Here is a 53,940-nt window from a genome sequence, read left to right as displayed (position 1 = left end):
TGGCCTCGCCGGCACCCTGGGACCCCGGAGAGGCCACCAGTTCCACGATCACTGCGAAGATCGTCGAGGCCACGATTCCGATCAGGATGGCCCCCTTGACGTTGCGGGCCATCAGGCCGATTGTCAGGATCAGGCCGAACACAAAGACCAGGCTGGGCCAGCCCAGCAGCTGGCCGCCGGTGCCCAGTTCCACCGGAACGGTGGTGCCGGCCGCGTCGGGAACCCGGCGCACGAAGCCCGCGTTCACAAATCCCAGGATGGCAATGAACATGCCGATGCCGACCACGATCGCGGTCTTGAGGCTTGCGGGAACGGCTTTGAAGACAGCCGTCCGGAAGCCGGTAAGCACCAGGATGAACATCGTCACACCGGACAGCAGGACCAATCCCATGACATCGGGCCAGGTGAGTCCTTCATTGGTAGCCACTGTCGCTGCGACGAAGGCATTAACGCCCAGGCCGGTGGCGAGGGCGAACGGGTGCTTGCCCCAGGCGCCCATGATGATGGTGAGCACACCGGCCACCAGTGCCGTGGCGGCTGCGACAGCCGGACCGGCCAGAGTATTGCCCGCCCCATCTTCGCCGCCGAGGATCAGCGGATTCAGCACCACGATGTAGCTCATGGCGAAAAACGTGGCCAAACCACCCCGGACTTCGCGGGATACGGACGAACCCCTTTTGGAGATTTCAAAATACCGGTCCAGCTTTGAACCTTGTTTGAGCATGACGCGTCCTCTGAATGGGTGAGCTTGGTGGGGGAGTCTCGCAGGTCGATCTTATCGCGCGCTTTCTGCCGGGGGGCGGCGGGCCCGGCAGCCGTCTTCTACGCGGTGCGGTAGCGAAGCACCGATGCGCCGGCGAGGGTTGCATTGCGGGCAGCAACTTCCTGCCCGGCCCGCTTGGCCTGCCGGACAAGTTCACGGGTGGGAACGGTCAGCGCCTCGCCGGCCCCGACAACGTAGAGCCCCACGCTGCGCAGGGCGTCCCCCAATTCCGCACCCGCAGCAAAGCCGAGGGTGCGGACCAGTTTCACCAGGGCCGGCTGCCCGCAGCCGGCGAGGACCACGGCATCGGCCAGCAGGACTCCGTGGCGGGTTCGGACCGTCCACTTCATGCCGTCAGCCTGTTGGGCGGGGGCTGCGGAACCGCGGAGCAGGCCCACTTCCTCGGCGGAGGTGCCGCGGCGAATGTCCAGGGAATGTCCCGCCGCGTAGCCGCGAAGGAGTCGCAGCAGGTCTGCCCGCTCCGGCAGGCTCCAGGCGTCCGGGACGGGGCAGTGCAGAGATTCGGTGTCCTGCCGGAGACCGTTCAGGACAATCGGACGGATTCCTTGCCGGCTCAGTTCGCTTGCAACCGCCAGTCCCGGCAGGCCGCACCCCACCACGACGGCGGCCGTCGCCTCGGGCCGGCGGCCAGCCGCCGGCGGTCCACCGTTTTTCGCGCTGCTCGGTTCCCTGCCGTCCGGTTTTCTGCCGTTGGCTCCGTTTCCCGTTGACTTACCCACCGAGGCAACCCCCTGACGTAGATTCAGGCTGCGGGAACGGCGCCTCTTCCGGTCCCGCAGGTGCATGTCCCCCGGGGTGCCGGGGACGGTCTTTCGGTCGCAATGCCCCGAAGCTTATCTGCCTTTGCCGCCCCTGCGCAGTGCCGCAGCCGGTGTGTTTCGGCAGAAGGCGCGGCCCGGCGGCGGGCACTGTAGGCTACCGAAACAAGCACTTATCCGGGCGTTCCGAAGGAGCGCAGCAGCCGGGATAAACCGAGAGGGGTGCGGCACTGTGAGCGGTTCAATGTGGAGCGAAGACAGCGGGCTGGAGGGATCGCCCGGCATCGTCGTCGGCGTGGACGGATCCGACCAGAGCATCTGTGCCCTGGTCTGGGCCGCCAAGGAAGCGGAGCGCCGGCGGAGCCCGCTGCACGTGGTCACGGCCTACACCGTCCCCATTTTCGCGGCCTCCTCCATGGACGCCGGATACACCACCATGGACGACGCGATCATCCGCGACGGCGCCCAATCGGTGTTGAACAAGGCCCTGGAACGCATCAGCCGGTACGACATTGAAGTATTTCCGCGGGTTGAGACCGGCGACGCTGCCGCCGTCCTCCTTGAACTCTCCGAGGAAGCGGACCTCATGGTCGTCGGCTCGCGTGGCCGCGGCGGCTTCGTCGGACGCCTGCTGGGATCGGTCTCGAGCGCCCTGCCCGCGCATGCCAAATGCCCCACCGTCGTGGTGCCGCTGCGCACTGCCGGCAGGCTGCCGGAAGCCGGTGTCCGGCCTCCGGCCGGGGCGCCGACGGAACAGACCGTCGAGGATGTGGTGGTGGTGGGCGTCGACGGGTCGGAACAGGGACGTGCCGCGTCCCTCGTCGCCGCGGAGCAGGCGGTGAACCGGGGCCTGCCCCTGCAGATCCTGTGCGCCTTGCCGCCGTTCAGCGGCTCCCTGGCATGGGTTCCGGCTCCGCTGGACCTGGAGGCGCTGCACGAAGAAGTCTCCGAGCAGCTGCAGGCCGGCCGGGCCTGGCTGCAAAGCCACTTCCCGGGCCTGCCCATGTCGGTGCAGCTGATCGATGGTCCGCCGGCTGAAATCCTGATGGACCGCACCGCGTCGGTGGAGCTCCTTGTCTTGGGCACGCGCGGCCGCGGAGGTTTTGCGGGAATGCTCATGGGGTCCACCAGCCAAAGCGTGCTGCACCATGCCAAGGGGCCGGTCATGGTGGTTCCGGACCACGAGGACCCGCGGCTGGCGGATCGCCCGGCCTTCGGGTCCCTGCCCGAGGAGTAGCCTCCGGTCGGCGGCGCCGCCCGCCTGGGGCGTGCCCGGGGATCAGGCGTGCTGGTGTCCCTCATGCACGGCGTGGCTGGCCGGTTCGAGCTGGAACGTGCAGTGCTCGGTGTCAAAATGCCGGCTCAGGCAACCGGTCAGCCGGTCCAGGAGCTGATCCATCCGCTCCGAGGTGAGATGGTCGTCGTCGACCACCACATGCGCCGAAAACACGGGGACGCCGGAGGTGATGGTCCAAATGTGGATGTCATGGGCGTCCGAAATGCCCTCGACCCGCACAATGTGCTCACGGATCATCTCGCTGTCCACACCCTGCGGCGTCGCCTCCAGCAGGACGTCGATGACCTCCTTCAGCAGCGCCCAGGCCCGCGGCAGGATCATGAAGGCAATCAGGATCGATGCCCAGGTGTCGGCCTGCTGATAGCCGGTGAGCATGATGACGACCGCCGAGACGACGACGGCGGCCGAGCCCAGCAGGTCGCCAAGGACCTCCAGATAGGCTCCGCGCACATTCAGGCTCTCCCGCCGGCCGCTGTGCAGCACCAGCAGGGACGCCAGGTTCGCCAGCCCGCCGACCACCGCCGCGCCGAGCATGAGGCCGGTGTGCACCTCCGGTTCTGACCCGAAGCGGCGGACGGCTTCGACAAAGATCACCGCGGCAATGACGATCAGCAGCACGGCGTTGGCCAGAGCCGCCAGGACCTCGGCGCGCTGGTAGCCGTAGGTGCGGCGCTTGGTTGCCGGGCGGGTCGCGATCCAGGCGGCCAGCAGGGCGATGGAAACTCCGGCGGCGTCGGAGAGCATGTGGCCGGCATCGGCCAGCAGCGCCAGTGACCCGGAGAGCAGGGCGCCGGCGACCTGAATGAGAACCACGCTGATGGTGATCAGGAAAACGATCAGCAGCTTGCGCCGGTGCCGTCCCGTTGCGGTGCCTGCCTGCAGTCCGTGACTGTGGCCGTGATGATCTCCCATGCCCTTAAGGCTAACCCCAGCCGAGTTCGTGCAGCCGGGCGTCGTCGATCCCGAAATGATGCGCCACTTCGTGAATGACGGTGATGCGGATTTCGTCGACCAGCTCGTCGCGGGAGGAGCACATCCGCATGAGCGGCCCGCGGAAGATCACAATCCGGTCCGGCAGCGAACCTGCGTCCCACCAGGAGTCACGTTCCGTCAGCGGCGTCCCGTCGTAGAGGCCGAGCAGTTCGGTTCCCGGATCCTCGCCGGGGCCCGGCACATACTCATCCTCGATGAAGATGGCGACATTGTTCATGGCTGCCGCCAGGTCTGCGGGGATGGAGTCGATGGCATCATCAACTGCGGTCTCGAAGTCTTCAGGAAGCATCTCTATGGGCACCTAAGTCACTCTAGTGGCGGGTCCGCCGCCGGGGGCCACCGCGCCCGTTTTGCTGTTTTCCCCAACAGGCCCTATAGTTTTATGAGTCCACCGGGGCGCAAACGAACGGAAACTTCCGCTCAAAGGCGTTCCTGTGTGTTCTGAAGGCCCCCATCGTCTAGCGGCCTAGGACACCGCCCTTTCACGGCGGCGGCACGGGTTCGAATCCCGTTGGGGGTACTCATGAGTGGTAATCGGGCCGGTGAAATGCTGGTAGAGTTTACACTCGTGAAAAGTATGGCCCTGTAGCGCAGTTGGTTAGCGCGCCGCCCTGTCACGGCGGAGGTCGCGGGTTCGAGTCCCGTCAGGGTCGCTCAGATTTTCTGAAGCGATTTGGAAGATCTCGGTGATCATCGGTTGCGATGATGCCCGGCTCTGTAGCTCAGTTGGTAGAGCGTTCGACTGAAAATCGAAAGGTCACCGGATCGACGCCGGTCGGAGCCACCAGCTAAAACCCCGGACTTACGAGTCCGGGGTTTTTCTTTGTCCGGGCACGGTCCGGGGCTGGAGCACCGGAGCGCTTGCACGCCTGGGTGGGAAGCGCGCCTGCCCAAGAAGTGGGACGCAGGATACGCTGGGCAGCATGGATGACGCCGCGAACCAGACCTTTTCTTCAGCCCAGGAACCCCCTGCCGCCAGCGGTTCCTCCGACGCGGCGGCCGCCCCCAGGACGCCGGCCCATGCGCCCGCTCCGGCGCACTCTCCCGCCGCGGCGCCCGCACCCGCACCGGCGGGGCCAGCCGCCGCGGCGCCCGCGGCGCCCGCGGCGCCCGCAACGCCCGTCCGCCCGGAGGATATCGGCGGCAAGACCGCCATCGGCGAGCAGGCCGTGGCGAAGGTTGCCGCCATTGCCGCACGCACGGTTGAGGGCGTGTACTCGCTGGGCACCGGCTCCGGCCGGGCGCTCGGGGCGGTCCGCGATGCAGTCGGGGCCTCCAACGCCACGCAGGGCGTGCACGTGGAAGTGGGGGAGACCGAAGTTGCCGTCGATATCACGCTGGTGGCCGTGTACGGCATGCCGCTCACCCGGATCGCAAACAACGTGCGGGCGGCGGTGTATTCGGCGGTGGAATCCCTGGTCGGCCTGCGCGTGGTCGAAGTGAACGTCGACGTGAACGACGTGCAGATCCCCGGTGCCCCGGAAGGCCGCCCTGACAAAGCCCGGCCCGGGACTGCTCCCGCCTAGCCGGAGCGGGCCAGACGGGAGCAAGCGGTATAGGGTCGAGGGAGCCAGTGAACATGTCACCAGGGAACACCGTCATGAGGCAGGGACAATGAAACCAACCGTTACGGGCATGGCGATCGGAGCCGTTTTGGCCTTCACCGCCCTGATTTTTGATTTTTGGGGCTTCCTGCTGATGGCGCTGTTCATCGCCGTGGGTGCCCTGTGCGGGCGCGCCGCGGAAGGCAAAGTCGATTTCCGCACCGTCCGCGATGCGCTGACCGGACGCCGTTCATCCTCGTGAGCTCCGCAGTTTTGGCCGCTGCCCCCGCGGCTGACCGGAACGCCGGCCTCGCCGGCCACAACCGCATCAGCACCCAGGCGCTGACCTCCACGGCAAAGGCGGCGGCAGCCGAGTTCTTCGGCGTCCCTCCGGCCGCCATCCGCGTCACCTGGTCGGATGACCAGGGAATGCTGGCCCTTTCCCTGTCCCTGCCGGTTTCGCTCCCCGCGTTGAACCGGATTGCCGCGGACCCCGGCCTTGTCGACCGCGCCGGCGGTTCCGTCTGGGACCGCGCGCACGCCGCGAAGCCGCTCTTGAAGGACAAGGTCACCGCACTGACCGGATCGCTGGTGTCCCGGGTGGACATCCGCGTGACCGGCGTTCAGCTTCACGAAGGAAGCAGGGTCCGTTGAACAACGACTCCCTCACCCGGCGGATCGTGCGCCGCGAAACCCACGCCAGCCGGACCTCCGCTTCCATGATTGCCGCGTTTCTGGGTCTCCTCTTCTGCCTCTATGTCCTGCTTGAAGCAACGCTGCAGGCCCTGGGCCAGGACGCCTGGCTGACCGACCCGGCAGCGCTCGGCACCTGGCTGTCCGGCCTGCCCGCGGAAACGGACGCCACTGTCCTGGGGCTCAGCGGCCTGCTGATCCTGCTGGTCGGACTGGGTTTCTTCCTGCAGGCAGTCCTGCCGGGCCGCCGCCCACGCTATGCCCTTCCCAACCCGCGGGCCGCCGTCGTCGTGGATGCCGAGGTGCTGGCCTCCTCGCTCGCCCGCCGCGCCCGCCTGACCGCCGGCATCAGTGCCGAGCAGGTGCTGGTCACCGTCGGCCGAACCCGGGTGGACGTGCGGATCCGCCCGACGTCGGGCATTCCCGTGAACGCGGAGGAGGTTCGCAGCGCCGTGCAGGAGGAACTACAGCTGACCGGACTCGACCCGCAGCCCGACGTCCGTGTGCAGGTTTCCACGCTCGGGGTGATCGGACAGTGAACCGGACTCCGCGGGCGCTGAACCGCATCCTGCTGGGGCTGCTGGGCCTGATCGGCATCGGCGTCGGCGGCGGACTGCTCTGGATCAGCCTCGACGGCGGGGCGGCCCGCCGCTGGCAGTCCTTTGCCCCCGACGCGATGGACCGGCTGCAGGAATTCGGGGCTGAAACAGCCCTTCCCGGCCAATCGCAGAGTTGGATCTGGGTGCTGCTGGCCCTGGTCATGGTGCTTTTGATCGTCCTGCTGATCCTCTGGGCGGCGGCGCAGGGCCGCGGGCGGACCGGCACCCTGGTGTCGAAATACGACGACGACGGCGCGCCCGGCCGGGTGGCGATCAGCGGAGGCGTGGCGGAGCAGGCGCTCCGGTCGGCGCTGCAGGAAGACCCCGACGTGGCCGCCGCCGCGGTCAGCACCTACGACGTGCGGGGCAGCTCGGCGCTGCGGATCCGCATCACGCCCCGGCTGGGGGCGGCACCGCACCTGGTTGCCGCCGATGCCACCCGCCTGGTGGAGGCCCTCGACGTCGCACTGGGGCGCGAAGCGCCGGTGCTGATCAGCATCGAGGGTGGCCGCAAGCTGCGCTTCAACCGCGAAGACCGGGTCCGCTGACCCTTCCCTCCCCCCGCCCCACCGCGGCGGTGTGGCAGGGGAATGTGCGGGGGAGGGGGTCCGTCAGCTGGCGCGGGCCAGCTGGCGGATCGGAATCCAGCGGTTGGCCAGCCGCCGGTAGGAGGCGGCGGCTCCCGTCATGTCGCCCTCGGCCAGGGACTCGATGCCCAGCCGGACATCCGAGGGCGAGTCATCGGGAAAGACCAGGTCCGCCACCGGGCCGTAATCCAGTTCCAGGACCGCGTCCTCGGAGAAGATCTCCAGCCAGTTGATGAGTTCATCCAGCTCATCCAGCAGGTCAAGCTCGGGGGCGGCCAGGGCCAGCGCCGCCATGGCCCGCCTGGCGCGGTCCAGGCACTGGTCGACGGGCGCGGTCAGGCGCACGGTCTGCACCTTCCCGTCGTCCTCCACGACTTCGGCGTGGTCGTCTTCGTGGAGCAGCACGAACCAGCCGAACGGCACGCCCCAGGTGGCGCTGCGGGTGTGGAGGTGGGCCAGGGAATCCGCGAAGGAGTCGGGATCGATCCGTGCCGCGTGCGCCTCGCGGGCCACCTCGGGGACCAGCACGTCCACCAGCGGCCCGCGGATGCTCTCGCCGAGCGATTCCGCCGCCAGGGAGGTCCGGACGGCCAGCTGGTTGGGACAGTACAGGCGGCGGGTGCTTCCTTCATGGCCCGGGTAGTGCAGCACCCGCACCAGATCCGTGGAGCCGTGCGGAAACGGATCCGAGACAGCGCGGACCAGCCGGCGCATGGCGTCGCTGCGGTCCAGGACCTCGGTTTCATGCCGGCCGCGCGTCCGCTGCTCCAGGATGGCCAGCTGCTGGTTGTCGTCGAACACGTCCAGCGGCTCGTAGACGCGCAGATGCGAGACATAGGGGAACGTGCGGTAAAGGGAGCGCTGGGGCCGCGCGCTCATGGTCAGTCCAGCTCCACCATCACGGGCGCATGGTCGGAGGCACCCTTGCCCTTGCGTTCCTCCCGGTCGATGGAAGCGCCGGTGACGCGGGCGGCAAGAGCCGGGGAGCCGAGGACGAAGTCGATGCGCATGCCTTCCTTCTTCGGGAAACGCAGCTGGGTGTAATCCCAGTAGGTGTACACGCCGGGTCCCGGAGTGTAGGGGCGGGCGACGTCGGTAAAGCCGGCGTCGAGGAACGCCCGGAAGGCCTGGCGTTCAGGCTCGCTGACGTGCGTGTGGTTCTCGCGGCGGAACAGCTCGATGTCCCAGACATCATCATCCTCCGGCGCGATGTTCCAGTCACCCATCAGGGCCAGCGGCAGGTCCGGGTTTTCCTTGATCCAGCCGGCGGCCTGGTCCTTCAGGACATTCAGCCACTCCAGCTTGTAGGGCATGTGCGGATCGTCCAGGGACCGGCCGTTGGGCACGTACAGGCTCCACACCCGCACGCCGTTGCAGGTCGCGCCGATCGCGCGGGCCTCCGAAGCGGTGGTTTCCGCGGTCTTGCCGAACTTCGGCTGGCCCGGGAAGGTGCGCTCGACGTCCTCAAGCCCCACCCGGGAGGCAATCGCCACGCCGTTCCACTGGTTCACGCCGAAGTGCGCCACCTCGTAGCCGTTGTTCTCAAAGACTTCCCACGGGAAATTCTCGTCCTTGGCCTTGGTTTCCTGAATGGCCAGGACATCGACGTCGGAGCGCCGCAGCCACGCTTCAACGCGGTCGGCACGGGCACGGATGGAGTTCACGTTCCAGGTAGCAATCTTCACCCTTGCTACGTTACCGAATCTGCCGCCGGATCAGGGCATGCTCAGGGCTTCCACCACGTGTCCAGGATGCTGACGGGCACGGTCCGCTTGTGCCGGGTGGCCAGGAACCGGCGCTCAATCTTCTCGGCCGCGTCCTCGGAAACGGTCCGGCCTTCGAGATAGTCGTCGATGGTGTCGTAGCTGATGCCCAGTTCCGTCTCATCGGTCTGGCCGGGCACGTCATCGAGCAGATCGGCCGTTGGAGCCTTGCCGATCAGGCCCGCCGGCGCGCCCAGCTCCGCCAGCAGCTTCCGGTTCTGGCGCTTGTTCAGCCCGAAAAGGGGCAGCACGTCGGCGCCGCCGTCGCCGTACTTCGTGAAGAACCCGGTCACCGACTCCGCACCGTGGTCAGTGCCGATGACCAGCAGGTTGTGCTGTCCGGCCACCGCGTACTGGGCGGTCATCCGTGCCCGTGCCTTGATGTTGCCCTTGTTGAAATCGCTGATTTCCTCGCCGCTCATCTTCACATATTCCTCCATGTAGCCGTCCACCGCCGGAGCGAGGTTGTAGACCCAGGAGAGGGCGGGGCGGATGAATTCCAGGGCGGCCTGCGCATCGGCCTCATCGTGCTGGACCTGGTAGGGCAGGCGCAGGGCGATGAACTGCGCGTTGGTGCCCTCGGCCGCGAGCTCGTCCACCGCCAGCTGGGCCAGCCGCCCCGCCAGCGTGGAGTCCACGCCGCCGCTGATGCCCAGCACGAACCCGTTGGTGTGCGACGCGGCGGCGTAGGCCTTCAGGAAGTCCACCCGCCGGCGGATTTCGGCGGCGGCATCGATGTCGGGCTGCACGCCCATTTCCGCAATGATTTCAGCTTGTAGTTGGCGCATGAGCTCCACCCTATATCTCCCGTTCCTTCAGCGGTGGGCATTGGGCTGCTCGGCTAGGATTGAGGCCATGACTGCGCCTGTCCTCCCCGCTGCCCGTGCCCGCCTCCTGGATTTGATCAGCGAACTGGCCGTGGTCCGCGGCAAAGTGACGCTCTCCTCCGGCGCCGAGGCCGACTACTACATTGACCTGCGCCGGGTCACCCTGCATCACGAGGCGTCCCAGCTGGTGGGCGACGTGATGCTGGATTTGATCGACAGCGCAGGTATTTCCTTCCAAAGCGCCGGCGGGCTGACGATGGGCGCAGACCCGGTGGCAACCGCAGTGATGCACGCCGGTGCCCGTGCCGGCCGGCCCATCGACGCGTTCGTGGTGCGCAAGGCTCAGAAGTCCTACGGCATGGGCCGGCAGGTCGAGGGGCCCGAGGTGGCGGGCCGCAACGTTGTGGTCCTGGAAGACACCTCCACGACCGGCGGGTCGGCGCTGACCGCTGTGGAAGGGGTGCGGCGGGCCGGCGGCAACGTGGTTGCCGTCGCGGTGATCGTGGACCGGGACACGGGATCGAAGGAGCGCATTGAGGCCGAGGCGGGCGTGCCGTATCTGTATGCCTATGGCAAGGACGAGCTGGGCCTGGGTTAGGGCCGCGCAGGCGGCAGAGCCCGGAGCGCCGGACCCCAAAGCGCCGGGTTCGGCGAACCGGGCAGGCAGGAGCGCGGACCCGGCAGAGTTCCTGCGGTCCGCGGAGAGCCTCAAACGCTTCTCCCGCCGCCGCTTTCTCGCCGGCAGCGCCCTGGGCCTGACGCTGGCCGCGGATCTCTTCGTCACCCGCCGGATCCAGCGGCACCGGGAAGACCTGGAAATTCTGCGCGTGCGCGACGAGGCCGTGGAACGCCGCTTTCCGACTGCCTCCTGGTTCCTGTTTCCCGGCTATAAAACCAGCTGGGAGGAGACGGTCTGGATCCTCAATTCGCTGCGCCCGGCGCTGTCCTCGCGCGGCCAGCTGGCCGGCGTCGGCTACTCCAACCGGGGACTGGACGTCGATGATATCGTCGCCGCGGTGTACCGCCACATCCGTACCCACCAGCTGCGGCGCATCTATTTTTACGGCCACAGCTTCGGCGGCATGCTTGCCGTGCAGGTGGCTGCCCGGCTGCTCGAGCGCGGCATCGCCGTCGAACTCATCATTCTGGACTCCAGCCCGGCCGGCGCGCAGGACGTGCTGGACCGCGCCATGTTCGAGGGCGTGGCGGCGCTGTACGACGCCGGCTACCGGATTCCCAGCGTGCTGCGCGGCGGCTACGAGCTGGGGGAGCGGGTGCTGCACAAGGACGAGCGGACCTGGAACACAGTGGTGGACCAGACGCTGGAGCAGCTGTCGCCGCTGGCGCCGTCGAGCACCCTGATCCAGTCCGAGGCGTCCTACATCTTCCATTTCGATGCCTGGCGGTTTGCCTCGGCGCTGGGCAGCACGTCACTGGCCTTCATCGGCAACCCGGAGGACCGAACGGTCAACTATTTCGGCGCGAAGGACACCTGGGCCGCGGTGTTTCCGCGCAACCTCGTCTCCGCTTCCCTGGTGACCGAGGGTGCCGGACCGGCCCACGCCAGCCCGCAGTGGAACCCCGGCATCTACCAGAAGGTGGTGCGCGAGGTGCTGCGGCTGCACTCCCCGCCGGAACAGGGCGGCGGGCTGAAGTCCCTGTTCTAGGCCGCTGGCCCTAGACGGTGGCGATCAGATCGGCGACCGAATTGACGACCTGGGTGGGGCGGAACGGATAGAGATTGATGTCCTCGCGCTGCGTTATCCCGCTGAGCACCAGGACCGTATGCAGGCCGGCCTCAATGCCCGCGATGATGTCGGTGTCCATCCGGTCGCCGATCATGGCTGTCGTTTCGGAGTGCGCATCGATCTTGCGCATCGCCGAACGGAACATCATGGGGTTGGGCTTGCCGATGATGTACGGCTTCATGTTCGTGGCCGCGGTGATCAGGGCGGCAATGGCTCCGGTGGCCGGCAGTGGCCCCTCCTGGGACGGGCCCGTGACGTCGGGGTTGGTGGCGATGAAGCGGGCGCCGTCCAGGATCAGGCGGATCGCCTTGGTGATGGTGCCGAAGGAGTAGGTGCGGGTCTCGCCGAGGACCACGTAGTCCGGCGCCGTGTCGGTGAGGATCATGCCGGCCTCGTGCAGCGCCGTCGTCAGTCCCGCTTCGCCGACCACGAAGCAGCGTCCGGGTGCGCCGGTGTTCTTGACCTGTTCCTTGAGGAATTCCGCCGTGGCCAGCGCGGAGGTCCACAGGTTTTCCTCCGGCACTTCGAGCCCGGAGGCGCGCAGCCGGGCGGCGAGGTCCCGCGGGGTGTAAATCGAGTTGTTGGTCAGGACCAGGAACCGCTTGGACGTGGCTACCCAGCGTTCAATGAGCTCGGCGGCTCCCGGAATGGGGTGGTTTTCATGGACCAGAACGCCGTCCATGTCCGTCAGCCAGCATTCAATGTTCTCGTTTTCGCCCACGCTGTTCCGTTCCCTCACACTCAGCCCGGGTTTCCCCGGGGCCGCTGATGCCCCGCGATCCTGCGGCCCAGTCTTTCACCTTACGCTTGAAGGGTGATAGAGAGCGTTGAACAATTGCCGGACCACCCCGAGAAAACAGCCGCACCCGAGACCGGGACCGCGCCGGAAACCGCACCCACGCACCTGGTGGGAGTGGGCCCGTGGGAGGGCCCGTTGCCTGAAGGCGACCATTGGGATCCCGAACTTCTGGCCAACGGGGACACCCGCAATGTCGTCGATGAATACCGGTACTGGAACCACGACGCGATCGTCGCGGACCTGGACACGAAGCGCCATCCGTTCCATGTCGCCATCGAGAACTGGCAGCACGATTTCAACATCGGCACCGTGGTGCGCACCGCCAACGCCTTCATGGCGAAGGAAGTGCACATCATCGGACGACGCCGGTGGAACCGCCGCGGCGCCATGGTCACCGACCGCTACCAGCACGTGCGCCACCACCCCACGGTGGAGGACTTCGTGGAGTGGGCGCGCAGCGAGGGGCTGCACATCATCGGAATCGACAACTTCCCCGACTCGGTGCCGCTGGAAACCTACGAGTTGCCGGAAAACTGCGTGCTGGTCTTCGGGCAGGAGGGCCCCGGCCTGAGCCCGGAGGTCCACGCCGCCGCGGACGCCACCCTGTCCATTGCCCAGTTCGGTTCCACCCGGTCCATCAACGCCGGTTCCGCCGCGGCCATCGCCATGCACGGATGGGTGCGCCGCCACGTCTTTGGCCAGCGGGTGAACTGAGCCGCGGAACCGCGCGGCGGGACGGGTCCGGACACGGACGCAGTTATCCAAGGACATGACCTGATGCCCGATGGCTTCTTGTGGCTAGGATGTAAGGAGCCAATGAGGGCCTGGTGTGACGCGACTGGCCCTGCCGTAGATCGAACTTCCACGAGGAGTCAGCATGCCTATTGCAACCCCTGAGATTTATGCCGAGATGATCGACCGAGCCAAAGCGGGGGGCTTCGCATATCCGGCAGTGAACGTCACGTCGTCCCAGACGCTGAACGCCGCGCTGGCAGGGTTCGCCGAGGCCGGCTCCGACGGCATCGTCCAGGTGTCCACCGGAGGTGCCGCCTACTGGTCCGGCGCCAAGGTCAAGAACATGGTCACCGGGTCCCTCGCCTTTGCCGCGTATGCCCGCGAGGTGGCCAAGAGCTACAACGTGAACATCGCCCTGCACACTGACCACTGCCCCAAGGACAAGCTGGACGACTTCGTGCTGCCCCTGCTGGCCGCCTCCGAAGCAGCGGTCAAGCGCGGCGAGGATCCCATCTTCAACTCCCATATGTGGGACGGTTCGGCGGAAACCCTCGAGGACAACCTGCGCATCGCGCAGGAGCTGCTCGCCCGCACCCACGCCGCCAAGATGATCCTCGAAGTGGAAATCGGCACCGTCGGCGGCGAGGAAGACGGCGTGGAGAACGCCATCAACGACAAGCTGTACACCACGGTGGCCGACGGCACGAAGACCATTGAGGCGCTGGGCGCCGGCGACAAGGGCCGCTACATTACCGCCCTCACCTTCGGCAACGTGCACGGCGTGTACAAGCCCGGCGGCGTGAAGCTGCGCCCGGAAATCCTCAAGGACATCCAGGACGCGGTTGGCGAGTCCATCGGCCGGGAACGCCCGTTTGATCTCGTCTTCCACGGCGGTTCGGGCTCCTCCGCCCAGGAAATCGCCGACGCGGTCTCCTACGGCGTCGTGAAGATGAACATCGACACCGACACGCAGTACGCCTACACCCGCCCGGTTGCGGACCACATGTTCCGCAACTACGACGGCGTCCTGAAGGTCGACGGCGAGGTCGGCAACAAGAAGCAGTACGACCCCCGCGTGTGGGGCGCGTCGGCCGAGGCCGGCATGTCCGCGCGCGTGTTCGAAGCAGCACAAACCCTAGGATCGGCAGGCAAGTCCCTCTAATGTCAGATGAATTCCGCAAGAACCTGCTCGGCCCCGAGCCCACCTACCTGCCGGAGGAGTCCGACGTCGTCGCGCGCCTCGAGGCCGGAGATGAAGCCGTTGACCTGGCAGCAAAACACCCCACCTCCTCGCAGGTGTGGGCCATCCTCGCCGATGAGGCCTTCGAAGAAGGCCGCACCATCGAGTCCTACGCCTACGCGCGGGTTGGTTATCACCGCGGCCTGGATTCCCTGCGCCGCTCCGGCTGGCGCGGCACCGGTCCCATCCCGTGGGAGCACGTGCCGAACCAGGGCTTCCTGCGTGCCCTGTATGCGCTGGGCCGCGCGGCTGCAGCCATCGGCGAGAGCGAGGAAGTGGAGCGCATTACCAAGTTCCTGAACGAGTCGGATCCGCAGGCGAAGGTGGCCATCGAGGGTCGCGAGTCCTAGTTTCTTTTGTTCCGTGAACCGGCAGTCCCCAGCTTTGGGGGCTGCCGGTTTTCGTTGCCTGCTTTTACCAGCCGCCGGTGCCCGGGGCTCCCTTGAACGGTCCGGTGATGCGTCCCGTGATCCACCCGCCGTAAAAGTCCCCCTCCTGCGGCTGGACGTCCTCGCCGTCCACGGTGCAGCGCTCCATTTTTCTGGAATACACCGCCGCGCGGCTGGCGAGCGGTCCGTAGCCCGGCGACGGGTCCGGATAGGTCCAGGCGGCCCGCCGGGCACGAGTGGATCCCGCCGCGACGTCGAAATAGGCGGCCTTCCCCTTGTATTCGCAGAACGTGGCGCCTTCGACCGGAACGAGGGAATCCGGGGCAAAATCCTCCAGCGGAATGTAGTACACCGGCGGATGGCTGGTTTCCAGCACCCGCACGGCGGAGGTGGTGTCGGCGATCAGCCGTCCGCCAAGGAAAACCTGGACGTGTTCAGCGGTGGGTTCCAGCCGCGGCGGGCGCGGATAGTCCCAGACGGACTCCTGCGGGCTCTCCTGAGCGTGGCTCAACGGTTGATGTTCCATGGCCAGCCTTTCGAATGCCGGCCGAAGCCGGACGCCGGGCCCGGATTTTCCGGGTCAAGGGATGCTTCGGAACCGCGGTCCCTCCGGATGGCCCTGCCGGGTGCTCGCTCCGATCAGTGGACGAGGCGGGCGTAGACGACGTAATTGTCGGCGAAGGTTCCGGCTTTCGGGTCGTAGCCGTCGCAGGTGATGAGCCGCAGTTCGGGTCCTTCGGTATTGCCGTAGACCTTCTCGCTGGGAAAGGCGTCCTTGGGATACTGCTCCCCGTGCTGGACGGAAAACACTGCGGTTGAGCCGTCCTCGCGGATTATCTCAACTTCATCGCCGGGCTGCAGCTTGCGCAGGTCCGCGAAGATTCCCGGGCCTCCGCCCTCGGCGTTGACATGGCCCAGGATGACGGCTGGCCCGGGCTCTCCGGGTGTGGGGGAGTGGATGTACCAGCCGGCAGGTGATCCGGGCCTGCCCGAAGGAACCTCCAGGGATCCCTTGCTGTCCACGTCCAGGCGGATCAGGGATGAGCGGGCGCCGACGGACGGAATGTTCAGGGATTCCGGCACTGATTCGGCCATGGCCGGGACCGGGCGTTCCGGGGAGGGCGGACTCGTGACCTGGGGTGTTCCCGGAACTGGGACGGGGGCGTCGGCAGGCGCAGCGGTATCAGGGGTGACGGCAGGCGAGGATGGCGCCGTCACGGGTGCTTCCGCGGAAAGGACCGGACCGGCGGGCGGCGTATTCTCGGTATCCAGATGCCCGGCGCCTGTCTGGGCGGCGCCGCCACAGCCGGTGAGAAGCAGGAGGACGGCCGCCGCGGCTGCCCGGAGGTCCCCGCGGCGGCCGGCTGTCGGATTAGTCATTCCGGTTCATTCGAAACGCCTAATCCTGCTGTGCGCTGCGGCGGCGGACAATGAATGTGCCTCCTGCTGCGGCGGCCAGGACCAGTCCGCCGCCGAGAGCCAAGATGCCGGCATTGGAGCCCTGCGGTTCCTGGGTGATGCCGGTGTTCGCGCCGCCTACGGGCATCCGGCCGACCTGTCCTGGCATTGGAGGTTCGGGTGTGGGATCAACGGGTGGAGCGGTTTCAATCGGAGTCAGGGGTTTGCTGTCATCTTCGCAGCCGATGCCGTCCACCCCGCCCCTGTCCAGATGCTCTCCGTACCTGTAATCACCGCGCTGAATGTTGTAAATGCCGTCCGCAGCGGCGGCATCGCAGTTCTGGTATGGGCCGGTCACGGCGAAAGCCGGAGTCGCCGAAAGAACCGAGAAGCCGGTGACTGCCGCCAGAGCCAAACCTGCAGTGTGCTTTTTCATGGTGCCTCTGCTTTCCCTGAGGAGTATGCATCCGAGTGATGCATGACGGGAAACAGAGTAGTAAGGGGGTACTTTTGTCACCCGAGTAGGCGGGGTTTTTGGCCCGGCGGCCCGCAATTAAAGTCCGGCGAAACAGTAGTCAGGGAAGGATGCTGGTAGTCACGGCAACAATTTGCGGCCTGGGCGGAACCGAGCTGAATCCGAAGCGCACCGGAGGATTAATGGGGGAGAGGCCGCCCAAATCCCGCCCGTTCCACATGGCCGAGGCGCCCGCCGCGGAGCGGATGGAGCGCACCCCGTAATACTCGCGGCGCTCGCCGCCGGCGGAGCCTGCCGTGGAGACGCCCGGCACCAGCAGGCCGGCCACGGGGTTGATCGCTGCCAGCCAGCGCGGATGCACGGCCAGGGCCGGGGGAATCATCTCCAGCAGGCGCCCCAGCAGTGTCCGCGGCCCCAGCACGATGTTCAGCCGCAGCGGCCCCGCACCGACCATGAGCCGATCCGCCGAGAGCCGGGCATCGACGTCGACCACATCCACGGCATCGAAATGATAGGTACGCCCGATGTACTCAGCCACCTCCGGATCCGGCGCCAGCAGAAGCCGTGATCCGGCCGCGTTCTCCGCCATGACATCGGTGAACGCGCCGAAGGGTGACTCGAGCCAATGACCCACCACCAGCCGGGTGCCGGAGGTCGTGCCAATACCGGCGATGTAGCCGCGAAAACGGTCCATCCGGCCACGCTACGCCGGGATCTGTTCAGGGAATACCCGTTTCGGGCGCTGCGGAAAGGGCACCGGAGATACAATCGGCTAAACTTGGTAGGTAAGAGCCCCGCGACTCCGGCTTGACTCCGGCTTTCTGTTATTTCCGGTCTGGCCTGCGAGTTCAGGGGCGTTCTCATGCACGGAAGCGGATCGCGCCGTCGGCGTTCCTCCCCTTTCGTAACTAATGGGGGAGGATCCCATGCCCGCAATTGTCATCGTCGGCGCCCAGTGGGGCGACGAAGGTAAAGGTAAGGCCACTGACCTGCTCGGGGGCCGTGTCGACTATGTCGTCAAGCCCAACGGCGGCAACAACGCCGGCCACACCGTCGTCGTCGGCGGTGAAAAATACGAACTCAAGCTTCTGCCCGCCGGCATCCTGAGCCCCAACGCCATTCCGGTGATCGGCAACGGCTGCGTGGTGAACCTCGAAGCCCTCTTTGAGGAAATCGACGGCCTGGAAGCCCGCGGCGCCGACACGTCCAAGCTGCGGATCTCCGCCAACGCCCACCTGGTGGCCCCGTTCCACCAGGTCATGGACAAGGTCACCGAGCGCTTCCTGGGCAAGCGTGCCATCGGCACCACCGGCCGCGGCATCGGTCCGGCCTACATGGACAAGGTGGCCCGCCTTGGCATCCGCGTCCAGGACATCTTCGACGAGTCGATCCTCCGCCAGAAGGTCGAAGGCTCGCTGCGGCAGAAAAACCAGCTGCTGGTCAAGGTCTACAACCGCCGCGACGTCGACGTCGAAGAGGTCGTCGAGTACTTCCTGTCCTACGCGGACCGGCTGCGGCCAATGATCATCGACTCCACCTATGAGCTGAACCGGGCGCTCGATGAGGGCAAGGTTGTCCTGATGGAGGGCGGCCAGGCCACCTTCCTGGACGTGGACCACGGCACCTACCCGTTTGTGACGTCCTCCAACCCCACCGCCGGCGGCGCATCAGTGGGTTCGGGCATCGGCCCGACCCGCATCACCCGCTCGGTGGGCATCATCAAGGCCTACACCACCCGTGTGGGTGCCGGACCGTTCCCCACCGAACTGTTCGACGACATGGGCCTGTACCTGCAGAAGACCGGCGGCGAGTTCGGTGTGAACACCGGACGTCCGCGCCGCTGCGGCTGGTACGACGCCGTGCTGGCGCGCCACGCCTCGCGCGTGAACGGCTTCACTGACTACTTCGTGACGAAGCTGGACGTGCTCACGGGCATCGAGCAGATTCCGGTGTGCGTGGCGTACGACGTCGACGGCGTCCGGTTCGACGAGATGCCGATGACGCAGACCGACTTCCACCACGCGAAGCCGATCTTCGAGTACTTCGACGGCTGGACCGAGGACATCACCGGAGCCCGGACCCTGGACGACCTGCCCAAGAACGCCCGCGACTACGTGCTGGCGCTGGAGAAAATGTCCGGCACGCGCTTCTCGGCCATCGGCGTCGGTCCGGACCGCGACCAGACGATCGTGGTGCGGGACCTGATCTCCGAATAAGGACCGCCGGTCCCCGTGGCAGGATGTACGTGGCACGCAGTTCGTGCCACGTACATCGGGGAAGGAACCACGGGGGAATGAACGAGGACGTACTGGCCAGCCTGCGGCGGGCCATTGAATCCAGTCCGGAGGACGCTGCACTGCGGCTTCATGTAGCGGAAATGCTGCTGGGAGCGGGCCGTCATTCCGAGGCCATCGGCGAGACCAACGCCGTGCTGCAGCGGGACCCGGCCCATCAGGCCGCACTGGATCTGCTGAACCGCACCGCGGCCGCCATGACGTCCGGTGCCGGCGTTTCCGCGGAGCTTCCCGTTCCTGCGGCAGATCCGGGCGGAGCGGACGCCGGCACGGAGCCGGAGCCGGAGCCGGAACCGGAAGATCAGCCGGCCGCCGCCGTCGACCCCGAGCCGGAAGAACAGCCGGACGCCGCCGTTGAACCCGGCGCCGTCGAACCGGCTGCGGGTTCCGCTGAGCCGGCCGCGGCAGCCTTCGACTGGACCCGCGCTGAAACCGAGGTGGGCTCGGAGGTTCCGCCGCCGTTCGTGAAGGAGCCCCAGTTGGCTTATGGCGGGGACGGCCCCGGCGTGGCCCCCCTCGACCCCGAGGTGCCTCCGATTACCTTCGCCGATGTCGGCGGCCTGGAGGCGGTCAAGAAGCGCCTGGACGAATCCTTCCTGCAGCCGATGAAAAACGCCGAATTGGCCAAGGCCTTCGGCAAGTCGCTCCGCGGCGGACTCCTGCTGTACGGGCCCCCTGGCTGCGGCAAGACCTTCCTGGCCCGCGCGGTGGCCGGAGAACTCGGTGCGGTGTTCATGTCCGCCACCATGACGGACATCATGGCCCCCTATCACGGCGAGACCGAGCGCAACCTCAAGGCAGTGTTCGATTCTGCCCGCGCGAAAACACCCACCGTCCTGTTCCTGGACGAAGTGGACGCCATCGGCATGAGGCGCAGCAGCCTCGGGGGACATCACGTCATGACCCGGCAGATGGTCAACCAGCTGCTGATCGAAATGGACTCGATGGCCGGGGACAATGACGGCCTGTACCTGCTGGCAGCCACCAACCATCCGTGGGACCTGGATGAGGCCCTGCTGCGGCCGGGACGCCTGGACCGAACCCTGCTGGTGATTCCGCCGGACTATGAAGCCCGTCTGCAGATCCTTGAGCATCAGCTGCGGGACCGCCCGCTGGCCGGAATCAACCTGGAGCAGATTGCGGCGCGCACCGACGTGTTTTCGGGCGCAGACCTGCAGCATCTCTGCGTGACGGCGGCCGAGAAGGCGATGACGGAATCCATCCGGGCCAACCGGATCTGTCCCATCACCATGGACCACATCGAGTCGGCCTTCGCAGAAGTGGGCGCCACCACGCTGTCCTGGCTGGAGTCCTCCCGGAACGTGGTGAAATTCAGCAACGCGCATGGCCGCTACAACGATTTGGCGGACTATCTGCGCTCCCGCGGCATGCTGTGAGTGCAGGAAGGCTGGCACCGGACATGGTCCGGGCCCGGTTCAACACGCTCATCGCCGCCCGCCGCCCGGAGGAGGCGCTGCAGCTGGTCCGCGCTCAGCTGCCCCATCACCGGGACAGCGTGTTCATCTGGGCGCTGCTCTGCCACGGATACCTCTCCACCGAGAAGTATCCGGAGGCCGAGGAGGCCGGGCGGCAGGCGCTGGCCCTTGCACCTCAGGATTCCAGCGTCCGGATCAATCTGGGGCTGGCCCTTTTCCACCAGGGCAAGCAGGCGGACGCCGTGGAGTGCGCAGCTCAGGCAGTGGAGTTAAGGCCCGAGGAGGCGGAAGGGCACTTCTGGCTGGGCCACATCCTGCTCAACGGGAACGCTGACGGGAAGAAGGGCCGGGAAGCCGCTCTCAGCTCTGCCCGGACCGCGCTGGAACTGGACCGGGAAACCGGTGATTACTACTGGTTGGCGGCGCGGGCAAGTTCACAACTGGGCAACTACGACGCCGCCCGCACTTACCTTGCAGATGGCCTTGGCGCGGAACCCGGGCATCGGGCCCTGCTGAAGCTGGGCACCCAGCTGTCCGGCGGGCAGGCGGTGGTGGGCGATGAAGTGGGTGTGGTGCGCTCACTGTTGGCCGAGGATCCCATGGACGCTGATGCGCACCGGCTGCTGAGGGGACAGGTATTCGCCGGACTGCGCCTGCCAACCCTGCTTCCCTGGCTGCAGGCCGCCGCCTTCTGCTTCCTGGCGCCGTTTGTTCCGGCAGCGGGCGACGGCGGCGCCACCCCGGTTGCCGTGGCCCTTGCCGTGCTCTTCGGCTGGGTTGGACGGCGGCACTACCGGCGGCTGGACAGCCGCCTGCCGGCGGGATACCTGAAGGAACAGGTGGATGACACACCGCTCGCCAAGGCCGGTCTGATCCTGGGTGCTGCCGCCATGCTCGCCGTGACGGCCGGAACCGTCTGGTCAGGTGCTGCGGGCAGCGGTGACCAGTTGCGCTGGGCCCTGGCCTGCACGGCCGCGGCCGTCCTTCCGGCCATAGTCGGACGCCAGCTCCTGCTGGCCGGTGAGGAACGCGGCGGACAGCGCGCCGGCGGCGGACGCTATCGGCGTCCGGACAGCTCCGACTCCACCGCGCTGCTGTGGATTCTGGGCTGTCTCCTTACCGTTCTGGCACTCCTGCACTGGAACCGGTGGGTCTATGCCGGCGCCGCGCTGCTGGCCTTCGGGCTGCTGCTCCTGGTGGTCCTGCTGGGCGTAACCGTCAGGTTCTTTGCCAACGAGCCGTCGCCGGACGGGATGCGGGCGGGCCTGCGGACCATTCCCGGCTGGGAGCGCGGCCTTCTGGCCGGCTGCGCGGCCGGTTTCCTGATCGTGGGCGGGGCGCTGAGCCTGTCCGGGATGCACCTGCTGCAGCAAGGGCCCACGCCGCAGCCCCTCGATTCCTCACCTGCTGCGCCGGAACCCTCCGGGGAGCCGGTTCCGCAGCCAAGCGACTTCCGCCCGCCGGATTCCAACAGTCTCCCTCCGCTGCCGGTGTTCACGATGCAGCCGCTGCCCACCATCGGCGGCGGCTGACCCGGGAAGTGCCGGACCCACCCGCCGGTTGCCGGCGGTGCCGGGCCGCCGGACTACCAGCGGTGCCGGGCTTCCTCGATCCAGCCGCCCAGGCCGTCCAGCGAATAGCCGGTGCCGTCGGGAGTGCGGGCCGTTCCGGTCCAGGTGCCGAAGGCCTGCCAGATTTCCGACGAAATGACGACGGCTTTGGTGGCGGACTTTCTGCGGTGAAAGGGCGTGAGCACGGCATCGATCCACGGCCCGTGCACCGTCCAGGGCGAATCCGGATCCTCCAGGTCGTAGGTGAACTCCAGTTCCCCGTCGTAATGGTGCAGCCGGCCGTCCACGATCAGGGCATTTTCGGTGGCCGGCGTACCCGCGGTCCACTGCCCGCCCAGCTGCAGGCCAAGCCGGGTGCCGTTCACGGTTCCGGAGCCCGCGCCCCAGGTCCACGTCGTCCGGTAGGGCCAGCGACCCCGGCCGCGGTCCAGGACGGCAAACGCATCCGTCGACACGTCATAAGTCTTGCCGTCCACCGTCACCGTGCCGGCGACGCTGCGGGCCACGTCCTTGAGCGTGTACTGGAACCGGCGGTCCGACCAGGGCACCACCACGCCCAGCACATCGCCGTCGGCGGGTGCATACAGGTCCACGGCCACCCGCGGTGAGCGGGCGCGCAGGTGGGTGCCGCCGTCGTCGTCGTGGAAGCGCAGTGACACGTCGCCCGCCGATCCCAGCGCTGTCAGGGGCGGAAGCGTGTCCGGCAGCTGGATGTCGGCGGCGGAGGGCAGGATCTTCAGCGGCTCGATGCTGATCTCCTCGCCGGTGGACCGGTTCAGGACGTACAGCTGCAGGCTGGCGGCGTAGCCGAGATTCACGATGGTCATGCCCAGCGCCAGCTCCGGAGTCAGCACACCCCAGTATTCCCAGCGTTTGGTCCGCAGCCGGCCCGCGGGACCGTCGGGAAGCGGCGTGCGGTGCAGCGGTGAGCGGGAGTAGCCCACGGCCTGCGGATTTAGGGTGCCGCGGGCAGTGGTCAGGTTGATCGGCAGCGTGAGTTCGTCCATGCGGCCCCAGTCTAGGCGGGGCGAAGCCCCAGGGAGGGCTACGGCTCGGTGGTCGAAATGGACGGCCGGCCCGCTGCCCAGATGCAGTCTAGTTTTTTTGACCCTGTCGGGTGGCGTTGAGAACTGTCTGAAGGGTTTGCATTGCAGCTTCAAAGTTCCGATCGCCGGCATAACCTGCCCATTGCTGCTCGAGCTCCGCGACCTTTGCCGAGGCCTCCTGCAGCAGCTTTAATCCGCGGGCCGTGGGGAGGATCAGTTTTGCTCGGGCATCCACGGGGTCCGGCTTTCGCTCGAGATACCCCAGGGCTTGCAGCTCATTTACCAGCTCTGATGTTGCCGCCAGGCTCAACTGGGCTCTTGCAGCCAGCGCGGTCAGGCGGATGCCCTTTGTCCCCACGTTGCCCGTGATCTGGAGGTGGGCCGGACGAAGATCGCCGTAGCCGTGCCCCTCCGCCTCGGCCAGTAACTCGCGACGAAACTCGGCGAGCAGACGGACCAGCAGCTGGCCGACGGGAAGCCGTGTTGGCTTGGAATTTCCGATAGGGGAATCTCTTGACTGGGGCTGCGGCATGGAGGACAGTCTAGCTCGTAAGCTTCGGAAACCGAAGGAATACGCCCGGCATCCTCCGGGGGCACTTTCTAGGAGACTGGCATGGATACGAGAACATCGGCCATGGTGGACACAGTTTTGGGTCCGCTGATGGTCCGCCGTACGGGGGCCGGTTCTCCGGCGCTTCTATGGCACAGCATGTTTGTTGATTCAGAGACATTCGCAGGGGTGACAGGCGATCTTGGACGCAGTCACGAACTTTTTCTTGTGGACGGTCCAGGCCACGGCGGCAGCCCTGGAGTTCGCCGGCGTTATGCCTTGCAGGACTGCGCAACCGCAGCGGCCCAAATTATGGACGCGGTCGGCATAACTGACCCCGTCGACTGGGTGGGAAACGCCTGGGGAGGACATGTCGGCATTCTTTTCGCCGACGCCTACCCCACCCGCTGCGCATCACTGACTACCATCGGGACGCCTGCGTACGCCTTGCCGAGGGGTCAGCGCCAAAAGACCTCCCTATTGGTTTACCTGTACAGGATCCTCGGCCCGGGACCGTTCACGGGAGCAGTGGTGGAAGCACTCGTGGGTCCGGATGCGGACAAGACCGCACCCGAGGCTGCTTCGCAGGTGGCTGCAGCCTTCCGCAGGGGGAACAGGCAGGGCAAGTACTGGGCCATGCGTTCCTTGATGCTCGGTCGTCCGGATTTACGCCCGGTGCTCCCGCGATTGCGCGTACCGACGCTCATGATGAGCGGACGAGAGGACGCTATGAACGACCTTCAGGAGGCAGAGCGCGCGGGGCGTTCAGTGCCGGATGGAAGTTTTCTCCCGGTTCCCGGCAACGGGCACGTCGCGCCGCTCCTCATTGCCGCGGATCAGGTCACGGCGGCGATACAAGGCTTCTGGTCCCGCGCCGGCAACCCGTAGCTGGCTCTGGGGCAGCCGCGTACTCTGCACTGGCCCTCAACGGGTGGAGGAATCCTGCGGAAGGCCGTCTCCCTGCTCTAGGCTGGGAGAAACTTCGGCTCCATAAGAAGGCGGTTTGGTTATGTTGGTGAGCGTAGGCCAGTTCAGTCCCACGGGCGACGTCGGAGAGAACCTCGAGGTGATGCGCTCGCTGGCGGAGAAAGCGAAGACCGAGGGCGCCGAGCTGATCGTGTTTCCCGAGGAATCCATGTTCAGCGTCGGCAAGGTCGAGGGCCCGCTGGCCGCGGCCGTCGACGCCGGCTGGACCACCTTCGTCCAGCAGCTGTCGATGCTCGCGGCGGAGCTGGGCATCGCCGTCGTCGCCGGCGGTTACGAATCCAGCGGCGAGGACCGCCCGTACAACACCCTCGTGCTGATCGAGGCCACCGGGCGGATCGCTGACACGTACCGCAAACTGCACCTGTATGACGCCTTCAGCTACGCCGAATCCGCCCGGATCAAGCCCGGCAACGGCGGCGTGAAGGTGGTGGATCTCGGCGGCATCAAGGTTGGCCTGATGACCTGCTACGACATCCGGTTCCCCGAGCTGGCGCGGGCACTCACCGACAAGGGGGCGGACCTGCTGGCGGTTCCGGCCGCCTGGTTCAAGGGCGAACACAAGATTGAACACTGGGAAACCCTGCTCAAGGCCCGGGCGATCGAAAACACCGTGTGGGTGGCTGCCGCAGGGACCTCCAGCCGCCACACGGTGGGCCACTCGGCCATCCTGGACCCGATGGGTGTTGCGCAGGCCTTCCTGGACGATGAAGCCGAGGCCGTAGTCACGGCCGACGTGACCCGCAAGCGGATCGACGACGTGCGCGAGTTCCTGCCGGTGCTCAGGAACCGCCGCTTTGCCGCCAATGACCAGATTATTTCCGCCGGCTAAGCCTTCCCCGTCGAGAGCGGGCCCAAGGAAAATAGTTTCGGCGCCCGCGTAACTTTTGGCAGTTCCGGGACGATTACACTTTTGGAACGGTCGCACCGAGGCTTATCCCCCCAACGAGCCCCGGTGCGGCCGTTTCGTCATGTCCGCACCTCAGGTCGTCGCGGTAGTAACATTTGGGACGCCCATCCTTCCGCTAGGGAAAGACCGAACCTTGGCCACAGCCCTGACAGAGGACATCCTCGCTGCCGCCCGTGCCGGGAAACCCAAGGCGCTGCGCGAAATATACCTGGTCCTGGCTCCGTCGATCCTGGGCTATCTCGCCGGCAAGGGATGTGAGGATCCGGAGGGCCTGACCCAGGAAGTCTTTCTGACGGTCTTCGGCAAACTGCACTCGCTCACCGGCGGCCTGTCCGGAATGCGCACCTTCGCTTTCTCGGTGGCGCACGCGCGAATGGTCGACGACGCCCGACGGCGTGAGCGGCAACCGGTGTTTGCGCAGTTCCATCCCGCGGCCGATGTCCGAATCAGCGTTTCGGCCGAGGAAACGGTGCTTGAATCCGGAGCCGGCGTTGCCGCGCTGCTTGACGGGCTCCCGCCCCGGCAACAGGAAGTGCTGCTGTTGCGGGTTGTGGCCGACCTGTCGATCGAGGAAACAGCCAGCATCATGGGCAGCAGCGAGGGAGCCGTCAAACAGCTCCAAAGCAGGGCGCTGAAAATATTGAAGGACCGGTTGGAACGGAAGGAGGAGCCAGCTCATGAACGAATCGCCTGAGACCGGCGGCGACCCGAAAGTTCACCGCCTCCTTGCCGAATCCAACATTGAGGAAAGCCCGGAGCTCCTTAAGGGCCTGCGTCTCCTGCGTTCCTTTCGCGCCTCGCCGGCTCCGGAGCCGACCGGCGAGCTGGCCACACTGCTCAAAACCGCCAACCCGCCGCGTCAGCGGACACAGACGCACCGCGGCCTCATCCTGAGTTTCGCGCTGGCCGGTGCCATGGCGGCCGGGACAACCGGAGTTGCGGCCAGCAATGCCCTGCGGCTCACCTGCGAATCATTCACTGGCGGCGCAACGGAGCCCGCTCAGCCGAAGCAGGAGGACAGCGGGGAGACGGCGCCGCTGCCCGCCGAAAGTGCCGACGCGCAGGCGCCGTCCCCCGAAGCCGCGTTGTCCCCCGAACCCGCGCCGTCTCGGGCCGCCGGCGGGCGGCATCCCTAAGCGGTCAGCTGCCGTTTCGAGGAAATGACGCCGGTATTAAAGCCGGCCAGGTTCAGTCCGCCGTGGAACCGGGCGTGCTCAATCTTGACGCAGCGGTCCATCACCACGTCCAGCCCGGCAGCCTCAGCGGCGTGGGCCACGTCCTCATGCCAGGAACCCAGCTGCAGCCACAGCGTTTTCGCCCCGACGGCGATGGTCTCCTCCAGCACGGACGGCAGGTCGTCGTGGCGGCGGAACACGTCCACAATGTCCGGGACCTCGGGCAGATCCGCCAAGGAGGCGTAGACGGGCCGGCCCAGGATTTCCTTGGCCACCGGGTTCACGAAATAGACCGTGTACGGAGACGACGAGAGCAGGTACGTCGCCACGAAGTAGGACGCCCGGGACGGCTTGTCCGAGGCGCCCACAATGGCAATGGACTTCGCGCTGCGCAGCAGCGCCAGACGCTCCGGAGCGCTCGGGCCGTCCCAGGCGCGCGGTTCGGCAATGGCTTCAGCGGACATGGGCGGACTCCTTCAGCGGGGGCACAACCGGGACATCGGACGGGACAACTGACGGGGCGGAAGCGGCATCAGCCGACGCCGCGGACGAGGCAGCGGCGTCGAGCGCCTGATCCAGGTCCCAGAGGATGTCCGCAAGGTCCTCCAGACCCACGGAAATCCGGACCAGATCCTCGGCCACGCCCGCCGCGGTGAGCTGCTCCGGGGAGAGCTGGCCGTGCGTGGTGGAGCCGGGGTGGATGACCAGGGTCCGGGAATCGCCCACGTTGGCCAGGTGCGAGGCCAGCTGCAGGGCCTCAATAAAGGCCTTGCCGGCCTCGCGGCCGCCCCGGACTCCGAAGCTGAACACCGACCCCGGTCCCTTGGGCAGGTATTTCTTCGCCCGCTCATGGTGCGGATGGGAGGGCAGCCCGGCGTAACTGACCCAGGACACGCGCTCGTCGGCCTCCAGCCATTCGGCAACCGCCTGCGCGTTTTTCAGGTGTTCGTCCAGGCGCTGCGGCAGCGTTTCCACCCCCTGCAGCAGCTGGAATGCTGACTGCGCGCTGAGCGCGGGGCCGATGTCGCGCAGCTGCTCGGAACGCAGCTTGGTGAGGAATCCGTACTCGCCGAAGTTCCCCCACCAGGAAATGTTGCCGTAGCTGGCCACCGGCTCGGTCATTGCCGGAAACTTGCCGTTGCCCCAGTTGAACGTGCCGGATTCGACGACGACGCCGCCCAGCGTGGTGCCGTGCCCGCCGAGGAACTTGGTGGCCGAGTGGATGACAATGTCCGCGCCGTGCTCGAACGGCCGCACCAGGTACGGAGTGCTCAGGGTGGCATCGAGGATCAGCGGCACGCCGGCGTCGTGCGCCACCTTCGCCAGCCCGGCGATGTCGGTGATTTCGCCGCTGGGATTGGCCACGACTTCGGCGTACACGGCCTTGGTGTTCTCCCGAATGGCCGCCGCGTAGTCCGCGGGATCCGTGCCGGGAACAAACGTGGTGTCGATGCCGAAGCGCCGCAGCGTCACGTCCAGCTGCGTCACGGTGCCGCCGTAGAGCTGCGCGGCGGCCACGATGTGATCCCCCGCGCCGCACAGGGCAGCGAAGGTCACGAACTCAGCGGACATGCCCGACGCCGTCGCCACGGCACCGATGCCGCCCTCCAGCGAGGCGATGCGCTCCTCGAAGGCCGCGACCGTCGGGTTGCCGATGCGGGAGTAGATGTTGCCGTACTTCTGCAGCGAGAAGAGGTTCGCCGCGTCGTCGGTGTCCTTGAAGACAAACGACGTGGTCTGGTAAATGGGCACGGCGCGGGCGCCGTGCGTGGCATCGGGGGTGCCGCCGGCGTGCAGGGCACGGGTCCGGAAGCCGAATTGTCGATCACTCATGAAATGAGTGCTCCTTCCTGGTGGGCCGCGGTGAAGCGGCTGCTCGATCGTTGCAAGTTGCGGGTGGCGGACGAAGAATGTTCAGCAGGACTGCGAACAGAGCGGACGGGCAGCGGCGGAGGACGCCGGACGGAACGACGAAGGAAATGATTCCCATGGACGAGTACGTCGTTGTCATTGAAGCCGGCTACAAGCTGGGGGCCGCCACGCACAGGATCACTGCCACGGAGCCCCTGCCCCAGGGGGAAGCCAACCGGCTCTTCCTGGAGCTGATGGACGGGCTGCACGCCGACCTGCTGCCGGCCAAGACGGACACCACGTATCTGGAGGTCTCGCCCACGGAGTTTCTGCGCATTCACCGGGCCATGGGCGGCGCGGTGGTGATGGACCGCGTGACGCTGACCCGGGTTCACTGACCGGCTCCGTGTCGCCGGGCTTCGCAGACGCGGGCGATGTCAGCGATGCACGGTTCGTTCTGCAGGCTGGTGGTATCGCCCAGCCGCGTGCCCTCAAACAACTGGGTCAGCAGCCGGCGCATGATTTTCCCCGAGCGGGTCTTGGGCACATCTGGGACGACGACGACGGCGGCCGGCTTGGCGATGGGCCCGATTTCCCGCGCGATGTGGGCCCGGAGCTCGGCGGTGACCCGCTGCATGAACACCGGATCCGCGGGGCCGGATTCGGGCAGGGCAGCGGCGGCGGCGGACAGGACCACAAAGGCGGTGATCGCGTGTCCGGTTTTTGGATCGGCCACCGGGCACACTCCGGCCTCGGTGACCCAGGGATGGGACACCAGGGCGGATTCGATTTCGATCGTGGACAGGCGGTGCCCTGACACGTTGAGCACGTCGTCGGTGCGGCCGAGGATCCAGGTGTCGCCGTCGTCGTCGTACCGGGCGCCGTCGCCGGCCAGGAACCAGCCCTGCCGCGCATACTGCCGCCAGTAGGAGGCGAGGTAGCGCTGCGGGTTTCCCCACACGGTGCGGGCCATCGCCGGGCCGGTCCGGTCCACCACAATGAAGCCCGGGGTGTTCGGGGGCACCGGATTCCCGGCCTCATCCACGATTCGAGTGCTCACGCCGGGCAGGGCGCGGGAGGCGCAGCCGGGCTTGAACGCGGTGTCAGTGGGGCGCGGGGAGAGGATGGTGGCGCCGGTTTCGGACTGCCACCAGGTGTCGATCACCGGCACCTCCCCGCGGCCAAGCTGCTCGCGCAGCCAGCGCCAGGCCTCGGGGTTCACGGCTTCCCCCACGGTTCCCAGCAACCGGATGGAGGAGAGGTCATAACGCTCCGGAACGCCGTCGGGGAACCAGCCCATCAGGGACCGGACCAGGGTGGGTGCGGTGTAATAGCTGGTCACCCGGTAGCGGTCGATGATCTCCAGGTGCCGTCCCGGATGCGGGGTGTTGGGAGTGCCCTCGAAAATAACCTGGGTGGCGCCGTTGGCGAGCGGGCCGTAGATCTCGTAGGTGTGGGCGGTGACCCAGGCCAGGTCGGCGGTGCACCAATGCACGTCGGTGTCCCGTTCCGCCGGATCCGGATTGGCGAAGAGGTAGTCGTAGCTCCACGACGCCTGGGTCAGGTAGCCGCCCATGGTGTGCACCAGGCCCTTGGGCTTTCCGGTGGTTCCGGAGGTGTACATGATGAACAGCGGCGTCTCGGCGTCGAAGGCTTCCGGCGTGTGGGTGTCTGCGGCGGTGTCCACGGTCTCGTGCCACCACACGTCGCGGCCCTCGGTCCAGCTGATGTCCGATCCGGTGCGGCGGACCACCAGCACATGCTCCACGGCGTTGGCCCCGGCAACCGCCGCGTCGGCGTTGTCCTTCACCGGCACGGCGGTTCCGCGGCGGAACTGGCCGTCGGTGGTGACCAGCAGCTTCGCGCCGGTGTCCTCGACCCGGAACTTCAGTGCCTCGGCGGAGAAGCCGCCGAAGACCAGCGAATGGACGGCGCCGACGCGGGCGCAGGCCAGCGTGATGACGATGGTCTCCACCAGAACCGGCAGGTAGACGACCACGCGGTCGCCCCGGCCGATGCCCAGGGCGTGCAGGGCGTTGGCGGCGCGGGAAACCTCCCGCTGCAGGTCCGCGTAGGTGACGGTGCGGCGGTCGCCGGGCTCGCCCTCGAAGTGCAGGGCGACTCTGCCGCCCAGGCCGGCGGCCACATGCCGGTCCACGCAGTTCACGGCGACATTCAGGGTTCCGCCGGCGAACCATTCGATCGCGGGGACGCTGTAGTCGGCGTCGGCCTCCGGGGTGTCCGGCCCGCTCAGCCGCTGCGGGGGGATGAAGGTGTGCGCGGTGTGCCAGGGCTGTTCCCACTGGAGCCTGCGGGCAGCTGCTTCCCAGAACGCGATCCGCTCGGCCTCGGTGGCGGGCTCGGTCACGGTTGCAGGGGTGACGGCGGCCGGGGTGCCCGCCGGGGCGGTAGTTGCGTCGAGCGCTGAGGTCAGGCCCATTTTTTCACCGCCGACTTTTCGGCGAGGCCCAGCAGGGCATCGGTAATCTTGCCGATGACAGCCAGCAGGACAATGGCCAGCAGCAGCCGGTCAGTGCGCCCGTTGTTCTGCGAATCGATCAGCAGGAAGCCCAGCCCCATGGAGGAGGCGATCAGTTCAGCGGCGACCAGGAAGAGCCAGGCCTGCGCCAGTGCCAGGCGCAGCCCGGAAAACACGGAGGGAACGACGGCGGGCAGCTGCACGGTGGTCAGCAGCTTCAGGCCGTTGAGCCCGAAGGCGCGGGCGGCTTCCACCAGGTTCCGGTCCACGTGGCGCAGGGCCAGGGACACGGTGGTGAACACGGGGAAGAACGCGCCGATGGCGATCAGCGTGATCTTGGAATCCTCACCGATCTTCAGCCACAGGATCAGCAGCGGCACCCAGGCCAGCGACGGCACGGCACGCAGCGCGCCGATCACCGGACTCAGCAGGATTTCTGCCAGCCGGGACAGGCCGAGCAGGGCGCCCAGCACCAGCCCCAGCAGTGCGCCGATGGCGAAGCCGATGAGTACCCGCTGCGTGGAGATGGCGACGTGCAGACCCAGCTGGCCGCGGTCGATGAGGTCGATCGCCGCGGTGTAGACGGCGGCGGGCGACGGCAGCTGGACGGCGGTGAAGATGCCGGCTGCGGTGCTGAGCTGCCAGGCCGCGAGCAGTGCTGCCGGCACCACCAGACCCAGGGCGAGCCGGATCCAGCGGCGGGAGAGCGGTCCGGACGGCGCCGGGTTGTGTTCCGGTCCGGCCGGAGGCGCCGCAGTGGCTCCGGCGGCGGCTCTCCCGGCCCGGGAGGTTGGGACGGCGCTGTTTCCGGTGAGGTAGGGGTTGTCGATGCCTGTCATCAGGACTCCTTGACCGCGTCCGGGTCAGCGTTCTGCACGTAGGAATCATCGAGCAGGCTGTCCAGTGCCGTGTCGACGGCGTCCTGGCCGGCCACGTCACCGGTTTCCACGAGGGTGGGCCCGATCTTTTCGAGCACGCTGCGCTGGGCCTCGCCCGGCGCCGGGTCGACGTCGAGGTTGCTGCGGTCCAGCACCACCGTCTGCGCCACCGCCAGGTCCAGTCCGGCGACGTCGGCGAGGATCCGCGCGGTTTCCTCCGGGTTTTCGGCGGCCCAGGCGCGGGCCTTCTCGTAGGCGTTGACCACTGCCTGCGCCTGTTCCGGGTCCTCCGCAAGGAAGGCCTCGTTGGCAGCCAGGATCCCGTAGGTGTTGAAGTCCAGGTTGCGGTAGATCAGCTGGGCGCCGTTCTGCTCGGCGCCGGCCATGATCGGATCCAGTCCGGCCCAGGCGTCCACCGATCCGTTTTCCAGGGCGGTGCGCCCGTCGGCGTGCTGCAGCTGTTCCACGGTGACGTCGGAGAGGCTGAGTCCGGCCTCCTCGAGGGCCTGGACCAGGAAGAAGTAGGGGTCGGTGCCCTTGGTGGCGGCCACCGACTTGCCCTTGAGGTCCGCCACCGAGGTGACGTCCGAGTCGGCGCCGACCACCAGTGCCGACCATTCCGGCTGGGAGAAGACGTCGATGGCCTTGATCGGCGAGCCGTTGGCCCGGTTGAGCAGCGCGGCGGAGCCCGCCGTGGATCCGATGTCGATGGCTCCGGAGCGCAGGTTCTCGTTGGCCTTGTTGGACCCGGCGGACTGCACCCACTCCACGGTGACACCGTCCTCTTCCAGCGAGGATTCGAGCCAGCCCTTCTCCTTGATGATCAGGCTGAGCGGGTTGTAGGTGGCGAAATCAAGGGTGAGGGTTCCGCCGTCGGCCGCTTCCGCGTTGGCGGCGGGCTCGGTATCTTCACCGGCAACGCAGCCGGTCAGCAGCAGCGAGGCTGCGGCTGCGGCCGCGGCCAGGGCCTTGACCGGCCCGCGGGACAGGGCCGGTCGGCGGCGGGCCGGAGAAGAGTTGGCGGAAGGGGCGGGGGAAGGAACGACGGAACGGCTGTTCATGGGAGTTCTTTCTGCTGGAGGACGGCGAGCCGGGCGGAAAACGGCACTGAACTGCTGGGGGAGCGTCCGGACGAAGGGAACGGACGCAGGTGAGAAGGAGCTGCTGGGGAGGGGCGGGTGCCGGGAGGCTAGTGGCGGTCGACGCCGAGGCTGGCCAGGAGCTCGCCGCGCATTCGCGCCAGCTCCGCCGAGGCCCGGTCCCGCGGCCGGTTGCCGGGCACGGTGATGACCTGGGTGATCGTGGCGCCGGATTTCTCCTGTTCCTTGCCCAGCACAATGATCCGGTCCGCCAGCTGGAGGGCTTCATCCACGTCGTGGGTGACCAGCAGCACGGTGGTGGGGGTGGCCGTGTGCACCGAGAGGAGCAGGTCCTGCATCTTCAGCCGGGTCAGCGCGTCCAGGGCGCCGAAGGGCTCATCGAGCAGCAGCACCCCGGGGGTCCGGGCCAGGGCACGGGCCAGGGAGGCGCGCTGGGCCATGCCGCCGGAGACCGCCCGCGGGCGGTGCTTGGCGAACGGGCCCAGCTCCACCAGCTCCAGCAGCTCGGCCACCTTCGCCTTGCCGTGCTTGGCGCTCATGCTTTTGGGCAGGCCCATCGCGATGTTGGCCTGGAGCGTCTGCCAGGGCAGCAGCCGCGGCTCCTGGAATGCGACGGCGCAGCGGTCGTCGATCCCGTGCACGGGGGTGCCGTTGATCAGGACTTCTCCGGTGCTGGCGGCGTCCAGGCCGGCTGCGGCACGCAGCAGCGTGGATTTTCCGCAGCCGCTGGACCCGAGGATGGCCAGGACCTCGCCCGGGCGCACCTCGAAGTTGATGTTCCGCAGCACCCGGTGTGCTTCGGGGCCGGCGCCGAAGGTGCGGCCCAGCGAGGAAAACGTGACGGGAAGAGCGGAGCCGGCGGCCTGAAGCGGTGCAGCGGGCGGCGCGGCGGCAGGGGACTGTGAAGCCAAGGCGGTCATGTGAACTCTCCATCGGTCCTGGCAGTAGCACCCTACGGAAAACGCCTTGGGCCGGTTACGGCCTCCTGCGGTGTTGTCCTCGCTATTGCCGTTCCTCAAGGAGGAGGTACGGCAACCAGGGTTGCTGCGGCTTCACTGATCCAGGTCTCTCAGCCGCTCGGGATGGTCAAGAGCCACTAAACGCTTCATTCGGACAACGGGCAAGTCCCCGGCGTAATATTTCGACGCCGCTGTGCCAGCCGGAAAACCGCCGCGCGCGCCGGCCTGGAGGCCCAGGTCCGCCGCGGGGCCGGCTCCGTGCCCGCGGTTCACACAGGGTCATTGACTTCCGTTGAGCCGCATCGCTGTGCCAATACTGGAGCCGAAGGATCATGAGTCCCAACGCGAAGCTCTGGCTGGTTGGGCGGCAACCCTCTTCTCCGTAGCGGGGTGCCCCAGATGAGGATCCGGCCGTTGCGCGTCCGCGAACGGCAAGTACGGCGTTCCCTCAGGGGCGTCCCGTTCCGAAAGGTTCCCCCGTGACCGAGCAGAACATCCAGCCGACCACACAGAGCACCCCCTCCACCGAGCAGGACACCCAGCCCACCGCACAGGGCACCCCGCGGCAGATCCGGTTCAATGCCTTCGACATGAACTGCGTGGGCCACCAGTCCCCGGGGCTGTGGCGCCATCCGCAGGACCAGTCAGCCAATTACACCGACCTCCGCTACTGGGCCAACCTCGCCAAAACCTGCGAAAAAGGCCTGTTCGACGGCATCTTCCTCGCCGATGTGCTGGGCACATACGACGTCTACGGCGGCTCCAACGAAGCCACCCTGCGCCAGGGCACCCAGGTTCCGGTGAACGACCCGCTGCTGCTGGTCTCCGCGATGGCCCTGGTCACCGAACACCTCGGATTCGGCGTCACCGCCGGCACCGCCTATGAACATCCCTATCCGTTTGCCCGCCGGCTTTCGACCCTGGACCACCTCACCAACGGGCGGGTCGGCTGGAATGTCGTTACCGGCTATCTGCCCTCCGCCGCGCGGAATCTGGGCGCGGAAGACCAGCTGGAGCACGACGAGCGCTACAACCACGCCGACGAATACCTCGAGGTCATCTACAAACTGCTCGAGGGCTCCTGGGAGGACGACGCCGTCGTCCGCGACAAGGAAACCGGCGTCTTCACCGACCCGGCCAAGGTCCACGACATCAACCACGAGGGGAAGTACTTCAAGGTTCCGGGCATCCACATCAGCGAGCCCTCGCCGCAGCGCACCCCGGTGATCTACCAGGCCGGCGCCTCCCCGCGCGGCATCGCCTTCGCCGCAGGCAACGCGGAGGCCGTGTTTGTGGGGGCGCCCACCAAGGAGAAGCTCAAGGCCACCGTCACGAAGATCCGCGACGCCGCCGAAGCCGCCGGCCGGGACCGGCACTCGATCCGGATCTACACGCTGATGACGGTGATTACCGCCGCCACCGCGCAGGAGGCCGCCGCGAAGCACGAGGATTACCAGCAGTACGCCAGCCACGAAGGCGCGCTGGCCCTGATGTCCGGCTGGATGGGAGTGGACCTGTCCACCTACAACTTGGACGAGCCGCTGGGCAACGTGAAATCCAATGCCATCCAGTCCGCCGCGTCGAATTTCCAGAAACCGAAGGACGACGGCGAACCCTGGACGGTGCGCGACATCGCCGACTCCGCCGGCATCGGCGGACTGGGACCGCGGATGGTCGGCTCGGGCGCGGAGATCGCCGAAGAAATGATCCGCTGGGCGGAGGAAACCGACGTCGACGGCTTTAACCTGGCCTATGCCATCACCCCCGGCACGTTTGAAGACATCGTGGAGTTTGTGGTGCCCGAACTGCAGAAGCGCGGCGCCTACCGGACCGAATATGCGCCGGGTACCCTGCGCAACAAGCTCTTCGACGCCGGCGACAAGCTCCCGGCGGAGCACCGCGGTGCATCGTTCCGGCTGCAGCCCGCCGTGCGCTGACCTTCGGGCCGGCGTCCTGTTCTGCCGGACCGGGCATTGACCGGCCGCCCGGTCCGCTCCTACGTTTGAAAGGAACGTCCACCCTTACGGGCGCAACTTTCCCAGCCAGCAGGAGCCTGCCATGGAATCCTCAGCCAATGCCTCCGGAATAGCCCTATCCGCAGACGGAACCCGCATTGCCTGGTCCCGCCAAGGCAGCGGCCCGCCGCTCGTGATTGTCGATCCCCTTCTGGCCGACCGCAGCAGCTCCAGCACCCGGGTCCTTGCCGACCTGCTCTCGGAAAACCACACGGTCTACACCTATGACCGGCGCGGCATGGGAGAAAGCGGCATGGGGGAGGAATACACGGCAGAGTCCGACGTCGATGACCTGCTGGCAGTGGTGCAGGTGGCCGGCGGATCTGCCGCCCTCTACGGGTTTGCCTCCGGAGCTTTCCTGGCGCTGCGGGCCGCCGAGGAGTCGGCGGTGATCACCCGCGTGGTGGCGCTGGAGCCCAGCCCGGCGATCGACGACGGCGACGATGAACTCCTGGTGCTCCAGACCGAGCTGGAGGGACTGGCCGGTGTTGAAGTTCCGGTTCTCATCCTGGCCGGCAGCAGCAGTGCAGATGAGTCCCGGGACCTCGCCCGCCGCGCCGCGGAGGCCCTGGACGAGGGGGAATTTCAGCTGCTGGAGGGAACAGCGGCGAGCGTCCCGGACGCGGAGCTGGCCGACACCATCGAATCTTTCCTGAGCTGACACCGGCGGGCGTAAGCTGGAGCCCGATCTTCGGGCTCCAGCAAAGGACGGCACATGGAACTTGTCAGCGGCGCACACGTCAACGACCCCGCAGTAATCGGGCGGCTCCTGCGGGAGAAGGGGCGCTGGGCCGTCGTCGGGCTCTCGAATAACCCAAGGCGCACGGCGGTGGGGGTGTCGAAGTACCTCCAGGACCACCTGGGCATGGAGATCATTCCGGTCAGCCTCAAGGGCGACGATGTCCACGGCAACAAGGGCTATCGCCGGCTCAGTGATATTCCGGGCCAGATCGACGTCGTCGACTGCTTCGTAAATTCGACGCGTGTGGGCGACATCGTGGACCAGGCGATAGCCGTTGGCGCCAAAGCGGTGTGGCTGCAGCTGGGCGTCATCGACGAGGCGGCTGCCGCGCGCGCCGCCGCCGCAGGGCTGGATGTCGTCATGAACACCTGCCCCGTCATCGAGGCTCCGTATTACGGGCTGTAGGCATAGGGTCGGGGACTCAGAGTTTCGCGAACCACGCCTGCAGGATCCCGGTGTACAGGCCGTAGCAGATGAGGCCTGCGCCCACCACGCCCAGCGCCAACCCGCCGTACGGCTGCGCACTCAGGGCGTGGAGGGCGCCGTCGAGCCCGGTGGAGCGCTGCGGATCGGCGGCCACGGCCGCAACGATCACGAAGCCTCCCAGGATGACCAGTGACAAGCCCTTGGCGATGAACCCGAGGACACCGGTGATGGTGACGGCGTGCTCCCACGTGCCCGATGGAACGGCCTGCAGATCCCTGCGGAAGCGTCGGCTGGCGCCCTTGAAAATGAAGTAGCCGCCCACGCCGACGATCACCAGCCCCACGATCCCCAGCAGGACCGCGCCGGCGGGCTGGGCCATCAGGCTAGCGCTCCAGCCGGCCGAACTCTGGCTGCTGTCCTTGCCGGCACCGAGGGCAAACGTGCCGAACGTGATGCCGGTGGCGCCGTAGGCGGCGGCCAGCGCGGCGGCGGAAGCCCGCATCTGCCACAGCTCCCGTCCGCTCAGGCCCCGGCTGTCCATCCAGATCCGTGAGAACTGGAAGACGGCCAGCGTGAGGCAGCCCAGGAAACAGACCCAGAGCAGGGCCAGCCCGCCCGGCTGCCCGGCCAGTGCACCCACCGCGCCGGAGGAATCGGCACTGCCGCTGCCGCCGGACGCAATCTGCAGGGCAATCACTCCGATGAGGAGGTGCATCAGGCCGCTGGCGGCGTAGCCGACGCGGGCGGCACGTTCAAATCCCTTCGAATCCGCAGCATTTTCCGTAGCCGCGGCAAACCTGTCACGGTGTCCTGTACGAGCCAAATAATCCTCCAAAAGTCGGGAGCGCACCGCTTGTGGCGGGCCGCCGGATACCTGCGATGTCTTCATTTTCTCACTAGTGGCGCGGCGCCTTCTCACTAGTGGTGCATCGCCGCGGCGGCGGACTAGGCTCGGGTGATGGACGCCGCACAAGTGAAACGGGTATGCCTGCAGTTTCCGGGGGCCTACGAGGACTTTCCGTTCGGCCCGGAAGCGTCCGTGTTCAAGGTTCAGGCGACGGGCGGCAAGGCCCGGATGTTTGCGCTCTGCGACCTGTCCGGGGTACCGCTGACGATCAGCCTCAAGTGCGAACCCGAGCTGGCGCTGCAACTCCGGGCCGCCCATCCCCAAATCAACGGCGCATGGCACATGAACAAGAAGCACTGGAACTCTGTCCGTCTCGATGAGGGGCTGGATGATGATCTGGTGCGGGACCTCGTGGAGGACTCCTACGACCTGGTGGTCGAGTCCCTGCCGGCCCGGGACCGCGAATCACTGAAGTGGAAAGGGCTGGCCGGCGGATGAACCGGGACCTGAGCTACCCTGACGCCGGCCATACCCGGCGGCCGTATCCCCAGCCGCTCACCCAGCGCTGGCCGGACGGATACCGGCTGGAGCTGCGCCGGGAAAGGCTCGACGTTCCGGATCCGGCGGCCGGATTCCTGCGGTTGGCCAATGGCATCCTGGACTGGGATCTGCACCGCCGGGCCGGGCTGCGGGTGGCGGCAGCCACGCCCCGCGCCGCTCCGGGGGTGGAAATGTCCTCCGGAGTGGGGGTGGGTCCGCTGCGCTACTACGCTCCCTGCCGCGTGCTGTGGTCCGAGGAACCAGAAATCGACGACGACGGCGCCCCCATCCCGGGGCAGCGCGCCGGTTTCGGTTACGGCACCCTCAAGGGGCACCCGGAACAGGGCGAAGAGGGGTTTTACGCCGAACTGGACGGGGAAGGAAAACTGATCTTCCGGGTGGCGGCGTACAGCCGGCCGGCCAACCGGGTTCTGGCCGCCGGCGACTTCGCCAACCGCGGTGTGCAGCGGTTCTTTACCCGGCGCTATCTCGCGGCAGCCTACAAGCTCAGCTCCGGCAGCTGAGCTGCGCTGAGGGCGAAGCCAAGGCCCAGGCCCGGAGTTTCCACCGGTAGGAATCCGGCGGAGAGCAAAAGAGACTGCGAGGATTCGTTCTCCACCTCGGTGTAGGCAACCACCCTCGACACGTTTTCCTGTTCCAACGCCCTGCGGGCCATGGCGATGAGCGCTTCGGTGGCGTAGCCCTGCCCCCGCCGGGACGGTACAACGCTGTAGCTCACCTCCGCGTCCCCCTCTTCGGGCAGGAGCAGGAAACCGATGGTCCCAACCACCTGCGCCGTCGCCTGCTCGCGGATGAGCCGGGTGGTCAGCGCACCGGAAATGTTCAGGCCCGCTTCAAAGAACTGCTGGGCGGCGTCGTGGTCTGTGGGTTGCGGAAAGTCCGGCGCCCAGTCCGACAGCCGGGACTGGATGATCAAGGCGTCGAGCTCAGCGGGGGAGAGCGGGTCCAGTTGCAGCCGTTCGGTGCGGAACCCGGTGGCTGGGGCGGGCGGTTCGGCAGTCGGTGCTGTGTGGTCAGGGGTGATGGTCACTGAGTAATTGTCCACGCCTGGTTGCGATTTGTTCCTATTTCGTGAGCAACATCTTTTCGTGCCCCGTGGCGCCCAGGTCCTCCAGCCACGCGAGATGGCAGAAGGTGCCCTTCCCAGAGCTGGGAAGCGCACCTTCTGCCATATCGCGGGGGAGGGGAGGGGGAAGCGGGAGAGTTAGCCGAAGTACTTCGGCAGGGTTCCCTCGTGGGCTTCCTTCAGCTCGGAGAGGGGGAGCGAGAAGTGGCCCTGGAAATCCAGTGCCCCGATCTCGGTGTCCACCACGCCGATTCGCATGTGGGCATAACCGCGGGCCGAGCACATGTCCTTGAACCGGACCTCCTCGCTGCGCGCCACCGACACTAAGGCCCGGGACTGGGTCTCGGAGAACAGCATCGTGAACAGGTCCACGCCGTCGCGCTCGCAGGCTTCATCCAGCCCGATCCGCGCGCCGACGCCGAAGCGCAGCGCCATCTCGGACAGGGCAGCGGCCAGGCCGCCCTCGGACAGGTCATGCGCGGCGTCGATCATGCCGTCGCGGGAGGCATTGACCAGCAGTTCGCCGAGCAGCTTCTCCCGCAGCAGGTCCACTGCCGGCGGCCGGCCGCCGAGGTGGCCGTGCAGGTTGGCGAATTCCGAGCCGTCCAGCTCGTCCTTCGTGGCACCCATCAGGTAAATCGCCTGGCCGTCTTCACGCCAGCCCGACGGCGTGCGGCGGGCGACGTCGTCGAACACGCCCAGCACGCCCACCACGGGGGTCGGATGGATGGCGACGCCGCCGGTCTGGTTGTACAGCGAAACGTTGCCGCCGGTGACCGGGATGCCCAGTTCGCGGCAGCCGTCGGCCAGGCCGCGGACGGCCTCGGCGAACTGCCACATGACCTCGGGATCCTCGGGGGAGCCGAAGTTCAGGCAGTCGGAGACGGCCAGGGGGGTGGCGCCGGAGGTGGCGACGTTGCGGTAGGACTCGGCCAGGGCCAGCCGGGCGCCCTCGTACGGGTCCAGGTAGGCGTAGCGGCCGTTGGCGTCGGTGGAAATGGCCACGCCGAGGCCGGTGGTTTCATCCACGCGGATGACGCCGGCGTCGTCGGGCATGGCCAGCGCGGTGTTGCCCTGCACGTAGCGGTCAAACTGGTTGGTCACCCAGGACTTGTCGCACATGTTCGGTGAAGCCATCAGTTCCAGGATGGACTTCTTGATCGCGTCGGCGCCGAACGGGCGGGTGCCGGCGAAGGAATCCGCCTGCAGCTTGTCCTGCCACTCCGGGCGGTGGAACGGGCGGTGGTAGACCGGCCCTTCGTGCGCCACGGTCTTGGGGTCAACGTCGACGATGGTCTCGCCGGCCCAGTCGATGATCAGCCGGCCGGAGCCGGTGACTTCGCCCAGCCAGGAGTATTCCACATTCCACTTGGCCATGATCGCCTCGAACGCCTCGACGTTCTCCGGCGTCACCACGGCCATCATGCGTTCCTGCGACTCGGACATCAGGATCTCGCCCGGGGTCAGGGTGGGATCGCGCAGCAGCACATTGGTCAGTTCCACGTGCATGCCGCCGTCGCCGTTGGAGGCGAGCTCCGACGTCGCGCAGGAAATGCCGGCCGCGCCCAGGTCCTGGATGCCCTCCACCACTGCGGACTTGAACAGTTCCAGGCAGCACTCGATGAGCACCTTTTCGGCAAACGGATCGCCCACCTGGACGGCGGGGCGCTTGGAGGGCTTGTCCGCATCGAAGGACTCCGAGGCCAGCACGGAGGCGCCGCCGATGCCGTCCCCGCCGGTGCGCGCACCGAAGAGGACCACTTTGTTGCCGGTGCCCGAGGCGTTGGCCAGGCGGATGTCCTCGTGGCGCATCACGCCCACGGCCAGGGCGTTTACCAGCGGGTTGCCCTGGTAAACGGAGTCAAAGACCAGCTCGCCGCCGATGTTGGGCAGGCCCAGCGAGTTGCCGTAACCGCCGATGCCGGAGACGATGCCGTGCACCAGGCGCGCGGTGTCCGGATGGTCGATCGCGCCGAAGCGCAGCGGATCCATGACGGCCACCGGGCGGGCGCCCATCGAGATGATGTCGCGGACAATGCCGCCGACGCCGGTCGCGGCGCCCTGGTAGGGCTCCACGAAGGAGGGGTGGTTGTGGGATTCGACCTTGAAGGTCACCGCCCAGCCTTCGCCGATGTCCACCACGCCGGCATTCTCGCCGATGCCGACCAGCAGGTGCTGCTTCATCTTCTCGGTGATCTTCTCGCTGAACTGCGACAGGTGCACCTTGGAGGACTTGTAGGAGCAGTGCTCGGACCACATGACCGAGTACATCGCCAGTTCCGCCGCGGTGGGGCGGCGGCCCAGAATCTCGACGACGCGGTTAAATTCGTCTTCCTTCAGGCCCAGTTCGGCCCACGGAAGCTGCGTGTCGGGGGTGGCGGCGGCGTGCTCGACGGTGTCGATGCGGAATTTCTTCGCCTCGGTGGAGGCTGCGGAAACGGTCATTTATTTGCCTCCGGCAACGAGCGAGGTGAGTACTGAGGTGAAGATGCCCAGGCCGTCGGTGCCGTAGCCCAGCCCGACCTCGCCGTAGGCGGAGGAATCCGGGCCGAAACCGGCCTCGACGGCGTGTTCGGGGTGCGGCATGAGCCCGACGACGTTGCCGGCGGCATTGGTAATGCCGGCAATGTTCCGGCGCGAGCCGTTGGGGTTGCCGCCGTCGTAGCGGAACACCACGCGGCCTTCGCCCTCGAGCTCGTCCAGGGTCTTTTCGTCGGCCACGTACTGGCCGTCCTGGTTCTTCAGCGGAATGACCATGCCGGCATCCTTCGCGTAGGCACCGGTCCACGCCGTCGCATTGTTCTCCACCCGCAGCAGCTGGTCAGCGCAGGAGAACTTGAGGTGGTTGTTCTTGATCATTGAACCGGGCAGAAGGTGCGCCTCGGTCAGGATCTGGAAGCCGTTGCAGATGCCGAGCACGGGCATGCCGCCCTTCGAGGCATCCACCACCTTGTCCATCAGCGGGGCAAACCGGGCAATGGCGCCCGCGCGCAGGTAGTCGCCGTAGGAGAATCCGCCGGGAATGATGACGGCGTCCACGGACTGCAGGTTGGCTTCGTTGTGCCAGAGGCCGACGGCGGTGCCGCCGGCGAGGGTGACCGCACGGGCGGCGTCGCGGTCGTCAAGGGTGCCGGGAAAGGTGATGATGCCGATCCGGACGGCCCGCAACGCGTCGTTGGCGGGCGTTACGGCGAAATCGCCGATCAGGGGCGTACTCAAAATCAGGCCTCCGGGATTACTTCAACGCGGGTGACGTCCTCAATGACGGGGTTGGACAGCAGCGTGGCAGCAGCGGTGCGGGCCTGCTCGAGGAGTTCCGGAGTGACTTCTCCGTCAACGGTCAGCTCAAAGCGCTTGCCCTGCCGGACGCCGGTGAAGCCGGTCAGGCCGAGCCGGGGGAGGGCGCCGGCGATGGCCTTGCCCTGCGGATCAAGGATTTCAGGTTTTGGCATGACGTCAACAACGATCCGGGGCATCCGGGCAACTCCTGTAAGAGAAATGGGTGGCCGCGGACCCTGCCGTCTCACGCTGATTCAGCGCTCCGCGAGCTTGCTCCCTCAGTCTAGCGGCGTTTGGCCTGGCAGTCCTTTCGTGTCGTTCGTCCGTCCGCAAACCGGTGCGCGGAGCGGCTGGCCCGCACCAAGATCAGGCGGGCAACCGGATCAGGCAGGTACGCCGATCTGGAAGCCGCACCGGCACCGCAGCACCGTGGTGTCGAGCTGGACCTCCGGAACGGCAACCGCGTCAGCCCCGGTGTAGACGGGTTCAAAAATCGACACGGACGCGGTGTCCTTCGGCTGCATCGGCTCACCGCAGTGCAGATACTGGGCGTCCGTGCTGTTGCTGTTCATCCGGCGGGCCCACAGCGGGGAGTGCCGGATCGGGTGACCGTAGAAGCGGTCACACTCGGAGCAGGTGTAGCTGATTTCCAGGAACTCAGCGGCGTCTTCGCCGATGGCAGGTTCCACTGCTTCGATAATCAGGTAGTCGTCCGTCCTGCAGTGCGTGCACCACGGGACGTAGGTTTCCGGCGCGGGTTCTGCCGCGCCTTCCGGTCTCGCTTGCGTTGACAAGATCGTTCCTCCGGTTCGCATCCGGACGGTAAACTCCGTCGCCCGGAAAGATAGTAAGTATGCTTACCTAGTTTACGGACGCGACGGAGCCGTGACAAGTCCGCAGGCAGGGCCGTCACGGGAGCCCCAGGCCTGCGGCCCTGGTCCCTACAGCGGCCCCTCGGCCGGGCCGAGCAGGCCGGCAAGGCTTTCCCAGCGTCCGATCTCGCACCCGTTCGCGAGCGAGAAGCCGCGGTCCACGCTCTCGCCGTTGAGCGTGCCGCTCACCTGCGCCCGCTGCGGCCCGGCGATCATCTGGGTGCAGGCCAGGTTGGGATTGGGGGGAGCGAACAGATCGGCCCCCTGGGCTGCCAGCACCTCGCAGGCAGCTGCCGGATCGGGCGCGGCGGAGCTGCCCGCCGGCGCGGCGCCCTCGCACTCCAGCGTGTAGGTGTCCTGCACCTCGGTCCCCTTGGGGCTGAACTCGACGGTCAGCGACGTGGCCGCCGGAGAGGACGGAGCCGCGCTGGAGGACGCCGGGGAAGGTGAATCGGACGGCGCGGAGCCGGCCGAGTCGCCGCACCCGGTGAGGGCAAGGGCGGCCGCAGCCACGATCAGCAGGCTTCGATACGGGGGACGGAACATGAGTGAGACCTCCAGATAGGGTGGTCCCAGCCTAGCCAGTCCCGCCGCCAGTCCCCGGAGGATCACTGTAATCCGCGGCTGCCCGCGCCTGGGCCAGGAAATACGGACCCTGACCGGGGTAGTAATCGTCAAACTCGGGAACGGCGCCGCCGGTAAGAGTGGCGGCCAGCCGGTCCAGATAGTATTCCCAGCCCGGCCCAACGCTCTCCGCGGCCAGCGGGTCATCCAGATGGTGGATGAAGTCCAGCCGGGTGCCGCCGGAACTTTCCTGAAATCGGACTTCCAGGTCCCAGCTGCCGTATTCGTCCTCGACCAGCAGGCGCAGCAACTCCGGCGCGGAGCATTCGGCGATCTGCAGCCGGCTCCAGGGAAGTCCGTCCTCGTACAGCATCTGCAGGTCGAGGCTCCCGCCCCGGACGGGCGTGCCCTCCCAGCGCCCGAACCACTGCGCGGCCCGGACCGGGTTGGCAAAGCTGTGCCACAGCACCGGCGGCGGTGCGGTGAAGCTTCGGGTTAACGTCAGGTCGTAGGCCTGGGGTCCGGTGCGGTGGATCCGACCGGTGGGTTCTGGTTGCACGGCTGCTCCTGAAGAGGTTCCAGCAGGCCCAGGATGCGGGCCCGCAGCTGCTGTGATTCCGCGCTGAAGTCGCGCTGGGCGCCAGCATATAGTCCGCGGCCCGCCGGTGTCTCGACCGGGATCGGGGTGTAGCCCCAGTCCTCCAGGTCATAGGGGGACGCGCGCATGTCCATCTCCCGGATGCGCCAGGACAGCTCGAAGCAATCCATCACCAGGTCGCTGGGCAGCAGCGGCACCAGTTTGTACGTCCACTTGTACAGGTCCATGTTGGCATGCAGGCACCCGGGTTGTTCCAGATCCGGCTGGGTCTCGCGGGTGGGCGTCAGCTCGTTCAGCGGCACGGCCTGGGGCGTGTAGAACCGGAACGCGTCGATGTGGGTGCAGCGGATCCGGCTCTTCTCCACCAGCTCGTCGGTCCCTTGTGCGCCCAGGCGCAGCTGCAGGTAGTCATGCCGGATGCCGTTGGTTTCGGATTTGTAGGCCATGGCCCACTCGTGCAAACCGAAGCAGCCAAGCGAGGGCTTCCGGGCGGCGGTGCGGGAGAGCAGCATTCGGGTGAAGTCCACGGTGCTGCCCCGTGCTTCGGTGAACGCAGCCAGATCGACCGTGACGGCAGTGGTGCCGGCGTCGAGCCCCGCGCTGGCCAGTTCCGCCGCGGTCAGCGTGCGGTGGAACTTCCAATCCGTGCGCTCGGCAGCCGCCGGTCCGGTCAGGACGACGCCGGCCCCGGGATGCCAGCGCAGCAGCTGCCCCGGCTTCTGTGAGTAATAGGTAAAGAGGAAATCCTCCACCGGGTGCTTCCGTCCCGCCGAACGGCGGGCGAGGAAACCGTCCACAAAGGGCTGTACGCGCTCGCGGTGCTGCCGGCTCAGCGGCAGCCACTGGTGCTCGGCCAGCACGGCGGAAAATCGGGTAGGGCTCACCAACCCATTATCCCGCGTGCCGGCGCCGCTGTCGTGCAACGGAGGCGGAGGCCAGGCATGCGCAGCCTGACCAACCAGTTAACCCAACCGCCTAACCCAGCCGGCCTATACCCCGGCCGGCTTGTTCCCGGGCCGGCTCGGTTCGGGGCTGGCCGCGGCGGTCTGCGCGGCAGTGATCAGCTGACGCATGGTGCCGTTCAGTTCCTGCACCTGTGCCCGGGTCAGGCCCAGCCGGCCCATCATGGTGCCCGGCACGGCAGCGGCTTTTTGGCGCAGCGCCCGGCCGGTCTCCGTCAGGTCGACGGCCAGGGACCGGTCGTCTCCGGGCGCGCGGTTGCGGGCCACCAGGCCGGCTGCCTCCAACCTCTTCAGCATCGGCGACAGTGTGGCCGGGTCCATGGCGAGGGCGCCGCCGAGGCTGCGGACGCTGCGCGGACTCTGCTCCCAGAGCGCGAGCATCACGAGGTACTGCGGATGGGTGAGTCCCAGGTTTTCCAGGACCGGCTTGTAGGCGCCGACAACGCTCCGGGAAGCCACAGAGAGGGCAAAGCACAGCTGATGCTCCAACAGGAGGTCCTCGTCAGTCTGGTCCACTGTTTCCACATCCCAACTTTTCCTAATCATTAGTGCACTAATGATTAGCGTACTATGGCAGCAGGAGAAGTCGCTGTGGAAAGGTGCGGGATATGGCTGACAAAGAGAGCTTTACTTCGAAATTCATGCGGACCACCGGCAAGGTGCGGCTGATTTTCGGTCCCGCGCAGACCAGTTCCCTGGATCATCCGATGACAGAGGAGAACCAGCAACTGCTCAAGGAGCAGCAGGCGCAGGAAAAGGCGCAGTGGCAAACCGTCAAGCGCGCCGACGGCAGCTCCTACATCCTTCCGCGCCAGCCGGACTGAGCGCGGATCGCCGCCCTCAACGAAAAAACTATTCGTCGCCCGGGTTCACGCATCTGCCGGCCGCGTACCGTTAATTCATCAGAAAACAGTCACCCGGCCGCGCCGCTTGGTCGCGGCGCGGGCAGCCCGGTTCAACCGCACACACTCGTTCAACCGCACAGGGGGAAATCCCATGAGCGACGAAAAGCAACAACCCACTTCCGGCCCGGCCCGCCGGCGCCACTCCGTGCTGGGAGCACTGGACAGGCTGGCCTTCGGGTTCTTCGGACCTCCGGAACGTGAAGCTTCGCCTCGTCCCGTCATCCACCGGCACGACAGCCTGGAAGCTGAGATCGACAATCAGCTGCAGGCAATAAATGTGGAAACGGACGAGCAGGGGCACCACTACGGCGTCCGGAGGATCGAAGCAAAACCCGTGACGCCCAATCCGGGAGTGATCTATCCGTATTACTCGGGCCGGCCGCCGCTGAATGCGCCGGAAACCTGACCGGCCACAACCTTCCCTAGCGCCCGGTGCCGCCGTACACGGTGGCTTCGTCGTCGCCGTCGAGCCCAAAGGCAGCGTGGACGGCGCGCACCGCCGTGTCCAGCAGCTTGGCGTCGGTGACCACGGAGATGCGGATCTCGGAGGTGGAGATCATGTCGATGTTCACTCCGGCTTCGTGCAGCGCCTGGAAAAACCGGTGCGAAACGCCCGGGTTGGACCGCATGCCGGCGCCGATCAGCGAGAGCTTGCCGATCTGCTCGTCGTAGTCGATGGTGTCGAAGCCGACCGTTTCCTTGGCGGCGTTCAATGCATCGATGGCGTCCTTGCCGTCAATGATCGGCAGCGTGAAGGAGATGTCGGTCCGGCCCGACCCCTGGGTCGACACGTTCTGGACGATCATGTCGATGTTCGAGTTGGCGCCGGCCACAATGCCGAAGATCTCTGCGGCCTTGCCGGGAATGTCGGGAACGCCGACCACCGTGACCTTGGCCTCTGAGCGGTCGTGTGCAACACCGGAAATGATGGGCTGTTCCAAGGGTTCTCCCTCTTGAATCTTGATCTTGTCATCGGGGCTGGGCAGGACCCAGGTTCCCTCATGCTGGCTGAAGGAGGACCGCACGTGCAGCGGGACGCCGAAGCGGCGGGCGTACTCCACGCAGCGCAGGTGCAGGATCTTGGCGCCGGAGGCGGCCATTTCCAGCATTTCCTCGCTGGAGATCGTGTCGATCTTCTGGGCTGACGGTGCGACGCGCGGGTCGGCCGTGTAGATGCCGTCGACGTCGGTGTAGATCTCGCAGACGTCCGCGCCCAGCGCGGCGGCGAGCGCGACGGCGGTGGTGTCGGAGCCGCCGCGGCCCAGGGTGGTGATGTCGTGGCTGTCCTGGCTCATGCCCTGGAACCCGGCGACGATGGCGACGTCGCCCTTTTCGATGGCCGTCTTGATCCGGTGCGGCGAGACATCGATGATGCGGGCCTTGCCGTGGATGGCGTCGGTGATCATGCCGGCCTGGCTGCCGGTAAAGGACTGGGCGGAGCCGCCGAGTTCGTTGATGGCCATGGCCAGCAGCGCCATCGAGATGCGTTCGCCGGCGCTGAGGAGCATGTCCATTTCCCGGGCATTTCCGCCGGTGGTGATCTGTCCCGCGAGGTCCAGAAGTTCATCGGTGGAATCGCCCATGGCAGAGACCACCACGACGACCTCGTTGCCGGCGGCATGCGTGTCAACGACCCGCTTGGCGACGCGCTTGATGCCTTCGGCGTCCGACACGGAGGAACCGCCGAATTTCTGCACTATCAGGCTCATGCGTACACGCTCTCTGAATTACTTCCGGTTGCTGCCCGGCGACATCTTCGGCGCGGTGCATGTGATTTTCTTCCCCGGGGTGTGCCGGGAAGCCGGGCCACGGATACTGTGGCCGATCAGCAAAAGTCTATCGTTGGAGTCGCGGCGGGCCGAAATGTTCCGGACTTATGCACTTAACGTCACGTGCTGCGCTGCCGGTTCCGGCGGCTGGCCGGAAGGCTGCCCGTGAGCGCTAGGACATGCTGCGGCGGCCCTCGAAGGCCCGGCCGAGCGTGATTTCGTCAGCGTATTCCAGGTCTCCGCCCACGGGCAGGCCCGAGGCCAGCCGCGTGACGTTGATGCCCAGGGTCTTGAGCATCCGGGACAGGTAGGTGGCTGTTGCTTCACCCTCAAGGTTGGGGTCGGTGGCAATGATGATTTCGGAGATCTGCTCATCGGACAGCCGGCTCAGCAGTTCGCGGATGCGCAGTTGGTCCGGACCGATTCCGGCAATGGGATTAATGGCGCCGCCCAGCACGTGGTACCGGCCGCGGAAGGATCGGGTGCGCTCCACCGCAATGACGTCCTTGGACTCCTCCACCACGCAGATCATGGTCGGGTCGCGGCGCGTGTCGCGGCAGATCGTGCAGGTTTCCTGCTCCGTCACGTTGCCGCAGATGCTGCAGAACTTGACCTTGTCCTTCACCGTGACGATGGAGGACGCGAGCTTCCGCATGTCGTCCGGATCCGCCTCCAGGATGTGAAAGGCAATGCGCTGGGCAGACTTGGGCCCGATGCCCGGGAGCCTGCCGAGCTCATCAATGAGTTCCTGAACGGCACCTTCGTACACGTGACCTTCTCTGCTGGATAGATGTGCGCTGTGGCTGTGCTGGTGATCTGCGGCCGGCGGGCGGTTCCGCCGGCCGCAGATCCGGAACGAGTGGGGTTAGCGGCCGTCGAGGCTGCGTTCCTCGATCAGCCGGCCGCCCAAAATGCGCTCAATGGCTTTCCTGCCCACCAGCCCTGAATCTTCCAGCCTGATGTCATCTGCGCTGGGGACGTCTTCCACCAAGTTTACGTTGCCGCGCCCGGCGGAGCCGTTTGCCGGGACGCCGCGCTGGGCAGCTTCATTCAGCAGCTTCTGGTAGCGGCTCAGCGGTCGGCCGGTTCCGTTCGGGGCGGGGGCCGACGGCGCCGGCTGGGACGGCTGCTGGGGCCGCGACTGTGGCTGAGCCGGAGCTGGAGCAGCGGAGGCCTGCGGCGGGCCCCCCTGAGCCGCTGCCGGCCTGCCGGCTTCGGTTGGCGCCGAGGAAACGCCCGGAAGGCCTGGCCCTGCCGCGGCTTTCGGCCCTGAGGGCGCAGCGGCAGCAGTGCCTGGTGCCACCGCGTCACCGCGGGCCGAAGTTCCCTGTGCTTCGCGCGCGCCCTGGCGTGCCGGTGAAGACCCGGTTCCCGCCCAGTTCGTGGCAGCCCACTCGGTGTCCGACAAATGGCCTGCGGAGTACACGTCTGCGGGCGGCTCGGCCTGTTCCCAGGCATTGCTTTCCGGACCGCCGGCATAGGGATCCTCCGGGGGTTCCTGCTGCCAGTCCTCGGGAAGGGGGCCGCCCGGGGCGGCCTTGCGGGCACGGCCGGGCTGCGGCGCGGACTGCCGTTCGTTGCGGGGCGCCTGGCTGGCGGAATCCGGCATGTTGCTTTGGCCGCGGCGCCGGTTGAGGGCGGCGGCAGCTGCCGGGCCGGAGGCAACGGGTGCGGCACCCTGCACGTCGCGGGCCGGGGATGCAGCCGGTGCAGGGGAAGCCGATGCGGCCGGAGCCGCCTGAGCAGTGGGTGTGGGTGCGGGTGCGGATGCCGAAGGAGACGGCTGTGCCGCGGGGGCAGGAGCAGCCGGAGCCGGCCTGGATGCAGCCGCGACCGGAGCGACGGCAGAGGTCTTCTGCGCGGAATTCGCTTGTGCGGACTGCGGCTGCGCGGAGTGCTGCTCTGCGGACTGCGGTTGGACGGACTGTTGCTGGGGCGGAGCCTGGACCTGTGCGGAAGCCGGCGCCGGGGTTAGCCGGCTACCTGCTTTTGGGCCCGACTCACCCGCTGCCGCTGAGCTGTCGTGCACCACGTTGACTTGGCAGTCCACGCCGAGCACCTGGCTGACCGCTTTTCGAAGGTTTTCCAGATGATCCGGGCGGTTGAAGTTGGTCGCAGCGCCCTGGTTGCTGAAGGCCAGTTCCAGGATTCGTCCGTCGAAGGACTTGGGGCTGGCATTCTTGCTGACGTTGAGCCACGTTGCGCGCCGGATTCCGGTGAGCGCATCCATGATTTCCGGCCATGCGCGGCGGATCATTTCGATCTGCCCGCCGCTTGGAGCGGCACCCGGAGCGGCACCCGAACCTGCGGGGACCGGACCGTTGGCCGCGGGCTGGTTAGCCTGTGCGGACGGCTGCGCGGCGGATGCTGGCTGGGAAACCTGCGGGCGTTCCGGTCCGGATGCGGCCGGACGGCGGTTCTGTTCCGGAGCCGACGCCGGGGCTGAGGCCGGAGCCGACGCCGGGGCTGCCGCTGCGGGGCGTGCAGAAGCCTGCGGTTCCGGGGCGGTGGCCCAGGTTCCGCCCCAGTCCAGGGGAGAGCTGTCCTGCGCCGTGCCCGCAGGCGCACCGGCGGGAACCGCGGGGACAGGCTCTGCAGCGGCCGGAGCGGGCGAGGAAGCAGCCGGAGCTGACGGTGCGTCCGCCACCACAGCGGGAGTCTCCGGCGTCATCGTCGGGCGTCCGGCGGGGATTGACTCGACGGGCGAGGATGCGGCGGCGGCGCGGCCGACCGCCTCGGTGCTGTCGCCGGCGTAGCTCAGGCGCCGTTCGAGGCGGTCCACCCGTGCGGCGGTGCCGCGTTCGGTCTGGTCGGAGGCCGGCAGCAGGATGCGTGCGCACAGCAGTTCCAGATGCAGCCTCGGGGAGGTGGCTCCGGTCATCTCCGTCAGCGCCGTATTGGTGATGTCAGCGGCCCGGGACAGTTCGGCGCCGCCCAGCTGTGCGGCCTGGGTGCTCATCCGGTTGATCTGGTCTTCGGGCATGCCGCGCAGCACCGCGGCGGCGCTGTCCGGCATGGCGTGCACGATGATCAGGTCGCGGAACCGTTCCAGCAGGTCCTCAACGAAACGCCGGGGATCCTGGCCGGTCTGAATCACGCGGTCCACCGCCCGGAAAACGGTGGCGGAATCGCCGGCAGCAAAGGCGTCGACGACGTCGTCGAGCAGTGAGATGGGCGTGTAGCCCAGGAGGTTGACGGCCAGCTCGTAGTCGAGGCCGTCGGGTCCGGCACCGGCCATCAGCTGATCCAGGACCGACAGCGAGTCGCGGACCGAGCCGCCGCCGGCGCGGATCACCAGGGACAGCACGCCGGGAGCCACCGGAACGTTTTCCTGCTGGCAGAGCCGGTCCAGATAGGCCAGGAGCGGTTCGGGCGGAACCAGCCGGAACGGATAGTGGTGGGTGCGGGACCGGATGGTGCCGATCACCTTGTCCGGTTCCGTGGTGGCGAAGATGAACTTGATGTGTTCCGGCGGTTCTTCGACAATCTTCAGCAGCGCATTGAAGCCTGCCGGGGTGACCATGTGGGCCTCGTCGATGATGAAGATTTTGTACCGGTCGCGGACCGGAGCGAAGGTGGCGCGTTCCCGCAGATCGCGGGCGTCGTCCACGCCGCCGTGGCTGGCGGCGTCGATCTCGAGGACATCGAGGCTGCCGGAGCCGTCGCGGGCCAGCTCGACGCAGCTGTCGCACTTGCCGCAGGGGACCGGCGTCGGGCCCTCGGCGCAGTTGAGGCAGCGGGCCAGAATGCGGGCGGACGTGGTTTTGCCGCAGCCGCGCGGGCCGGAGAAGAGATAGGCGTGGTTAACGCGGTTTTTCGAGAGGGCCGCCATCAGCGGCTCCGTGACGTGCTCCTGCCCGATCACATCCGCGAAGCTCTCGGGACGGTAGCGGCGGTAAAGGGCTGTACTCACAGATAGAACCCTATCGGTTGGCACTGACGGTTTGCATCCCGGCGCCAGGGGCGGGGAAAACCAGTTGGTCCTGAAAAAATTAAAGACCCCTCATGCACCTGCCAGAGCCCGCTTACCCTTGCTACCTTCCGGTCCTGGGGGAGTTCACAGGATGACACCACATGAGGGGCCGCGAACCAGTCTACCCGATTTTTGGACCGGTTTTGCGGGCACCGGTTTCAGGCGGTTCGGCGCCCTCATTTCCCGTCCTTATGTAGCGGTACATGTCCCGCCACTTGGCGCCCACTTTCTGCCAGGACGGCAGCAGCGCATCCCTTCGATAGCCGGCCTTTTCGGCGGTCCGCCAGGAGCCCTCGTTCCACGGCTCTATATACAGGTGGATCCGCGGCATCTGCTGGACCGTCATCGCCCAGTCGGTCAGCAGCGCCAGGGCGGCGCCGGCGTATCCCCGATTCCGGTGGTCGGGACCGATCCAGTAGCCGATCGTGTCGGGGTTCCCGGTCCGGCGCGACGACTGGCCCGGCCACAGCCCGATCTGGCCCACGCCGACGCCGGTGGCGGCATCGGCGACGGCGAAGGACCACCCGGCGCCGCTGGCAAGCCGGTGATGCTGCCGTTCAATGAAGGCCAGCGCCTCATCGCGCCCGGCGGTGGAGGGAACCGAAGTGATCAGGGGAATCAACGGATCCTGCGAGGCCGACTGCACCAGTACGACGTCGGCGGCCGTGAAGGCCCGGAGTGTCACCCGGGGGCGGGTCGCCGCGGTGATGGCTCCGCCGGCTGTCGCCTCGACGCCGGAAGGCCGAGGGCTGCTGAGGACGGGCAGCTTAGGGGGGCCGGATGTTCGTCGTCTGCGCGCCGCGGTCATGACCAGCCTTCCCGTCTCTCGATGCTCTCCCTCTATTTCGGTGCTTCCTCTCCATAGTGCCAACCTCCGACGCCAACAACCTCCCTGCATCTCCCTACATAAGGGCGCGTCACTGCCGTGGGGTGGGCAACCCTGCCGTGAGTAACCCTTATAGGGACACCCTGCCCGGTAAGCACGGCCAGGCAGCGTGCCCGGCAGATAGGAACAGACACCCTGCCCCGGGGTGCCGAAAGGTCCACGGATCGGCTTGCCGGGAGGCTCCCGGGGCGATTTGCGGGCCCGGCCAAACCTGTGTAGAGTCTTCTAAGTCGCCGCGGCCGGGAGTTGGAAAACTTCACGAGCATGGCGGCCACACCACACCAAAAACATCCTGGTGATCCATCCTGCGCTGAGAAGCCCGGGAGCGGAAAGCCGGGGATTTGGCGTGGGTTTCTCCGGACAAAATGAAGCAGTCTTCGGAATATACCGAATTGCTAAAACAGTCCGGATGAAATAGAATAAAGAAACACTGCAGCGAAGAGAAAAGAAAGACATTCAATTGTTTTTCCGAGTATTTCGGATGCATCTGTTGTTTGAGAACTCAATAGTGTGCCAAGTTTATTGATACCAATTATTTTAATTGGTTGAACTGGTTCTTCCGCCCACCCCGTGGGTTGGGAGGACTTTTTTAGCTGGTTTCGAATTTAGTGCA

General features: G+C 67.0%; 60 protein-coding genes, 3 tRNA genes, 1 other RNA gene and 1 riboswitch (1 of these 65 only partly in view). Of the genes, 29 read left to right on the top strand and 35 right to left on the bottom strand.

Features of this window, described 5'->3' with window-relative positions:
• Together QNO00_RS09445 and QNO00_RS09440 are read right to left on the bottom strand one after the other, a co-directional pair.
• On the bottom strand, nt 1–724 hold the 5' portion of the coding sequence (locus QNO00_RS09445; protein ID WP_284024365.1) for an NCS2 family permease. The gene continues 707 nt to the left of window position 1, outside the view; 724 of the gene's 1,431 nt are visible here — the first part of the coding sequence; the start codon lies at nt 722–724; its stop codon lies beyond the left edge, outside the window.
• A 98-nt stretch (nt 725–822) separates the two neighbouring features.
• Nucleotides 823–1,503, bottom strand: coding sequence for an NAD(P)/FAD-dependent oxidoreductase (locus QNO00_RS09440; protein ID WP_284024364.1), 681 nt, complete (start codon nt 1,501–1,503; stop codon nt 823–825).
• A gap of 283 nt (nt 1,504–1,786) precedes the next feature.
• Here QNO00_RS09440 and QNO00_RS09435 point away from each other — a divergent pair, with 283 nt between their 5' ends.
• On the top strand, nt 1,787–2,779 hold the full coding sequence (locus tag QNO00_RS09435; protein ID WP_229966692.1) for a universal stress protein: 993 nt from the start codon (nt 1,787–1,789) through the stop codon (nt 2,777–2,779).
• Between the two features lie 42 nt (nt 2,780–2,821).
• Here QNO00_RS09435 and QNO00_RS09430 read toward each other — a convergent pair whose 3' ends face one another.
• Together QNO00_RS09430 and QNO00_RS09425 are read right to left on the bottom strand one after the other, a co-directional pair.
• Nucleotides 2,822–3,751, bottom strand: a complete 930-nt coding sequence (locus QNO00_RS09430; protein ID WP_284024363.1) for a cation diffusion facilitator family transporter — start codon at nt 3,749–3,751, stop codon at nt 2,822–2,824.
• Nucleotides 3,752–3,761: 10 nt separating this feature from the next.
• Nucleotides 3,762–4,121, bottom strand: a complete 360-nt coding sequence (locus tag QNO00_RS09425; protein ID WP_229966693.1) for a metallopeptidase family protein — start codon at nt 4,119–4,121, stop codon at nt 3,762–3,764.
• 158 nt (nt 4,122–4,279) lie between these two features.
• On the opposite strand from QNO00_RS09425, the gene QNO00_RS09420 reads away from it, so the two are divergent.
• From QNO00_RS09420 to QNO00_RS09385, 8 genes are all read left to right on the top strand, one after another.
• Nucleotides 4,280–4,352 (top strand) — tRNA-Glu (locus QNO00_RS09420).
• Between the two features lie 59 nt (nt 4,353–4,411).
• Nucleotides 4,412–4,485: transfer RNA gene (locus tag QNO00_RS09415), tRNA-Asp, on the top strand.
• A 58-nt stretch (nt 4,486–4,543) separates the two neighbouring features.
• Nucleotides 4,544–4,619 (top strand) — tRNA-Phe (locus QNO00_RS09410).
• Between the two features lie 349 nt (nt 4,620–4,968).
• Entirely contained in the window at nt 4,969–5,358 is a 390-nt protein-coding gene (locus QNO00_RS09405) for an Asp23/Gls24 family envelope stress response protein (RefSeq protein ID WP_284024585.1), read from the top strand.
• A gap of 88 nt (nt 5,359–5,446) precedes the next feature.
• Nucleotides 5,447–5,638 carry a DUF2273 domain-containing protein gene (locus QNO00_RS09400; protein WP_152220571.1) on the top strand — a complete coding sequence of 64 codons (192 nt, stop codon included), beginning with the start codon at nt 5,447–5,449 and terminating at the stop codon, nt 5,636–5,638.
• Nucleotides 5,635–6,030, top strand: a complete 396-nt coding sequence (locus QNO00_RS09395) for a hypothetical protein (protein WP_284024362.1) — start codon at nt 5,635–5,637, stop codon at nt 6,028–6,030. The genes QNO00_RS09400 and QNO00_RS09395 overlap by 4 nt, the downstream gene beginning before the upstream one ends.
• Nucleotides 6,027–6,608 (top strand): DUF6286 domain-containing protein, encoded by a 582-nt coding sequence (locus QNO00_RS09390; RefSeq protein ID WP_284024361.1) that lies wholly within the window; start codon nt 6,027–6,029, stop codon nt 6,606–6,608. Before QNO00_RS09395 ends, QNO00_RS09390 begins: the two co-directional genes overlap by 4 nt.
• The gene (locus QNO00_RS09385) at nt 6,605–7,216 is read left to right on the top strand and encodes a hypothetical protein (protein ID WP_284024360.1); all 612 of its coding nucleotides are present in this window, start codon (nt 6,605–6,607) and stop codon (nt 7,214–7,216) included. Before QNO00_RS09390 ends, QNO00_RS09385 begins: the two co-directional genes overlap by 4 nt.
• Before the next feature lie 63 nt (nt 7,217–7,279).
• On the opposite strand, the gene QNO00_RS09380 is transcribed toward QNO00_RS09385, so the two are convergent.
• The 3 genes from QNO00_RS09380 to nadE are packed head-to-tail and all read right to left on the bottom strand — an operon-like array spanning nt 7,280 to nt 9,806.
• The gene (locus tag QNO00_RS09380; protein ID WP_229966615.1) at nt 7,280–8,134 is read right to left on the bottom strand and encodes a DUF8083 family protein; all 855 of its coding nucleotides are present in this window, start codon (nt 8,132–8,134) and stop codon (nt 7,280–7,282) included.
• Between the two features lie 2 nt (nt 8,135–8,136).
• A complete protein-coding gene (locus tag QNO00_RS09375) occupies nt 8,137–8,940 on the bottom strand; it encodes an exodeoxyribonuclease III (RefSeq protein WP_284024358.1) in 804 nt (267 codons plus the stop codon).
• A 41-nt stretch (nt 8,941–8,981) separates the two neighbouring features.
• The gene (nadE, locus tag QNO00_RS09370) at nt 8,982–9,806 is read right to left on the bottom strand and encodes an NAD(+) synthase (RefSeq protein WP_284024357.1); all 825 of its coding nucleotides are present in this window, start codon (nt 9,804–9,806) and stop codon (nt 8,982–8,984) included.
• A 67-nt stretch (nt 9,807–9,873) separates the two neighbouring features.
• Between nadE and pyrE the strand changes: the two genes are divergently transcribed.
• Entirely contained in the window at nt 9,874–10,443 is a 570-nt protein-coding gene (gene pyrE, locus QNO00_RS09365) for an orotate phosphoribosyltransferase (RefSeq protein ID WP_284024356.1), read from the top strand.
• The gene (locus QNO00_RS09360) at nt 10,415–11,512 is read left to right on the top strand and encodes an alpha/beta fold hydrolase (protein ID WP_284024355.1); all 1,098 of its coding nucleotides are present in this window, start codon (nt 10,415–10,417) and stop codon (nt 11,510–11,512) included. The genes pyrE and QNO00_RS09360 overlap by 29 nt, the downstream gene beginning before the upstream one ends.
• 10 nt (nt 11,513–11,522) lie before the next feature.
• On the opposite strand, the gene QNO00_RS09355 is transcribed toward QNO00_RS09360, so the two are convergent.
• Nucleotides 11,523–12,275, bottom strand: a complete 753-nt coding sequence (locus tag QNO00_RS09355) for an HAD-IIA family hydrolase (RefSeq protein ID WP_229966694.1) — start codon at nt 12,273–12,275, stop codon at nt 11,523–11,525.
• Between the two features lie 153 nt (nt 12,276–12,428).
• Here QNO00_RS09355 and QNO00_RS09350 point away from each other — a divergent pair, with 153 nt between their 5' ends.
• From QNO00_RS09350 to QNO00_RS09340, 3 genes are all read left to right on the top strand, one after another.
• Nucleotides 12,429–13,106: a TrmH family RNA methyltransferase gene (locus tag QNO00_RS09350; protein ID WP_442860524.1), complete on the top strand. Its 678-nt coding sequence runs from the start codon at nt 12,429–12,431 to the stop codon at nt 13,104–13,106.
• 163 nt (nt 13,107–13,269) lie between these two features.
• Nucleotides 13,270–14,289 (top strand): class II fructose-bisphosphate aldolase, encoded by a 1,020-nt coding sequence (gene fbaA / locus QNO00_RS09345; protein WP_229966620.1) that lies wholly within the window; start codon nt 13,270–13,272, stop codon nt 14,287–14,289.
• Complete coding sequence (locus QNO00_RS09340; RefSeq protein WP_229966621.1) at nt 14,289–14,717, top strand: DUF3151 domain-containing protein; 429 nt, start codon at nt 14,289–14,291, stop codon at nt 14,715–14,717. The genes fbaA and QNO00_RS09340 overlap by 1 nt, the downstream gene beginning before the upstream one ends.
• Nucleotides 14,718–14,781: 64 nt before the next feature.
• Here QNO00_RS09340 and QNO00_RS09335 read toward each other — a convergent pair whose 3' ends face one another.
• The 4 genes from QNO00_RS09335 to QNO00_RS09320 form a co-directional block, all read right to left on the bottom strand.
• Nucleotides 14,782–15,282: a DUF427 domain-containing protein gene (locus QNO00_RS09335; RefSeq protein ID WP_284155628.1), complete on the bottom strand. Its 501-nt coding sequence runs from the start codon at nt 15,280–15,282 to the stop codon at nt 14,782–14,784.
• A gap of 113 nt (nt 15,283–15,395) precedes the next feature.
• Nucleotides 15,396–16,136 carry a class F sortase gene (locus tag QNO00_RS09330; RefSeq protein WP_229966623.1) on the bottom strand — a complete coding sequence of 247 codons (741 nt, stop codon included), beginning with the start codon at nt 16,134–16,136 and terminating at the stop codon, nt 15,396–15,398.
• 19 nt (nt 16,137–16,155) lie between these two features.
• Nucleotides 16,156–16,590, bottom strand: coding sequence for an excalibur calcium-binding domain-containing protein (locus tag QNO00_RS09325; RefSeq protein WP_229966624.1), 435 nt, complete (start codon nt 16,588–16,590; stop codon nt 16,156–16,158).
• Between the two features lie 139 nt (nt 16,591–16,729).
• Nucleotides 16,730–17,323, bottom strand: coding sequence for a hypothetical protein (locus tag QNO00_RS09320; RefSeq protein ID WP_229966625.1), 594 nt, complete (start codon nt 17,321–17,323; stop codon nt 16,730–16,732).
• Between the two features lie 232 nt (nt 17,324–17,555).
• Here QNO00_RS09320 and QNO00_RS09315 point away from each other — a divergent pair, with 232 nt between their 5' ends.
• The 3 genes from QNO00_RS09315 to QNO00_RS09305 all read left to right on the top strand — a co-directional run bounded on the left by QNO00_RS09315 (nt 17,556) and on the right by QNO00_RS09305 (nt 21,891).
• Nucleotides 17,556–18,845, top strand: coding sequence for an adenylosuccinate synthase (locus QNO00_RS09315; RefSeq protein ID WP_229966626.1), 1,290 nt, complete (start codon nt 17,556–17,558; stop codon nt 18,843–18,845).
• Nucleotides 18,846–18,922: 77 nt separating this feature from the next.
• Entirely contained in the window at nt 18,923–20,320 is a 1,398-nt protein-coding gene (locus tag QNO00_RS09310) for an AAA family ATPase (protein WP_229966627.1), read from the top strand.
• The gene (locus QNO00_RS09305) at nt 20,317–21,891 is read left to right on the top strand and encodes a tetratricopeptide repeat protein (RefSeq protein WP_229966628.1); all 1,575 of its coding nucleotides are present in this window, start codon (nt 20,317–20,319) and stop codon (nt 21,889–21,891) included. Before QNO00_RS09310 ends, QNO00_RS09305 begins: the two co-directional genes overlap by 4 nt.
• Nucleotides 21,892–21,944: 53 nt before the next feature.
• On the opposite strand, the gene QNO00_RS09300 is transcribed toward QNO00_RS09305, so the two are convergent.
• On the bottom strand, nt 21,945–22,937 hold the full coding sequence (locus tag QNO00_RS09300) for a DUF2804 domain-containing protein (RefSeq protein ID WP_229966629.1): 993 nt from the start codon (nt 22,935–22,937) through the stop codon (nt 21,945–21,947).
• An 88-nt stretch (nt 22,938–23,025) separates the two neighbouring features.
• Nucleotides 23,026–23,508 (bottom strand): MarR family winged helix-turn-helix transcriptional regulator, encoded by a 483-nt coding sequence (locus tag QNO00_RS09295; protein WP_229966630.1) that lies wholly within the window; start codon nt 23,506–23,508, stop codon nt 23,026–23,028.
• 81 nt (nt 23,509–23,589) lie between these two features.
• On the opposite strand from QNO00_RS09295, the gene QNO00_RS09290 reads away from it, so the two are divergent.
• The 4 genes from QNO00_RS09290 to QNO00_RS09275 all read left to right on the top strand — a co-directional run bounded on the left by QNO00_RS09290 (nt 23,590) and on the right by QNO00_RS09275 (nt 26,556).
• Nucleotides 23,590–24,414, top strand: coding sequence for an alpha/beta fold hydrolase (locus QNO00_RS09290; protein ID WP_229966631.1), 825 nt, complete (start codon nt 23,590–23,592; stop codon nt 24,412–24,414).
• Between the two features lie 121 nt (nt 24,415–24,535).
• Complete coding sequence (locus QNO00_RS09285; protein ID WP_229966632.1) at nt 24,536–25,342, top strand: carbon-nitrogen hydrolase family protein; 807 nt, start codon at nt 24,536–24,538, stop codon at nt 25,340–25,342.
• A 211-nt stretch (nt 25,343–25,553) separates the two neighbouring features.
• The gene (locus tag QNO00_RS09280) at nt 25,554–26,114 is read left to right on the top strand and encodes an RNA polymerase sigma factor (protein WP_229966633.1); all 561 of its coding nucleotides are present in this window, start codon (nt 25,554–25,556) and stop codon (nt 26,112–26,114) included.
• Nucleotides 26,098–26,556, top strand: coding sequence for a hypothetical protein (locus QNO00_RS09275; RefSeq protein ID WP_229966634.1), 459 nt, complete (start codon nt 26,098–26,100; stop codon nt 26,554–26,556). The genes QNO00_RS09280 and QNO00_RS09275 overlap by 17 nt, the downstream gene beginning before the upstream one ends.
• Here QNO00_RS09275 and QNO00_RS09270 read toward each other — a convergent pair.
• Entirely contained in the window at nt 26,553–27,059 is a 507-nt protein-coding gene (locus QNO00_RS09270) for a CoA-binding protein (RefSeq protein ID WP_229966635.1), read from the bottom strand. The genes QNO00_RS09275 and QNO00_RS09270 overlap by 4 nt on opposite strands.
• Nucleotides 27,049–28,428, bottom strand: coding sequence for an O-acetylhomoserine aminocarboxypropyltransferase/cysteine synthase family protein (locus tag QNO00_RS09265; RefSeq protein WP_229966636.1), 1,380 nt, complete (start codon nt 28,426–28,428; stop codon nt 27,049–27,051). The genes QNO00_RS09270 and QNO00_RS09265 overlap by 11 nt, the downstream gene beginning before the upstream one ends.
• Before the next feature lie 155 nt (nt 28,429–28,583).
• Here QNO00_RS09265 and QNO00_RS09260 point away from each other — a divergent pair, with 155 nt between their 5' ends.
• Nucleotides 28,584–28,844: a hypothetical protein gene (locus QNO00_RS09260; protein ID WP_284024354.1), complete on the top strand. Its 261-nt coding sequence runs from the start codon at nt 28,584–28,586 to the stop codon at nt 28,842–28,844.
• Here QNO00_RS09260 and acs read toward each other — a convergent pair.
• From acs to QNO00_RS09240, 4 genes are all read right to left on the bottom strand, one after another.
• Nucleotides 28,838–30,886, bottom strand: coding sequence for an acetate--CoA ligase (gene acs, locus QNO00_RS09255; protein WP_284024353.1), 2,049 nt, complete (start codon nt 30,884–30,886; stop codon nt 28,838–28,840). The two genes, QNO00_RS09260 and acs, sit on opposite strands and share 7 nt — an antisense overlap.
• Nucleotides 30,877–31,764, bottom strand: coding sequence for an ABC transporter permease (locus QNO00_RS09250; RefSeq protein ID WP_284024352.1), 888 nt, complete (start codon nt 31,762–31,764; stop codon nt 30,877–30,879). The genes acs and QNO00_RS09250 overlap by 10 nt, the downstream gene beginning before the upstream one ends.
• Nucleotides 31,764–32,864 carry an aliphatic sulfonate ABC transporter substrate-binding protein gene (locus QNO00_RS09245; RefSeq protein ID WP_284024351.1) on the bottom strand — a complete coding sequence of 367 codons (1,101 nt, stop codon included), beginning with the start codon at nt 32,862–32,864 and terminating at the stop codon, nt 31,764–31,766. The genes QNO00_RS09250 and QNO00_RS09245 overlap by 1 nt, the downstream gene beginning before the upstream one ends.
• A 128-nt stretch (nt 32,865–32,992) precedes the next feature.
• Entirely contained in the window at nt 32,993–33,823 is an 831-nt protein-coding gene (locus QNO00_RS09240; protein ID WP_284024350.1) for an ABC transporter ATP-binding protein, read from the bottom strand.
• Nucleotides 33,824–34,190: 367 nt separating this feature from the next.
• A riboswitch (SAM riboswitch) is annotated at nt 34,191–34,306 on the top strand.
• A gap of 125 nt (nt 34,307–34,431) precedes the next feature.
• Here QNO00_RS09240 and QNO00_RS09235 point away from each other — a divergent pair.
• The 3 genes from QNO00_RS09235 (at nt 34,432) to QNO00_RS09225 (ending at nt 37,024) form a co-directional block, all read left to right on the top strand.
• A complete protein-coding gene (locus QNO00_RS09235; RefSeq protein ID WP_284024584.1) occupies nt 34,432–35,799 on the top strand; it encodes an LLM class flavin-dependent oxidoreductase in 1,368 nt (455 codons plus the stop codon).
• A 121-nt stretch (nt 35,800–35,920) separates the two neighbouring features.
• On the top strand, nt 35,921–36,538 hold the full coding sequence (locus QNO00_RS09230; protein ID WP_284024349.1) for an alpha/beta fold hydrolase: 618 nt from the start codon (nt 35,921–35,923) through the stop codon (nt 36,536–36,538).
• Between the two features lie 54 nt (nt 36,539–36,592).
• On the top strand, nt 36,593–37,024 hold the full coding sequence (locus QNO00_RS09225; RefSeq protein WP_284024348.1) for a CoA-binding protein: 432 nt from the start codon (nt 36,593–36,595) through the stop codon (nt 37,022–37,024).
• Between the two features lie 16 nt (nt 37,025–37,040).
• Here QNO00_RS09225 and QNO00_RS09220 read toward each other — a convergent pair whose 3' ends face one another.
• Nucleotides 37,041–37,868 carry a DUF1206 domain-containing protein gene (locus QNO00_RS09220; RefSeq protein ID WP_229966644.1) on the bottom strand — a complete coding sequence of 276 codons (828 nt, stop codon included), beginning with the start codon at nt 37,866–37,868 and terminating at the stop codon, nt 37,041–37,043.
• 135 nt (nt 37,869–38,003) lie between these two features.
• Between QNO00_RS09220 and QNO00_RS09215 the strand changes: the two genes are divergently transcribed.
• A complete protein-coding gene (locus tag QNO00_RS09215) occupies nt 38,004–38,390 on the top strand; it encodes an MmcQ/YjbR family DNA-binding protein (RefSeq protein WP_229966645.1) in 387 nt (128 codons plus the stop codon).
• The gene (locus QNO00_RS09210; protein WP_284024347.1) at nt 38,387–38,956 is read left to right on the top strand and encodes a DUF1990 domain-containing protein; all 570 of its coding nucleotides are present in this window, start codon (nt 38,387–38,389) and stop codon (nt 38,954–38,956) included. Before QNO00_RS09215 ends, QNO00_RS09210 begins: the two co-directional genes overlap by 4 nt.
• On the opposite strand, the gene QNO00_RS09205 is transcribed toward QNO00_RS09210, so the two are convergent.
• The 9 genes from QNO00_RS09205 to QNO00_RS09165 form a co-directional block, all read right to left on the bottom strand.
• Nucleotides 38,932–39,483, bottom strand: a complete 552-nt coding sequence (locus QNO00_RS09205) for a GNAT family N-acetyltransferase (protein ID WP_284024346.1) — start codon at nt 39,481–39,483, stop codon at nt 38,932–38,934. The two genes, QNO00_RS09210 and QNO00_RS09205, sit on opposite strands and share 25 nt — an antisense overlap.
• 174 nt (nt 39,484–39,657) lie before the next feature.
• The gene (gene purL, locus QNO00_RS09200) at nt 39,658–41,964 is read right to left on the bottom strand and encodes a phosphoribosylformylglycinamidine synthase subunit PurL (RefSeq protein WP_229966648.1); all 2,307 of its coding nucleotides are present in this window, start codon (nt 41,962–41,964) and stop codon (nt 39,658–39,660) included.
• Nucleotides 41,965–42,741 carry a phosphoribosylformylglycinamidine synthase subunit PurQ gene (gene purQ, locus QNO00_RS09195; RefSeq protein WP_442860525.1) on the bottom strand — a complete coding sequence of 259 codons (777 nt, stop codon included), beginning with the start codon at nt 42,739–42,741 and terminating at the stop codon, nt 41,965–41,967. It abuts the gene before it with no gap.
• A complete protein-coding gene (gene purS, locus QNO00_RS09190) occupies nt 42,741–42,995 on the bottom strand; it encodes a phosphoribosylformylglycinamidine synthase subunit PurS (protein WP_229966649.1) in 255 nt (84 codons plus the stop codon). Before purS ends, purQ begins: the two co-directional genes overlap by 1 nt.
• A 186-nt stretch (nt 42,996–43,181) precedes the next feature.
• The gene (locus QNO00_RS09185; protein ID WP_284024345.1) at nt 43,182–43,592 is read right to left on the bottom strand and encodes a hypothetical protein; all 411 of its coding nucleotides are present in this window, start codon (nt 43,590–43,592) and stop codon (nt 43,182–43,184) included.
• A 147-nt stretch (nt 43,593–43,739) separates the two neighbouring features.
• Nucleotides 43,740–44,216, bottom strand: a complete 477-nt coding sequence (locus tag QNO00_RS09180; RefSeq protein WP_284024344.1) for a hypothetical protein — start codon at nt 44,214–44,216, stop codon at nt 43,740–43,742.
• A gap of 31 nt (nt 44,217–44,247) precedes the next feature.
• Nucleotides 44,248–44,793 carry an SRPBCC domain-containing protein gene (locus QNO00_RS09175; protein ID WP_229966652.1) on the bottom strand — a complete coding sequence of 182 codons (546 nt, stop codon included), beginning with the start codon at nt 44,791–44,793 and terminating at the stop codon, nt 44,248–44,250.
• Nucleotides 44,736–45,716, bottom strand: a complete 981-nt coding sequence (locus QNO00_RS09170; RefSeq protein WP_502863288.1) for a 3-methyladenine DNA glycosylase — start codon at nt 45,714–45,716, stop codon at nt 44,736–44,738. Before QNO00_RS09170 ends, QNO00_RS09175 begins: the two co-directional genes overlap by 58 nt.
• Nucleotides 45,717–45,821: 105 nt before the next feature.
• Nucleotides 45,822–46,319, bottom strand: coding sequence for a MarR family winged helix-turn-helix transcriptional regulator (locus tag QNO00_RS09165; RefSeq protein WP_284024343.1), 498 nt, complete (start codon nt 46,317–46,319; stop codon nt 45,822–45,824).
• Between the two features lie 83 nt (nt 46,320–46,402).
• Here QNO00_RS09165 and QNO00_RS09160 point away from each other — a divergent pair, with 83 nt between their 5' ends.
• Nucleotides 46,403–46,618, top strand: coding sequence for a hypothetical protein (locus QNO00_RS09160; RefSeq protein WP_229966654.1), 216 nt, complete (start codon nt 46,403–46,405; stop codon nt 46,616–46,618).
• A gap of 172 nt (nt 46,619–46,790) precedes the next feature.
• Complete coding sequence (locus QNO00_RS09155; protein ID WP_284024342.1) at nt 46,791–47,105, top strand: hypothetical protein; 315 nt, start codon at nt 46,791–46,793, stop codon at nt 47,103–47,105.
• A 16-nt stretch (nt 47,106–47,121) separates the two neighbouring features.
• Here the strand turns inward: QNO00_RS09155 and QNO00_RS09150 are convergent, their stop codons facing one another.
• The 5 genes from QNO00_RS09150 to QNO00_RS09130 form a co-directional block, all read right to left on the bottom strand.
• Complete coding sequence (locus tag QNO00_RS09150) at nt 47,122–48,408, bottom strand: aspartate kinase (RefSeq protein WP_229966656.1); 1,287 nt, start codon at nt 48,406–48,408, stop codon at nt 47,122–47,124.
• Nucleotides 48,409–48,640: 232 nt separating this feature from the next.
• A complete protein-coding gene (gene recR, locus QNO00_RS09145; RefSeq protein ID WP_229966657.1) occupies nt 48,641–49,237 on the bottom strand; it encodes a recombination mediator RecR in 597 nt (198 codons plus the stop codon).
• 96 nt (nt 49,238–49,333) lie between these two features.
• Entirely contained in the window at nt 49,334–52,381 is a 3,048-nt protein-coding gene (locus QNO00_RS09140) for a DNA polymerase III subunit gamma and tau (protein ID WP_284024341.1), read from the bottom strand.
• 78 nt (nt 52,382–52,459) lie between these two features.
• An RNA gene (gene ffs / locus QNO00_RS09135) (signal recognition particle sRNA small type) lies at nt 52,460–52,555 on the bottom strand.
• 7 nt (nt 52,556–52,562) lie between these two features.
• Entirely contained in the window at nt 52,563–53,249 is a 687-nt protein-coding gene (locus QNO00_RS09130) for a GNAT family N-acetyltransferase (protein ID WP_284024340.1), read from the bottom strand.
• Between the last annotated feature and the right edge of the window lie 691 nt (nt 53,250–53,940).

The sequence above is a fragment of the Arthrobacter sp. zg-Y1219 genome (assembly GCF_030125545.1).
GTDB lineage: Bacteria > Actinomycetota > Actinomycetes > Actinomycetales > Micrococcaceae > Arthrobacter_B.
The sequence above is the reverse complement of the archived record's forward strand: the minus strand, read 5'-3'. Positions and strand labels throughout refer to the sequence as shown.

What these genes read in the sequence shown, in the direction of transcription:
- QNO00_RS09435 (WP_229966692.1), top strand. Translation starts at nt 1,787, where the DNA reads ATGTGGAGCGAAGACAGCGGGCTGGAGGGATCGCCCGGCATCGTCGTC.
- QNO00_RS09430 (WP_284024363.1), bottom strand. Translation starts at nt 3,751, where the DNA reads ATGGGAGATCATCACGGCCACAGTCACGGACTGCAGGCAGGCACCGCA.
- QNO00_RS09425 (WP_229966693.1), bottom strand. Translation starts at nt 4,121, where the DNA reads ATGCTTCCTGAAGACTTCGAGACCGCAGTTGATGATGCCATCGACTCC.
- QNO00_RS09400 (WP_152220571.1), top strand. Translation starts at nt 5,447, where the DNA reads ATGAAACCAACCGTTACGGGCATGGCGATCGGAGCCGTTTTGGCCTTC.
- QNO00_RS09380 (WP_229966615.1), bottom strand. Translation starts at nt 8,134, where the DNA reads ATGAGCGCGCGGCCCCAGCGCTCCCTTTACCGCACGTTCCCCTATGTC.
- nadE (WP_284024357.1), bottom strand. Translation starts at nt 9,806, where the DNA reads ATGCGCCAACTACAAGCTGAAATCATTGCGGAAATGGGCGTGCAGCCC.
- pyrE (WP_284024356.1), top strand. Translation starts at nt 9,874, where the DNA reads ATGACTGCGCCTGTCCTCCCCGCTGCCCGTGCCCGCCTCCTGGATTTG.
- QNO00_RS09360 (WP_284024355.1), top strand. Translation starts at nt 10,415, where the DNA reads ATGGCAAGGACGAGCTGGGCCTGGGTTAGGGCCGCGCAGGCGGCAGAG.
- QNO00_RS09355 (WP_229966694.1), bottom strand. Translation starts at nt 12,275, where the DNA reads ATGGACGGCGTTCTGGTCCATGAAAACCACCCCATTCCGGGAGCCGCC.
- fbaA (WP_229966620.1), top strand. Translation starts at nt 13,270, where the DNA reads ATGCCTATTGCAACCCCTGAGATTTATGCCGAGATGATCGACCGAGCC.
- QNO00_RS09340 (WP_229966621.1), top strand. Translation starts at nt 14,289, where the DNA reads ATGTCAGATGAATTCCGCAAGAACCTGCTCGGCCCCGAGCCCACCTAC.
- QNO00_RS09335 (WP_284155628.1), bottom strand. Translation starts at nt 15,282, where the DNA reads ATGGAACATCAACCGTTGAGCCACGCTCAGGAGAGCCCGCAGGAGTCC.
- QNO00_RS09330 (WP_229966623.1), bottom strand. Translation starts at nt 16,136, where the DNA reads ATGACTAATCCGACAGCCGGCCGCCGCGGGGACCTCCGGGCAGCCGCG.
- QNO00_RS09325 (WP_229966624.1), bottom strand. Translation starts at nt 16,590, where the DNA reads ATGAAAAAGCACACTGCAGGTTTGGCTCTGGCGGCAGTCACCGGCTTC.
- QNO00_RS09320 (WP_229966625.1), bottom strand. Translation starts at nt 17,323, where the DNA reads ATGGACCGTTTTCGCGGCTACATCGCCGGTATTGGCACGACCTCCGGC.
- QNO00_RS09315 (WP_229966626.1), top strand. Translation starts at nt 17,556, where the DNA reads ATGCCCGCAATTGTCATCGTCGGCGCCCAGTGGGGCGACGAAGGTAAA.
- QNO00_RS09310 (WP_229966627.1), top strand. Translation starts at nt 18,923, where the DNA reads ATGAACGAGGACGTACTGGCCAGCCTGCGGCGGGCCATTGAATCCAGT.
- QNO00_RS09300 (WP_229966629.1), bottom strand. Translation starts at nt 22,937, where the DNA reads ATGGACGAACTCACGCTGCCGATCAACCTGACCACTGCCCGCGGCACC.
- QNO00_RS09295 (WP_229966630.1), bottom strand. Translation starts at nt 23,508, where the DNA reads ATGCCGCAGCCCCAGTCAAGAGATTCCCCTATCGGAAATTCCAAGCCA.
- QNO00_RS09290 (WP_229966631.1), top strand. Translation starts at nt 23,590, where the DNA reads ATGGATACGAGAACATCGGCCATGGTGGACACAGTTTTGGGTCCGCTG.
- QNO00_RS09285 (WP_229966632.1), top strand. Translation starts at nt 24,536, where the DNA reads ATGTTGGTGAGCGTAGGCCAGTTCAGTCCCACGGGCGACGTCGGAGAG.
- QNO00_RS09275 (WP_229966634.1), top strand. Translation starts at nt 26,098, where the DNA reads ATGAACGAATCGCCTGAGACCGGCGGCGACCCGAAAGTTCACCGCCTC.
- QNO00_RS09270 (WP_229966635.1), bottom strand. Translation starts at nt 27,059, where the DNA reads ATGTCCGCTGAAGCCATTGCCGAACCGCGCGCCTGGGACGGCCCGAGC.
- QNO00_RS09265 (WP_229966636.1), bottom strand. Translation starts at nt 28,428, where the DNA reads ATGAGTGATCGACAATTCGGCTTCCGGACCCGTGCCCTGCACGCCGGC.
- QNO00_RS09260 (WP_284024354.1), top strand. Translation starts at nt 28,584, where the DNA reads ATGGACGAGTACGTCGTTGTCATTGAAGCCGGCTACAAGCTGGGGGCC.
- acs (WP_284024353.1), bottom strand. Translation starts at nt 30,886, where the DNA reads ATGGGCCTGACCTCAGCGCTCGACGCAACTACCGCCCCGGCGGGCACC.
- QNO00_RS09250 (WP_284024352.1), bottom strand. Translation starts at nt 31,764, where the DNA reads ATGACAGGCATCGACAACCCCTACCTCACCGGAAACAGCGCCGTCCCA.
- QNO00_RS09245 (WP_284024351.1), bottom strand. Translation starts at nt 32,864, where the DNA reads ATGAACAGCCGTTCCGTCGTTCCTTCCCCCGCCCCTTCCGCCAACTCT.
- QNO00_RS09240 (WP_284024350.1), bottom strand. Translation starts at nt 33,823, where the DNA reads ATGACCGCCTTGGCTTCACAGTCCCCTGCCGCCGCGCCGCCCGCTGCA.
- QNO00_RS09230 (WP_284024349.1), top strand. Translation starts at nt 35,921, where the DNA reads ATGGAATCCTCAGCCAATGCCTCCGGAATAGCCCTATCCGCAGACGGA.
- QNO00_RS09225 (WP_284024348.1), top strand. Translation starts at nt 36,593, where the DNA reads ATGGAACTTGTCAGCGGCGCACACGTCAACGACCCCGCAGTAATCGGG.
- QNO00_RS09215 (WP_229966645.1), top strand. Translation starts at nt 38,004, where the DNA reads ATGGACGCCGCACAAGTGAAACGGGTATGCCTGCAGTTTCCGGGGGCC.
- QNO00_RS09210 (WP_284024347.1), top strand. Translation starts at nt 38,387, where the DNA reads ATGAACCGGGACCTGAGCTACCCTGACGCCGGCCATACCCGGCGGCCG.
- purL (WP_229966648.1), bottom strand. Translation starts at nt 41,964, where the DNA reads ATGACCGTTTCCGCAGCCTCCACCGAGGCGAAGAAATTCCGCATCGAC.
- purS (WP_229966649.1), bottom strand. Translation starts at nt 42,995, where the DNA reads ATGCCCCGGATCGTTGTTGACGTCATGCCAAAACCTGAAATCCTTGAT.
- QNO00_RS09180 (WP_284024344.1), bottom strand. Translation starts at nt 44,216, where the DNA reads ATGTTCCGTCCCCCGTATCGAAGCCTGCTGATCGTGGCTGCGGCCGCC.
- QNO00_RS09160 (WP_229966654.1), top strand. Translation starts at nt 46,403, where the DNA reads ATGGCTGACAAAGAGAGCTTTACTTCGAAATTCATGCGGACCACCGGC.
- QNO00_RS09155 (WP_284024342.1), top strand. Translation starts at nt 46,791, where the DNA reads ATGAGCGACGAAAAGCAACAACCCACTTCCGGCCCGGCCCGCCGGCGC.
- QNO00_RS09150 (WP_229966656.1), bottom strand. Translation starts at nt 48,408, where the DNA reads ATGAGCCTGATAGTGCAGAAATTCGGCGGTTCCTCCGTGTCGGACGCC.
- QNO00_RS09130 (WP_284024340.1), bottom strand. Translation starts at nt 53,249, where the DNA reads ATGACCGCGGCGCGCAGACGACGAACATCCGGCCCCCCTAAGCTGCCC.